Annotated in this window: 62 protein-coding genes (2 of these 62 running past the window's edge); 36 read left to right on the top strand and 26 right to left on the bottom strand. The window is 38.8% G+C overall.

Annotated features, from left to right (window positions below; genetic code table 11):
- The 8 genes from J4526_09730 to J4526_09695 all read left to right on the top strand — a co-directional run.
- Positions 1 to 285 carry the 3' portion of a 4Fe-4S binding protein gene (locus J4526_09730; GenBank protein WFO75324.1) on the top strand. It extends 237 nt beyond the left edge of the window, so only the last 285 of its 522 coding nucleotides appear in the window; the start codon falls outside the window, past its left edge; its stop codon occupies positions 283 to 285.
- Positions 286 to 1,696: 1,411 nt separating this feature from the next.
- Positions 1,697 to 3,373 carry a hypothetical protein gene (locus J4526_09725; protein WFO75323.1) on the top strand — a complete coding sequence of 559 codons (1,677 nt, stop codon included), beginning with the start codon at positions 1,697 to 1,699 and terminating at the stop codon, positions 3,371 to 3,373.
- Positions 3,370 to 3,684, top strand: coding sequence for a hypothetical protein (locus tag J4526_09720; protein ID WFO75322.1), 315 nt, complete (start codon positions 3,370 to 3,372; stop codon positions 3,682 to 3,684). The genes J4526_09725 and J4526_09720 overlap by 4 nt, the downstream gene beginning before the upstream one ends.
- Complete coding sequence (locus J4526_09715; GenBank protein ID WFO75321.1) at positions 3,675 to 4,577, top strand: NADH-quinone oxidoreductase subunit H; 903 nt, start codon at positions 3,675 to 3,677, stop codon at positions 4,575 to 4,577. Before J4526_09720 ends, J4526_09715 begins: the two co-directional genes overlap by 10 nt.
- 8 nt (positions 4,578 to 4,585) lie before the next feature.
- Positions 4,586 to 6,262 carry an NADH-quinone oxidoreductase subunit C gene (locus J4526_09710; protein WFO75320.1) on the top strand — a complete coding sequence of 559 codons (1,677 nt, stop codon included), beginning with the start codon at positions 4,586 to 4,588 and terminating at the stop codon, positions 6,260 to 6,262.
- Positions 6,232 to 6,780 carry a 4Fe-4S binding protein gene (locus tag J4526_09705; GenBank protein ID WFO75319.1) on the top strand — a complete coding sequence of 183 codons (549 nt, stop codon included), beginning with the start codon at positions 6,232 to 6,234 and terminating at the stop codon, positions 6,778 to 6,780. Before J4526_09710 ends, J4526_09705 begins: the two co-directional genes overlap by 31 nt.
- Positions 6,767 to 7,246, top strand: coding sequence for an NADH:ubiquinone oxidoreductase (locus tag J4526_09700; GenBank protein WFO75318.1), 480 nt, complete (start codon positions 6,767 to 6,769; stop codon positions 7,244 to 7,246). The genes J4526_09705 and J4526_09700 overlap by 14 nt, the downstream gene beginning before the upstream one ends.
- Positions 7,236 to 7,502, top strand: coding sequence for a hypothetical protein (locus J4526_09695; protein ID WFO75317.1), 267 nt, complete (start codon positions 7,236 to 7,238; stop codon positions 7,500 to 7,502). Before J4526_09700 ends, J4526_09695 begins: the two co-directional genes overlap by 11 nt.
- Positions 7,503 to 7,555: 53 nt before the next feature.
- Here J4526_09695 and J4526_09690 read toward each other — a convergent pair whose 3' ends face one another.
- Together J4526_09690 and J4526_09685 are read right to left on the bottom strand one after the other, a co-directional pair.
- The gene (locus tag J4526_09690; GenBank protein WFO75316.1) at positions 7,556 to 8,422 is read right to left on the bottom strand and encodes a hypothetical protein; all 867 of its coding nucleotides are present in this window, start codon (positions 8,420 to 8,422) and stop codon (positions 7,556 to 7,558) included.
- A gap of 123 nt (positions 8,423 to 8,545) precedes the next feature.
- Positions 8,546 to 8,788 (bottom strand): hypothetical protein, encoded by a 243-nt coding sequence (locus tag J4526_09685; GenBank protein ID WFO75315.1) that lies wholly within the window; start codon positions 8,786 to 8,788, stop codon positions 8,546 to 8,548.
- Between the two features lie 186 nt (positions 8,789 to 8,974).
- On the opposite strand from J4526_09685, the gene J4526_09680 reads away from it, so the two are divergent.
- Complete coding sequence (locus J4526_09680; protein WFO75314.1) at positions 8,975 to 9,271, top strand: hypothetical protein; 297 nt, start codon at positions 8,975 to 8,977, stop codon at positions 9,269 to 9,271.
- 130 nt (positions 9,272 to 9,401) lie between these two features.
- Here the strand turns inward: J4526_09680 and cdd are convergent, their stop codons facing one another.
- The 3 genes from cdd to iorA form a co-directional block, all read right to left on the bottom strand.
- Positions 9,402 to 9,812: a cytidine deaminase gene (gene cdd, locus J4526_09675; GenBank protein WFO75313.1), complete on the bottom strand. Its 411-nt coding sequence runs from the start codon at positions 9,810 to 9,812 to the stop codon at positions 9,402 to 9,404.
- Between the two features lie 68 nt (positions 9,813 to 9,880).
- Complete coding sequence (locus tag J4526_09670) at positions 9,881 to 10,471, bottom strand: indolepyruvate oxidoreductase subunit beta (protein ID WFO75312.1); 591 nt, start codon at positions 10,469 to 10,471, stop codon at positions 9,881 to 9,883.
- A gap of 13 nt (positions 10,472 to 10,484) precedes the next feature.
- Positions 10,485 to 12,401, bottom strand: a complete 1,917-nt coding sequence (iorA, locus tag J4526_09665; protein ID WFO76406.1) for an indolepyruvate ferredoxin oxidoreductase subunit alpha — start codon at positions 12,399 to 12,401, stop codon at positions 10,485 to 10,487.
- Between the two features lie 212 nt (positions 12,402 to 12,613).
- On the opposite strand from iorA, the gene J4526_09660 reads away from it, so the two are divergent.
- Positions 12,614 to 12,979: a hypothetical protein gene (locus J4526_09660; protein WFO75311.1), complete on the top strand. Its 366-nt coding sequence runs from the start codon at positions 12,614 to 12,616 to the stop codon at positions 12,977 to 12,979.
- Between the two features lie 198 nt (positions 12,980 to 13,177).
- Here the strand turns inward: J4526_09660 and J4526_09655 are convergent, their stop codons facing one another.
- Positions 13,178 to 13,996, bottom strand: a complete 819-nt coding sequence (locus J4526_09655) for a hypothetical protein (protein WFO75310.1) — start codon at positions 13,994 to 13,996, stop codon at positions 13,178 to 13,180.
- Positions 13,997 to 14,150: 154 nt separating this feature from the next.
- Here J4526_09655 and J4526_09650 point away from each other — a divergent pair, with 154 nt between their 5' ends.
- A complete protein-coding gene (locus J4526_09650) occupies positions 14,151 to 16,796 on the top strand; it encodes a cation-translocating P-type ATPase (GenBank protein ID WFO75309.1) in 2,646 nt (881 codons plus the stop codon).
- Between the two features lie 472 nt (positions 16,797 to 17,268).
- Positions 17,269 to 18,528 carry an aspartate--tRNA(Asn) ligase gene (gene aspS / locus J4526_09645; GenBank protein WFO75308.1) on the top strand — a complete coding sequence of 420 codons (1,260 nt, stop codon included), beginning with the start codon at positions 17,269 to 17,271 and terminating at the stop codon, positions 18,526 to 18,528.
- A gap of 22 nt (positions 18,529 to 18,550) precedes the next feature.
- Here the strand turns inward: aspS and J4526_09640 are convergent, their stop codons facing one another.
- Positions 18,551 to 19,216 carry an adenylate kinase gene (locus J4526_09640; protein ID WFO75307.1) on the bottom strand — a complete coding sequence of 222 codons (666 nt, stop codon included), beginning with the start codon at positions 19,214 to 19,216 and terminating at the stop codon, positions 18,551 to 18,553.
- Between the two features lie 128 nt (positions 19,217 to 19,344).
- Here J4526_09640 and J4526_09635 point away from each other — a divergent pair, with 128 nt between their 5' ends.
- The gene (locus tag J4526_09635) at positions 19,345 to 20,298 is read left to right on the top strand and encodes a DUF2797 domain-containing protein (protein WFO75306.1); all 954 of its coding nucleotides are present in this window, start codon (positions 19,345 to 19,347) and stop codon (positions 20,296 to 20,298) included.
- Positions 20,295 to 20,594: a hypothetical protein gene (locus J4526_09630; GenBank protein ID WFO75305.1), complete on the top strand. Its 300-nt coding sequence runs from the start codon at positions 20,295 to 20,297 to the stop codon at positions 20,592 to 20,594. The genes J4526_09635 and J4526_09630 overlap by 4 nt, the downstream gene beginning before the upstream one ends.
- A gap of 49 nt (positions 20,595 to 20,643) precedes the next feature.
- Here the strand turns inward: J4526_09630 and J4526_09625 are convergent, their stop codons facing one another.
- From J4526_09625 to J4526_09595, 7 genes are all read right to left on the bottom strand, one after another.
- On the bottom strand, positions 20,644 to 21,180 hold the full coding sequence (locus J4526_09625) for an Lrp/AsnC family transcriptional regulator (protein WFO75304.1): 537 nt from the start codon (positions 21,178 to 21,180) through the stop codon (positions 20,644 to 20,646).
- 57 nt (positions 21,181 to 21,237) lie between these two features.
- Positions 21,238 to 21,963, bottom strand: coding sequence for a hypothetical protein (locus tag J4526_09620; protein WFO75303.1), 726 nt, complete (start codon positions 21,961 to 21,963; stop codon positions 21,238 to 21,240).
- 55 nt (positions 21,964 to 22,018) lie between these two features.
- Complete coding sequence (locus J4526_09615; protein ID WFO75302.1) at positions 22,019 to 22,603, bottom strand: hypothetical protein; 585 nt, start codon at positions 22,601 to 22,603, stop codon at positions 22,019 to 22,021.
- Between the two features lie 18 nt (positions 22,604 to 22,621).
- Positions 22,622 to 23,038, bottom strand: coding sequence for a DUF2286 domain-containing protein (locus tag J4526_09610; GenBank protein ID WFO75301.1), 417 nt, complete (start codon positions 23,036 to 23,038; stop codon positions 22,622 to 22,624).
- Positions 23,039 to 23,095: 57 nt separating this feature from the next.
- Positions 23,096 to 24,262, bottom strand: coding sequence for a DNA primase large subunit PriL (locus tag J4526_09605; protein ID WFO75300.1), 1,167 nt, complete (start codon positions 24,260 to 24,262; stop codon positions 23,096 to 23,098).
- Between the two features lie 325 nt (positions 24,263 to 24,587).
- Positions 24,588 to 25,112, bottom strand: a complete 525-nt coding sequence (locus tag J4526_09600) for a hypothetical protein (GenBank protein WFO75299.1) — start codon at positions 25,110 to 25,112, stop codon at positions 24,588 to 24,590.
- Between the two features lie 5 nt (positions 25,113 to 25,117).
- Positions 25,118 to 26,152 (bottom strand): hypothetical protein, encoded by a 1,035-nt coding sequence (locus tag J4526_09595; GenBank protein WFO75298.1) that lies wholly within the window; start codon positions 26,150 to 26,152, stop codon positions 25,118 to 25,120.
- A gap of 121 nt (positions 26,153 to 26,273) precedes the next feature.
- On the opposite strand from J4526_09595, the gene J4526_09590 reads away from it, so the two are divergent.
- Together J4526_09590 and J4526_09585 are read left to right on the top strand one after the other, a co-directional pair.
- Complete coding sequence (locus J4526_09590) at positions 26,274 to 26,933, top strand: hypothetical protein (protein WFO75297.1); 660 nt, start codon at positions 26,274 to 26,276, stop codon at positions 26,931 to 26,933.
- A 125-nt stretch (positions 26,934 to 27,058) separates the two neighbouring features.
- Positions 27,059 to 28,777: a methionine--tRNA ligase gene (locus J4526_09585; GenBank protein WFO75296.1), complete on the top strand. Its 1,719-nt coding sequence runs from the start codon at positions 27,059 to 27,061 to the stop codon at positions 28,775 to 28,777.
- 42 nt (positions 28,778 to 28,819) lie between these two features.
- Here the strand turns inward: J4526_09585 and J4526_09580 are convergent, their stop codons facing one another.
- Positions 28,820 to 29,989 carry a nicotinate phosphoribosyltransferase gene (locus J4526_09580; protein ID WFO75295.1) on the bottom strand — a complete coding sequence of 390 codons (1,170 nt, stop codon included), beginning with the start codon at positions 29,987 to 29,989 and terminating at the stop codon, positions 28,820 to 28,822.
- 79 nt (positions 29,990 to 30,068) lie between these two features.
- A complete protein-coding gene (locus tag J4526_09575; GenBank protein WFO75294.1) occupies positions 30,069 to 30,482 on the bottom strand; it encodes a secondary thiamine-phosphate synthase enzyme YjbQ in 414 nt (137 codons plus the stop codon).
- Positions 30,483 to 30,635: 153 nt separating this feature from the next.
- Between J4526_09575 and J4526_09570 the strand changes: the two genes are divergently transcribed.
- From J4526_09570 to J4526_09520, 11 genes are all read left to right on the top strand, one after another.
- Positions 30,636 to 31,181: an Hsp20/alpha crystallin family protein gene (locus J4526_09570; GenBank protein WFO75293.1), complete on the top strand. Its 546-nt coding sequence runs from the start codon at positions 30,636 to 30,638 to the stop codon at positions 31,179 to 31,181.
- 120 nt (positions 31,182 to 31,301) lie between these two features.
- Positions 31,302 to 31,823, top strand: coding sequence for a metallophosphoesterase (locus tag J4526_09565; GenBank protein WFO75292.1), 522 nt, complete (start codon positions 31,302 to 31,304; stop codon positions 31,821 to 31,823).
- 111 nt (positions 31,824 to 31,934) lie between these two features.
- Positions 31,935 to 32,834, top strand: a complete 900-nt coding sequence (gene udp, locus J4526_09560) for a uridine phosphorylase (GenBank protein ID WFO75291.1) — start codon at positions 31,935 to 31,937, stop codon at positions 32,832 to 32,834.
- A gap of 14 nt (positions 32,835 to 32,848) precedes the next feature.
- A complete protein-coding gene (locus J4526_09555; GenBank protein WFO75290.1) occupies positions 32,849 to 33,796 on the top strand; it encodes a carbohydrate kinase family protein in 948 nt (315 codons plus the stop codon).
- 9 nt (positions 33,797 to 33,805) lie between these two features.
- Positions 33,806 to 35,800 (top strand): arginine--tRNA ligase, encoded by a 1,995-nt coding sequence (locus J4526_09550; protein WFO75289.1) that lies wholly within the window; start codon positions 33,806 to 33,808, stop codon positions 35,798 to 35,800.
- A gap of 46 nt (positions 35,801 to 35,846) precedes the next feature.
- A complete protein-coding gene (locus J4526_09545) occupies positions 35,847 to 36,173 on the top strand; it encodes a hypothetical protein (protein ID WFO76405.1) in 327 nt (108 codons plus the stop codon).
- Positions 36,170 to 36,559 carry a metallopeptidase gene (locus tag J4526_09540; protein ID WFO75288.1) on the top strand — a complete coding sequence of 130 codons (390 nt, stop codon included), beginning with the start codon at positions 36,170 to 36,172 and terminating at the stop codon, positions 36,557 to 36,559. The genes J4526_09545 and J4526_09540 overlap by 4 nt, the downstream gene beginning before the upstream one ends.
- Before the next feature lie 78 nt (positions 36,560 to 36,637).
- Entirely contained in the window at positions 36,638 to 37,765 is a 1,128-nt protein-coding gene (gene sucC, locus J4526_09535; GenBank protein ID WFO75287.1) for an ADP-forming succinate--CoA ligase subunit beta, read from the top strand.
- A 6-nt stretch (positions 37,766 to 37,771) separates the two neighbouring features.
- Positions 37,772 to 38,650 (top strand): succinate--CoA ligase subunit alpha, encoded by an 879-nt coding sequence (gene sucD / locus J4526_09530; GenBank protein WFO75286.1) that lies wholly within the window; start codon positions 37,772 to 37,774, stop codon positions 38,648 to 38,650.
- A gap of 69 nt (positions 38,651 to 38,719) precedes the next feature.
- The gene (gene ppa, locus J4526_09525; GenBank protein ID WFO75285.1) at positions 38,720 to 39,253 is read left to right on the top strand and encodes an inorganic diphosphatase; all 534 of its coding nucleotides are present in this window, start codon (positions 38,720 to 38,722) and stop codon (positions 39,251 to 39,253) included.
- Positions 39,250 to 39,978, top strand: a complete 729-nt coding sequence (locus J4526_09520; protein WFO75284.1) for a hypothetical protein — start codon at positions 39,250 to 39,252, stop codon at positions 39,976 to 39,978. The genes ppa and J4526_09520 overlap by 4 nt, the downstream gene beginning before the upstream one ends.
- A gap of 168 nt (positions 39,979 to 40,146) precedes the next feature.
- Here J4526_09520 and J4526_09515 read toward each other — a convergent pair whose 3' ends face one another.
- Entirely contained in the window at positions 40,147 to 41,181 is a 1,035-nt protein-coding gene (locus J4526_09515; GenBank protein WFO75283.1) for an MBL fold metallo-hydrolase, read from the bottom strand.
- A gap of 81 nt (positions 41,182 to 41,262) precedes the next feature.
- Complete coding sequence (locus J4526_09510; protein ID WFO75282.1) at positions 41,263 to 42,024, bottom strand: CopG family transcriptional regulator; 762 nt, start codon at positions 42,022 to 42,024, stop codon at positions 41,263 to 41,265.
- A gap of 146 nt (positions 42,025 to 42,170) precedes the next feature.
- Between J4526_09510 and J4526_09505 the strand changes: the two genes are divergently transcribed.
- Complete coding sequence (locus J4526_09505) at positions 42,171 to 43,034, top strand: TatD family hydrolase (GenBank protein WFO75281.1); 864 nt, start codon at positions 42,171 to 42,173, stop codon at positions 43,032 to 43,034.
- Between the two features lie 37 nt (positions 43,035 to 43,071).
- On the opposite strand, the gene J4526_09500 is transcribed toward J4526_09505, so the two are convergent.
- Complete coding sequence (locus J4526_09500; protein ID WFO75280.1) at positions 43,072 to 43,269, bottom strand: hypothetical protein; 198 nt, start codon at positions 43,267 to 43,269, stop codon at positions 43,072 to 43,074.
- 308 nt (positions 43,270 to 43,577) lie between these two features.
- On the opposite strand from J4526_09500, the gene J4526_09495 reads away from it, so the two are divergent.
- Both J4526_09495 and J4526_09490 read left to right on the top strand, forming a co-directional pair.
- Positions 43,578 to 44,576, top strand: a complete 999-nt coding sequence (locus J4526_09495; protein WFO75279.1) for an AIR synthase family protein — start codon at positions 43,578 to 43,580, stop codon at positions 44,574 to 44,576.
- A 94-nt stretch (positions 44,577 to 44,670) separates the two neighbouring features.
- Positions 44,671 to 45,192, top strand: a complete 522-nt coding sequence (locus J4526_09490; protein WFO75278.1) for a hypothetical protein — start codon at positions 44,671 to 44,673, stop codon at positions 45,190 to 45,192.
- 138 nt (positions 45,193 to 45,330) lie between these two features.
- Here J4526_09490 and J4526_09485 read toward each other — a convergent pair whose 3' ends face one another.
- The gene (locus J4526_09485) at positions 45,331 to 46,059 is read right to left on the bottom strand and encodes a hypothetical protein (protein ID WFO75277.1); all 729 of its coding nucleotides are present in this window, start codon (positions 46,057 to 46,059) and stop codon (positions 45,331 to 45,333) included.
- A 240-nt stretch (positions 46,060 to 46,299) separates the two neighbouring features.
- On the opposite strand from J4526_09485, the gene J4526_09480 reads away from it, so the two are divergent.
- Together J4526_09480 and J4526_09475 are read left to right on the top strand one after the other, a co-directional pair.
- A complete protein-coding gene (locus J4526_09480; protein WFO75276.1) occupies positions 46,300 to 47,649 on the top strand; it encodes a GTPase in 1,350 nt (449 codons plus the stop codon).
- Between the two features lie 172 nt (positions 47,650 to 47,821).
- Positions 47,822 to 48,175: a hypothetical protein gene (locus tag J4526_09475; GenBank protein WFO75275.1), complete on the top strand. Its 354-nt coding sequence runs from the start codon at positions 47,822 to 47,824 to the stop codon at positions 48,173 to 48,175.
- A gap of 13 nt (positions 48,176 to 48,188) precedes the next feature.
- Here J4526_09475 and J4526_09470 read toward each other — a convergent pair whose 3' ends face one another.
- On the bottom strand, positions 48,189 to 49,610 hold the full coding sequence (locus J4526_09470; GenBank protein ID WFO75274.1) for an ATP-binding protein: 1,422 nt from the start codon (positions 49,608 to 49,610) through the stop codon (positions 48,189 to 48,191).
- Between the two features lie 250 nt (positions 49,611 to 49,860).
- Between J4526_09470 and J4526_09465 the strand changes: the two genes are divergently transcribed.
- The gene (locus J4526_09465; protein ID WFO76404.1) at positions 49,861 to 50,145 is read left to right on the top strand and encodes a hypothetical protein; all 285 of its coding nucleotides are present in this window, start codon (positions 49,861 to 49,863) and stop codon (positions 50,143 to 50,145) included.
- 83 nt (positions 50,146 to 50,228) lie between these two features.
- On the opposite strand, the gene J4526_09460 is transcribed toward J4526_09465, so the two are convergent.
- Both J4526_09460 and J4526_09455 read right to left on the bottom strand, forming a co-directional pair.
- Positions 50,229 to 51,557: an NADP-dependent malic enzyme gene (locus J4526_09460; protein ID WFO75273.1), complete on the bottom strand. Its 1,329-nt coding sequence runs from the start codon at positions 51,555 to 51,557 to the stop codon at positions 50,229 to 50,231.
- Positions 51,554 to 52,495: a hypothetical protein gene (locus J4526_09455; protein WFO75272.1), complete on the bottom strand. Its 942-nt coding sequence runs from the start codon at positions 52,493 to 52,495 to the stop codon at positions 51,554 to 51,556. Before J4526_09455 ends, J4526_09460 begins: the two co-directional genes overlap by 4 nt.
- Positions 52,496 to 52,945: 450 nt before the next feature.
- Here J4526_09455 and J4526_09450 point away from each other — a divergent pair, with 450 nt between their 5' ends.
- The gene (locus J4526_09450; protein ID WFO75271.1) at positions 52,946 to 53,665 is read left to right on the top strand and encodes a GTP cyclohydrolase IIa; all 720 of its coding nucleotides are present in this window, start codon (positions 52,946 to 52,948) and stop codon (positions 53,663 to 53,665) included.
- Here the strand turns inward: J4526_09450 and J4526_09445 are convergent.
- Together J4526_09445 and J4526_09440 are read right to left on the bottom strand one after the other, a co-directional pair.
- Positions 53,613 to 54,920, bottom strand: a complete 1,308-nt coding sequence (locus J4526_09445; protein ID WFO75270.1) for a hypothetical protein — start codon at positions 54,918 to 54,920, stop codon at positions 53,613 to 53,615. The genes J4526_09450 and J4526_09445 overlap by 53 nt on opposite strands.
- A 20-nt stretch (positions 54,921 to 54,940) precedes the next feature.
- A complete protein-coding gene (locus tag J4526_09440; GenBank protein WFO75269.1) occupies positions 54,941 to 55,201 on the bottom strand; it encodes a hypothetical protein in 261 nt (86 codons plus the stop codon).
- Positions 55,202 to 55,385: 184 nt separating this feature from the next.
- On the opposite strand from J4526_09440, the gene J4526_09435 reads away from it, so the two are divergent.
- The gene (locus J4526_09435) at positions 55,386 to 56,489 is read left to right on the top strand and encodes a tryptophan--tRNA ligase (protein WFO75268.1); all 1,104 of its coding nucleotides are present in this window, start codon (positions 55,386 to 55,388) and stop codon (positions 56,487 to 56,489) included.
- Here the strand turns inward: J4526_09435 and J4526_09430 are convergent.
- Positions 56,479 to 57,216, bottom strand: a complete 738-nt coding sequence (locus tag J4526_09430) for a 5-formyltetrahydrofolate cyclo-ligase (GenBank protein ID WFO75267.1) — start codon at positions 57,214 to 57,216, stop codon at positions 56,479 to 56,481. The two genes, J4526_09435 and J4526_09430, sit on opposite strands and share 11 nt — an antisense overlap.
- A 64-nt stretch (positions 57,217 to 57,280) precedes the next feature.
- Here J4526_09430 and J4526_09425 point away from each other — a divergent pair, with 64 nt between their 5' ends.
- Positions 57,281 to 57,671, top strand: the 5' portion of a protein-coding gene (locus J4526_09425) for an orotidine 5'-phosphate decarboxylase (protein WFO76403.1). It continues 278 nt past the right edge of the window; 391 of the gene's 669 nt are visible here — the first part of the coding sequence; it begins with the start codon at positions 57,281 to 57,283; the stop codon falls past the right edge of the window.

Here is a 57,671-nt window from a genome sequence, read left to right as displayed (position 1 = left end):
GTCTACGTTAACACGCCTAAGTGTATAGGATGTATGGCCTGTCTTACAGCGTGTCCGTTTGGTATACCAGAACTTGATGCAAGAGCTAAAGTTGCTGTGAAGTGTGATCTCTGTATGGACTTAAGGAAAGAAGGACTTATACCAGCTTGTGCAGCAATATGTCCAACAGCAGCGATAGTATTCGGGTCGCCGGCGATGGTATTTGATGAAATAAAGAAACGTCTAGCAGAATCATGGGCTAAAATGAGATTTGAAGCTCTTGAAGAAGGACAGGTAGTACGGTGAATATCCTATTGGAGCCTGTCCTAGTTTTTTCTCCTATAATAATAGTTCTAACTCTGCTCATTATTGGTCTAGAATGGTTTGTTTCAAGAGAAAAAGTATTATCTGTGATATTCAAGGTTATCGTATACTTACTTGCATCACTTCTTGTATTTATCCTATCTTTGTATGAGGTTATAGACGAACTTTCTATACTATTTAGTGCCACGGCTATAGCGGTGTCACTGCCTATTTCAGTTTATGCAATAAGTTATGCTGCCAAAAAGAAATACAGTAATAGATTTCATGTGCTCATAGATCTATTTGCGTTATCAATGATTTATACATTTGCATCGCCTAATTTGTTATCACTAGCGATAACATGGACAACGGCTGAGCTTCTAGGCTTTGCTATGATAAGTATTGGTGAACAACATATTACAGGAGAAAGAGGAGTATCTGCTTCAAAGAGGTTCCTTGCCATTTCAACGACGACATTTGAGTTAACATTATTCACAATGATATATGTTAGTATATTTTCTCTTGCTGGTACATCTATGGGTGGTAGTATTGATGTGTTAATGAAGAAGTTTAGTGCACTTGAAGGCAGTGCAGCATATATTCCATTATATATTGTGCCATTACTCCTCGTAGGATTTATAGCAAAATCTGCTCAAATACCACTACACTTCTGGCTCCCTGATGCACATACAACGGCACCAGCACCAGCATCATCGTTACTAAGCGGTATAATGACTGGTATGGGTGTTTATGGATTATTGAGAGTATTCCAGATAATAGAAATGGATGATTATGTAAAGAATTTGTTTGCGTTAGTTATCATGTTTTTGGGCATAGCGTCAATTGTATATGGAGGATTCCAGGCATATATTCAAAAAGACATAAAGAGAATGCTTGCATACAGTACAATAGCCGGTAATGGCTTTACATTGGCTCTTTTATCATTATACGTTGTTGACCCTGATTCTGTGACCTATACTGCTTTACTTGCATCGTTTGTCTCGCACGCGATATACAAAGCATCGCTGTTCTTGAATGCTGGGTCTATCGAAGTAATTTTCGGCACAAGAAACATTGATCTAATTAGGGGTGTTAGCAGTTTCTTGCCACTACTATCGACGTCATCAATTATAGCATTATTCTCACTCATAGGCATGCCTCCAACAATAGGTTTTGTTGCAAAACTGCTTGCCATACTAGCGAGCTTAAGTAAAGGATTTATTGTATACAGTATACTAGTAATTATTGCGGTAGTGTTGTCAATAATAGTATCTGTTCTCATAGGGTTTAGGTACATTATGATGTACTATGGTGAGCCAAGCACCTTGGTCGTAGAAAAACTTGATAGAAAAGATTTCTCAGGAAGCTATAGAAGCTTGCTTTACACTGAACTAGTTCTATCGTCTTTCAACATATGTTCGCTACTTGTATTAGTTTTCACACCTATAGAGAAAGACTTGATCAATGCTATCCTCTTGGCGTCAATAATACCCGTCATAGTGTTAATTTATATCGCTGTAATGATAGCCATGAGGGGTGGTGTAAGATCGCTGAGATAATCTATGATCCTGTTTATAGGTATATCTTATGGATATTATTAATAGTACTTGTTTCTTCGGGAGCTCTAGTAGTTGATACAATGCGTAGACTCAGTAGAGTTTTGAGGATAATAGCATATGTGCTGGTATGGCTGGTTATAGTAGCTGGCTATTTACTAAATACATGGATAATATATATTGACTCGTTGCAGGGATTGTTCTTAATTCTTTGTAGCATCGCAGGTATAGCAATTAGTCTATATAGTGAAGGGTATTTACGTGTGCTATTTGGTAAAATACAGCATCTTCAACTAATAATAGACATGACCTTGTTGCTTATATTAATGCTGTTTACAGCTAGAAATCTATTGGAATTTACGGTGCTGTGGATAAGTATAGAGCTTGTTGCTTTTCTCCTTATATTGCTCGAAAGAGGGCTTGAAAACTGGAGTGTCGGTCTCAAATATCTTGTTGTATGTGTTACAGCTGGCGATATATCACTATTTTCATGGATTGCTATTACTGCTACAACTATTGGTATAAACAAGGCGCTATTAACTGATTTCCAGATACTCATGAACAGCACTATTAATGTTACTAATCCTGTGCTGACATTTCTTGTACTAGTAGGATTTCTAGCTAAGCTTGGCCAAATACCATTCCATATATGGCTTGTTGACACATATTCAGAAGCTCCATCACCTATAACGGCTATATTTAGTGGATTAATGTCTAAGATGAGCATCTACGCTATATTAAGGGTTCTCAGCTTGTTAGACCTAAACAACATGGTATACTTGATTACGCTGCTTGCTCTAGGATTTATAACAACTATATACGCTTCAATTATGGCGTCGGCCCAAACAGATGTAAAGAAAATGATTGCCTACAGTTCAATGACACACTATGGAGTAATGACAATGCTTCTAGGGCTATTGGTGTTTGATGAAAGGATTACTGGCTTAGTGTATTTGTACGTATTCTACCATGGTCTTCTTAAAACTCATGTATTCCTTAATATAGCGTCGATTGAGTTGTTGACGAACACTAGAGACATTTATAGACTCGGTTACTTGGCAAAGGTTGCGAGAAGGCTTTATGACAAAATACTTTATACCATTCTATCACTCATGGGTTTACCTCCAACAATAGGTTTTATTGCCAAAGCCTTGGTGATATACATCGCGCTAATACTAGCATCACAAGGTATTCCCTATGCTTTTGTATTTCTAGTAGGTGTTATCATATCATCTATATTCTCCATTGTCTATTCAGTGAAATATCTAGGTGTATATGTTGGTACCTATGCCAATATACCATTTAGACCAAGTATCATGCTTGATAGTACACAATACGTAATGGAGTACACGTTATCCCTGCTAATGATAATAATACCATTACCATTCCTTCTAATAATACAGGGTGATGCAATCACCTACATGATCTATGGCTTTTATATAGTGACTATAATAGCGGTGTTAGCTGCTAAGATGTTCCATAAAAAGATCGTCATATATGAGACTCCAACTTGGGTAGGAGGTGTAGAGACTTGAGCTCTGTAGCAGCTTCAGCTCTTAGACATCTTGAAAAAATACTTGACAAAGTTAGGCATAACTTCGTGAAAGCCAGTAAGAATCCGCCTAAACTTCTTGAATTCTTAATGGTAAAAGCTGTTAGAATGGGTGTGTCTATCGAGAATAAATTTGTTTTAATCGTAAGAAAACTAACGTTATATCTCGATGTGTTGCAAAGATCTCTTTACAGGTCAACACTCTTGGCCTCGCTCTGGATAGGGCTCTTGTTTACAATGGCTCTCCTAATAGTGGCTTTACTTACAATGACTGGTGGTAAACTATGGCCGTAGATATTGTTTACACATGCGTTGCTCTAGGTTTCTTAACGGCTTTATCTTACTTTTTACCACCATTACTTGATGGTGTTGAAAGGAAAATTAAAGCTAGAATTCATAGTCGTATAGGCCCGCCTATAATGCAAACATGGTATGACTTAATGAAATTATTTGAGAAAACAACATATTTACCTCAGGGTGCTTATCATCTCGTTTTGCTTATAGCATTGTACTTTGTATTAACAATAAGTGCTATAGGAGTGCTTTTATCAATATCGCTGATAAACGTGTTTACAGCGTTGATTATAGCTTTAATACTTTTTATGATAGGTCAGGTAGTATTTGTGGCAATACCATTTATGTCGTCAAACCCGTTTGCCATAGTTGGTGGCTCGAGAGAAGTAATGTTGATGCTTGTAAATGAGACATTTACTGTGCTAGTATTTGGAATACTATTATGGTATACGAAAGGATTTACCAGTATAGGTCCAGCATATGGTATAGCAGTATTATTACTATTGATAGCAGCCTACGTGTCTTGTGCACGCCCACCTTTTGATCTAGCGGAAGCTGAGCCAGAATTAGCTTCTGGTGTAATAATAGAATTAAGTGGTCCATTACTTGGGCTTCTTCATTATAGTAATCTAGCTAGGAGATTCTTCATAAAATTGTTTGTTATAATAATATGTTTGATACCACTAGTTGGTTATGCGGCAAGTAGTGTTGTGCACATTACGGTAAATGGTGTTATACTGGCGATTCTATTGACCTGTATCTTGTGGTGTATTTATGCAGCATTATCAGCTCTTCTCGGAAGAAGTAGAATAGATGCCGCACCGGTATTTCTCTTAAAGATCTACATTCCCTTGATCATAATATTCTTTGTAATAGCTTATGTGATGTGGTGAACATAAGTATGTCTGGAAATAGTCCAAATAATAAAAAGAGTATTGTAGATGAGTATGTAAGAAGGCTTTCAAAATATGCTAGTGATATAAAGTTTATTGACGATACTTTATTCGCAGCTATACCAAGTAATTCATTTAGAGAAGCAGTTAAGCTTGTCCACGATGAATTCGATTGTTATTTAAGAACTTGTGCTGGTGTTGACGAAAGACCCGTTAACGGCTTTTTTGCCATGTACTACATATTTGGGGACGACCGTAACGGATTGAATATAGTTCTAAAAACCTATGCTGATCCTTCAAAGCAAGTGTTTCCTTCAGTAACCGATATATGTCCTGCGGCAGATTGGTGTGAAATGGAGGCTCGTGATCTTCTTGGGCTGGAATTTAAGGGTAGACAACAGTATAGACTTGTATTACCGAATTGGTGGCCGAAAAACCTCTATCCTCTACGTAAGGATGTGCCCCATGACATTAAACCCAAACCCTCGTTTACAGGCGAACGTGTTAGTGTGGGGAGAAAAGGTTCTTCAGCACCAATACCGGTAGGACCATATCATCCAGCATTACATGAACCAGAGTACTTTGAGCTTTATGTTGAAGGAGAGAAAGTTGTTGATGTGAAATATAGAGGCTTTCACGTCCATCGTGGCATAGAAAAACTTGCTGAGACACGGATGACATACCAGCAAATACCATTCTTGGCTGAACGCATTTGCGGTATTTGTGGGTTTGTCCATAGTACTTGCTATTGTCAAGCTGTGGAGAAGGCTGCACGAATAGATGTTCCTGAAAGAGCGCTGTTTATTAGGAGTATTATACTTGAGATAGAGAGAATCCATAGCCACTTGCTATGGGTTGGCGTAGCAGCTCACCTACTGGGCTATGACACAGGATTTATGCATTCTTGGAGAATACGTGAACATGTTATGTACTTGGCTGAATTGTTGACAGGTAGCAGGAAGACCTATGGAATAAATCTTATTGGTGGTGTTAGAAAGGATATTAATGAAGATAAGATCCCTAAGACCCTTGAAGTTTTGTCTATAATTGAGAAGGAATTTGCAAGACTTGTAGATACAATGATTTCTGTTCCAGAGATAAAATTCAGACTAAAAGAAACAGGAATTCTGCCTAAGGAGGATGCAAGAAAACTATCTGTCGTTGGACCTACAGCGCGTGGTTCAGGACTTGATAGAGATAACAGGAGAGATCTACCATATGCCGCTTATAAGTACGCCGACTTCAATGTACCTGTATATGATGAGGGTGATAATTTAGCTAGAACTCTTGTTAGAGTGGATGAAGTTTTCGAGAGTATAAAGATTATTAGACAACTTATTGAGCAACTCCCCAAAGGCCCTATTATGGCTGAAGAAATAGATATCCCTGAGAATAGGATGGCGGTATCGCTTGTTGAGGCGCCGCGTGGTGAAGATGTACATTTCGTTATAACCGGTTATGGCAAACCCTATAGATGGAGAGTACGTGCACCAACCTATCAGAACATCCCTGCTCTAAAAGTTATGCTTAATGGTGTAATGCTTGCTGATGCTCCCTTAACTATTGCCAGTATTGATCCTTGTTTCTCGTGTACAGATAGGATAGTTGTTGTAAAAAGTGATGGTAGGAGAGAGGTTTTACATTTACCTAGTCAATGGGGTGGAATGGGTTGTTCAAGACTCTAGTTAAGAAATTGGGTCCTCTAAAAGCACTTATTATAGCAAGTGAAGCAGGTAGGGTAACTCGTAAATACCCATTTGAACCTCCATTGATTTCTGAGGAATTCAGAGGTAAAATAGAGATAGATGAGAATAAGTGTATAGGTTGTGGTGCATGTGTTAACGTGTGTCCACCTAATGCATTAACTATGGAGCAAGATAATGACACAAAAGTGCTCAAGTACTTTATAGGAAGATGTATTTACTGTTGGCGCTGTATTGATGTGTGTCCTACCGGTGCCATTAGGGGGACGCTAGAGTTTGAGCTTGCAACTAATAATATTGATGATCTACATGAAATGGTTGTTCATGAAGTTGTTAAATGTAGAGTATGTGGCAAACCTGTTACAACAATTGCTATGAAGGATTTTGTTCTCGAGAAAACGCGTTATGCAGAGGAATATATTGATCTTGACCCGTATTGTAGGAAGGAAAAGTTCATAAAAGCAATAGAAGGGAGGTTTGGTTACCGTGAGCAACAGTAAGTATCTTAAGAAAAGCATATGGGTGTTCCATCTTAATACTGGTAGTTGTAATGCTTGTGATATTGAGATACTTGATGTACTAACACCATACTTTGATGCTGAGCGATTCGGTGTGAAACTGGTTACAAGCCCTCGTCATGCCGATGTCTTGTTGTTAACAGGCCCGATAACTCAGGAGTCTTTGCCTAAGGTGATCAAGGTTATTGAGGCAACGCCAAGACCGAGAATAATACTTGCTTTAGGGTCTTGTGCAGTAGGGGGAGGCATTTGGCATGATACTTATTCAACAATAGGAGGCGTCCCCGAACTCTTGAAAATACTTGATAATCTTAGAATAGAAGTTGATGGAGTATATTATGTGCCGGGATGTCCTGTAAGACCTGAATCGATTATTTATGCTATTGCCTTAATTAAGGGGCTTGCTGAAAAGAAAATTAGTAAGAAAGTGAAGAAAGTTGCCAGATAGCGGTATTGTAAAAATATATTATTGTAAAATCAAAGAAGAACAGCAAGTCTTTAGCAGACATCATATTAGTATGTTTTCTATATGTAGAGTTGTTGGTTCCAAGAGTCTTGAAGAAATAAAGAATGTTCTTCCCCAGGAATACTATGAGCAGCTGGTATCTAATGGTGAAATAGAGATTTTTGATGATGATATAGTAAGTAATATTATCCCTATAACGGTTGGCGAGAAAGGATATTTAAGACTAGTTTTAGAGTAATGTAAAACGGGATGACCGAGGCCTCTCTAAAAGACCCATTAGGGATGACTTATTCACGGACCGTGGGACCGTCTTGCTAGATAGTATATGAATATTGAGACGGCTACTATAATGAGTATAATTGCTATAATTGTTGTTTTCTCGATTATTTGCTCTCCGACACTGGTGGTTGTATTTGTTTTTACTAGAGATGTTGTTGAAGATGTAGTATATGTAGCATTCGTTATTGTAGTGGTCGTTGTGATGGTTGTTTTTGTTAGACTTGTTGTTTGCGTTGTTGGTGTTTCAGTAGGTTTTTCTAAAATTAATATTATTGATTGCTTACGTAGGAAACTTGCTAATGAAGTTGATGTATAGTTATATATTACAGTGTCATTAATATCGTCCGATTGCATGACAATGAGTATATTTGTTGCAATTACTGGGGGTTGTTTAAATCTGTCAATATTTTTAACTATTATACGGAATTTTTGGGGCTCAAATAATGTGGTAGTATTGTCCTTTATCACTTTATTATTTATTCTGAAGTATACAGTGTTATTTTTCGTATCTAGGAATAATGCAAGAGTAATTGTTTCATTGAACGATACTTTACCTACTAAAAACCATCTGTTTTGATCTCCTGAAACCCTGTATAGTAGGATACCATTTTCTTCTGGTCTTTTTTCCATGTAATAACCATAAGCAAAGATTCCTTCACCTGTAAATATCAAAAGAGAATAGCCATAGTCGCTTGATGATATTACTTTAAGTTCGGTATAGAATCCAACATATCTACGATATATAGTGAAGGATACTTCTTTGTTTTCTAGAAGAATATAGTCGTTGCCATAGCATGTATATGATAAACTAGTTATTATCACAATGAGAAGTATTGTAAAGTATAAGGAATGTTTCCTAGATGAAAAGATCTTAGACAATCCTTAGCCCCAAGTATTTTAGTATATCTGGGATTTTTAGAAATTTTTAGTAAATAAGATGGCTTAATATTGAAAGAACTTTCATAGATATAAAATGTATAGGATTGTATTATCTAAAATAAGCTAAATGCATGCCTTTTCAGTATTCATTACATGTAGCTCTAATGTATCAAGTACTTTAGTATTTAATTGTTTTGACAGAAAATCTATTAACGCCCTGGTTCCTATGAGTTCTACTTCCTCTATTGGTGTAAGCTCTTTCTTTGAAGTGAGAATAGCTTCTTTGGCTTTTAGTTCCTCTAGCTCCTTAAGATACTTTATATTCATAAATATGAGTAGTTCATAGGCCCTCTTTAGAATATCCATTACCTGTTACCTCCTCACACCTTGTAATGGAGTATTAGAATAGTTTAAATACGGGGGTCTGTGTGATAATGGGGTATTACTGGTGTATCCTAGTTTTTAATAACGTTGTATTCCTTAATGCCCGGCTATATAAGGATATAACGAGGTACCTATTTAGTAGAGAAGGAAAAATAACGGTGATTGTTATTGAGGAGAGTATGGATAACAATTGTCTATGGTGAAATATTTGATGCAAATGTTATAAATGCTGTATTCGCGGCAGCTCATGATTTAAGAAAACTTGGTCTTGAACCAGTTATTGTTCAGGTATATAATCCTGGCTCACAACTAAGGATTTCAGTCAATGGTATTTACCTCAATGTAGATGAAAATTTAGTTGATGAAATTGTCTCAACGGCTTTAGAGACAGCATCTTATGAAGAAGTTCTCGATAATATATGCTTCCTGAAGAGAAAATGTGTTGCAAGTATGGAGTGTAATTGATTATCTATTTTGGTCAGCGCCCGCTATAAAAATAGATATAGACATTCCCTTAAGGGTTCCTATCCCGGGTTCTTCTTCATCCCATATACTTGTTTAGCTATCAAGTAATTAATAGTTTTTCTTTATGTGATCATTTAGTTAATTTGAATGGGTCTGGATAGAGTTTTGTAAGACTTGTTATGATCTTCTTCTTTGATTTAATACTATACATCACTATCATGGCGTCTTTGTTGAACTCAGCTATTACTTGTCTACATGCTCCGCATGGAGGTATTGGTTCATGATAATCTGTCACAATAACGACGACTACAGGTTTTCTCTCGCCGTTTGTAACCATTGAGGCTATAGCTGATCTTTCTGCACAAATAGTTAGACCATAGCTACTATTCTCTACGTTGACGCCTAAGTAGATGTTACCATTATCGGTTAGTATAGCTGAGGCTACATGTATATTACTGTATGGTGCATAACTGTTTGGAAGAACTTTCTCAGCTTCTTTAATCAAAAAATCTATTTTTTCAACGCTAACATTGGATGCCATTGTCTTTATACCTCGTTGAGAATTCTTGTAGCGAGTATTTGTTAAAAATAAATGTTAGTTTTTCTAACCTATATTGTTTTCTTAGCTAGTTCCATACCTGCCTTCAATGCTTTCCTGTTGAGCTCGAGAGCTTTTCCTCTAAATACTCGCTCAAGACCCTTTTCTAGAGATTTTTCACTTAATAATGACTGTAGATCTTTATCAATCATATATGCGAAACCTAGTATCAATGTATTAGCGGTTACAATAAGTCCTGTAACCTTCTTTGCTTCTTCGTTAGCATTGACAACATACAATCGTGCCGAAGAACTTATGGCTTTAATTATGTCTTCTAGTTTCGGCGTTTTCGAAAGTGGTGGTGGCCAAAGGAACTCGTTCATAACAATTTTTGTGTCTTTATTTGCATAGTTGAGGTAGCGTAGTGTTTCAAGAGCTTCAAGTCCTATAATCAAGTTTGCGCCGCCGTGCGGAATTAATGGAGATGATCCATCGCCGAGCCTAACGTGAACTACTAGGCTTCCTCCTCTCTGGCTTAGACCATGGGTTTCAGCAATGGTTGCGTCGATGCCCTCTTCTATTGCAGCGTTCCCGATGATACTGCCTAGGGTTAAGAGTCCTTGCCCTCCAACGCCAGCTAGGAGGATATTATATCTGGGCAAACACTTTCACCTCCTACATCCAAGCTTTAATCCAGTCAGGTGAACCTTCTCTAACAACTTCAATTGCGTTAAACGGGCAGACTTGTGCGCATAATCCACAGCCAGCACACAAGTCTGTTAGTATTACTGGCTTCTTCTTGCCTTCGGGAACTATTATTGCTGGACAGGCGAGTAGATTTACACAAACCATGCATCCACGGCATTTGTCCTCATTGATTCCATATGCTGGTAATTTAATGCCTTTCTTTCTAGCTTCTCTTTGTGCTTGTAATGCACATTTCATTCTTGACACAATTGCTACGTATTCTCCTTCCTTGTATGCTTTGTATGCTTCAACAACTTTTTCAATGGACTCCTTGACGTTCATTGGATTTATAACGAATGTCTTGAACCCCATTGACTCCAATAGTTTTTCGGCTGGAACTCTATAAGTTTCCTCGCCCATGGCAGTGTACCCTGTTCCAGGATGTGGTTGATGACCGGTCATGGCGGTGTAGTAGTTGTCGAGAACAAGTACAATTGCGCGTCCTTTGTTGTAGACTATGTTTATTGCTGGAGGTATTCCTGCGTGATAGAATGTTGAATCACCTATAACTGCTATAACTGGTTCATCAACAACTTTACTTAAACCATGAGCTACGCCTATACTTCCTCCCATTTCAAAGCTCGTCATTTGTGTCTTGAATGGTTCGTTATAGCCTAGTGTATAGCATCCAATATCTCCAGTGTAAATGGGGTCCTTTAACCCAGCTTTGTTGGCGGCAGTCTTTATGATGTAGAATGTGTTTCGATGAGGACAACCTGGACATAGAACTGGTGGTCTGGGCGGGATGCCCGGTTCGACTTTTGGTACTTCCACTGGTTTCCATGGGGTTTCTGGTGTTTCTCCTCTAAACATCTTTATTGCTTTATACACCTTCTCTAAGTCTAGATCTAGATCTGTTGGTACGTATTCTTTTCCATATACTTTGGCTTCTAGTCCTTGTTCTTGGATTATTTTCTTTACTTGGTATTCAACTATGGGGTCAAGTTCTTCTACTACAAGAATTTCCTTGGCATCCTTGGCGACATCGATGACAGGCTTATACGGGAGTGGTACTGGTAGGGAGACTCTGAGAATAGTGTAGTCGTCTTTTGCCCCTAGGTAATCTAAAGCCTCTGTGACATGAGCGTAAGCAATGCCGGATGCAATGATAGCCTTCGGTCTTCCTGGGTTAATCACTTCTACTAATGGTGGTTTTCCTTCTTCTGAAGAGATTTTATGCCATTTTTCCATGAGTATTTTCTTTAATTTTCTCCCATGTATTGGTATTAACACGTATCTTTTTATGTCACGATCAAATACTCCTTTCGTTTTAGGTTTAGGTATATCATCTTCATACGTTACCGGCTGTCTAGTATGGCTTATCCTTGTTGTTGACCTGAATATGACTGGGTGTTTGTATTTCTCGCTAAGCTTGAATGCTTCCTTGATTAGTTTATATGCGCTGCGGGGACTCCATGGCTCAATGACTGGGATGTGTGCTAACATTCCATACCATCTGTTATCTTGTTCATTCTGGCTACTATGTTGACCAGGATCGTCTGCTGATACTACTACGAATCCCGCGTTTACTCCTGCGTAGGCACTGCTCATCAATATATCTGCTGCAACATTGACGCCTACGTGCTTCATTGCTACAAGACTTTTTACGCCACACAGTGCTGCTGCATAGGCAGCTTCAAACGCTACCTTCTCGTTAGTACTCCATTCAACATAAAAGCCAACATCTTTTGCTACGGATGCAAGGGCTTCTATGATCTCGGTGCTTGGTGTTCCAGGGTAGGCAGCAGCAAATCCTATAGCTGATTCTATAGCTCCACGTGCTATCGCCTCGTTTCCTAGAAGCAGTACAGTAGATCCTTTAGGGTAAAGAAGCGGATTTGTAATAATTCATCACCTATTTTATACGTTATCTACAGTCCACCTATTTTAACATAAACCAAACAAGTTTAATTACAGTGGGACAGATAGGTGGGACTGAGAGTCTGTAATCATATCGGGTAATTCTTAATTTTGTGGGAGTAGCGAGTGATGTGAGAAGGGTTTATAAATATTCTCTGCTTAAGTAATACCTGGAAGGAAAAAGGAGGTGATAGTATATGCCTCAAAAGAAACGTGTAGTCTATGAAGACGCTGATGTGGTAGTGCTAATAGCGCCAAGGGACGAGGAGTTAGGAGACGTTATTGTAGAAACTATTAAAGAAAAAGGGAGACCCATGACATGGGAAGAGCTTAGAGAGGCATTTAGTGGTATTGCTGGAGAGGATCGTCTAAGAAAAGCATTGAATAGACTTGTAGACACAGGAGTGCTTATTGAATTTCCTGACGGAAGCTATGGATTACCAGGCATGGAGCTTCCTCCTGAAAGACGTGGTATAAAGAAGAGAAGGAGACGTAGAAGAACAGCAAGAGTATATACTGATGTAGCTGTACCAAGACCCTATTATGTGCCGCCTAAACATTAGTTATGTTTCCTCTAATGCTTAAGTGTATTAGTCCTTGGTATTTTAATGTTTGAACGTCTTGGATTCTTTTATGGGTAAACGAGGATAGGAACCACCAAGGAATTACATAGTAATTGCTTAATATTGTCAGGTTTAAGTGCAAATATGCATTAAATGCTTGTAATGAGATGTCTTTTTTATAAGGTGAAATAAATCATTTCATTTTTTCTTTCTAGCTGAACCTGTTAGACTTACTTGATAATTCTTACAGTCATAATTTTCTACTATTACTCCATATCTTGTCACAAGTTCGCATATGAAGTCCTCTGGTACAAGCGCCATAGCCCCACGATCTGTTACGAGTTTATATGCTTTTGGAAGTACTTTTTCTATTTTACCATGTTCTACAACCCAGTCTAGTATGACGGGTATTCTGGAAGTTCTTATAAATCCTCGTTGTCTCACAATCCCGGCCTCATCGACATATATCTCTGAAATCTTTTTGCCATCACTGCATACACCTGTGTTGTTGCAGGAAACAGCTCTTTCAGGTCCTACAGGCATCTTAAGGAGTTTCTGGAGAAGCTCTCCTTTGATAACTATGTTGTTTGTTTGTGTAGTCAAGAGTGTCTGTTCTTGTTTTTCTTTTTTAGCTTCTTCTTTTTGTGTCGGGGCAACCTCTTCTTTGGGTTTTTCTTGTTTTGTTTCTTCTCCTTCTTTGCCAATGAGGAACTTGTCCATTAACTCGGTTTTGCCTGTCTTCTCGATTTTTTCTTCTTTTCTCTTGGGTTTTGGTTGTTGTTTTTCTTCTTGTTTTTCCTTCTTTGGTTGTGTTTCTTTTCTGGTAAATAGTTGACTTAGAAGTTCATCTACTTCCTTTTCTATTTCTACTTCTTTAATTGATGTAATTGCTGTCTTTTTCCCCGTCACGCGTCCTTGCTGTTTTTGCTGTACTTTATTCTCCTTGCTGGCTTTTTCTTCACTGGGTTTCCCTAGGAACATGTCGAGTGTTTTTATTTTGGTTTTGCTTCGCTTCATTATTAATCTGCTCCTCTCTCAATACTAGTATAGTTACCTGTATGGTTTTAATGGATTTGTCCAATACTGTGTTAAATTGCTACAACATGGTTGTCCTAGCAGTATTTTTTATTCTCCTAGGAGCAAATAATCCATTTTAGTTGGTGGCTATAGGATGTCTAAATGGCATTCGTTGCCTGTCAAAAAAGTTTTAGAGAAACTTGGTGTAGACCCCGAGAAAGGTCTTGACGAAAAGGAAGTTGAGAAGAGGCTTAAGCAATACGGGTTTAATACCATAGAAGCTAAGGGAGGAAGAAGCTTATTTAAAATAATTGTTGCCCAGATAGCTAATTTGTTTATGATCCTTTTGTTTGTTGCAGCAATAATAGCATTGTTTGTTGGCGAGAAAACTGATGCTGCCAGTATACTTGCTATAATGGCTATAATGATTATTGCTGGGGTTGTACAAGAGTATAGAGCTGAAAAGGCGCTAGAGAAACTTAAGGAGTTAGCTGTACCAAAAGCCAAAGTTCTACGTAATGGGAAAATAATCGAAATTGATTCAAGGTATGTGGTTCCAGGCGATATACTGGTTTTGAGTGAAGGAGACAGAATACCAGCCGATGCCCGGCTTATCGAAGCCCATGATTTATATGTTGATGAGTCAATGCTTACTGGTGAGAGTCAGCCTGTACACAAGAATGCTGAAGCGATACTGGATCCAGACACTCCTGTTTCTGATCAAGTGAATATGGTTTTCAGTGGTACATATGTTGTACGTGGAAGTGGTAAAGCGGTTGTAGTGGCAACGGGTATGAATACAGAGCTTGGCAAGATTGCTAGAATGATTGCTGAAGCTGGAGAAGAGAGAACGAGACTACATGTTGAAATGGATAAGCTTGCAAAGCAACTCGGGGCCGTGATAATAGGTATAGCAGTAGTGGTACTGGTAACAGCGATAATACTCGGTGTAACTGATCCGATAGAAGCATTGTTAACAAGTATAGCTCTTGCAGTAGCAGCTGTACCTGAGGGTTTGCCGGCGGTTCTAACGATGATACTTGCTCTAGGAGTTATGCGTATGGCAAAGAGGAATGCCCTCGTAAGAAGACTTGGTGCAGTAGAGACTCTTGGTAGAGTAACTGTTATTGCAACAGATAAGACAGGTACGTTAACAAGGAATGAAATGACTGTGGTAAAGATATGGGTGCCTAGTCTAGGATACATTGATGTTACTGGTAGTGGTTATCTGAAAGATGGTGTGTTACTGAAAGACGGGAAGAAACTGAAATATGGTGTAAATAAAGATCTGGACTACCTTATTCTTGATGCAATATTGTGTAATAACAGTAATGTAGATTATGACTCCAACCCGCCTAAACCTATTGGTGACCCATTAGAGGCAGCGCTCATAGTATTAGCTTATAAAGCACAGATCGACCCTAACGAGTTTAAGGCTAGAATCAAACGCGTTAAAGAGATACCTTTCACAAGCGAGAGAAAAATGATGAGTGTTGTCGTCAGTCTTGACAATAGAAATATAGTGTTCTCTAAAGGTGCCCCCGAGGTCATTCTCGCGAAATCAAATTATATAGTGAGGAATGGTGTTGTACTAAAGCTTAGTGATGAAGAAAAGAAACAGTTGCTGGCTATAGCTGAAGAAATGGCTGCCAAGGGTCTTAGAGTCCTTGCTTACGCATTCAAAGAGGTGAAGCTGCAGGACACAGAATTAGAGGAAGACCTTGTATTCATAGGCTACACTGGGCTCATAGACCCGCCTAGACCAGAGGTTCCAGAAGCGGTCAAGAAGGCTATTGAAGCTGGAATAAAGGTCATTATGGTTACGGGAGATCATTTGTTGACTGCTAGGGCTGTCGCTGAAATGATTGGGCTTCCCTTAGAAGGGAAACTAATGCTTACTGGTAAGGATTTAGATAGGATGAGTGATGATGAACTCGAAAAAATCATAGATAGAGTTGCTGTGTTTGCACGTGTTACTCCAGAACACAAGCTAAGGATTGTGAAAGCATTAAAGAAGAAAGGCGAAGTTGTTGCCATGACTGGTGATGGTGTAAATGATGCGCCAGCACTAAAACTTGCTGACGTAGGAGTTGCCATGGGTCTCAGGGGGACCGATGTTGCTAGAGAGGCTGCTGACCTTATTCTTGAGGACGATAACTTTGCTACAATAGTTGCAGCTATAGAGGAAGGCAGGACAAGCTATAATAACATAAGGAAAGCAACACTGTACCTCTTATCTGCTAATATGGCTGAAGTAATGATTGTGCTTGGTAGCATCGTATTGTTGAAGGAACTACTCTTAACACCAGCGATGATTTTATGGATAAATCTTGTAACAGACTCCCTGCCAGCAATAACACTTGGTATAGAGCCGCCTGAACCAGATGTTATGAAAAAGCCGCCTACAAGTCTCAAGCCATTACTTGGTAAAACAGGGCTCATATACTTGTTCTACATAGGTGCAATGTTATCCTTGCTTACAGGAGCCTCTGCCCAGTTATTCAAACTACATGGACCAACACTTGCGTTCTTAACATTATCAATAGGTGAGCTGGCACACAGCTTCAACATAAGGAGTCCAGATAAATCATTATTCGAAATAGGGTTATTGAGAAACAAATACCACCCGCTAAGCTATATAGCAGGGTTCATACTAACTATAGCGCCAGTATTCTTAGTACCTTGGTTACTTGGAGCAGTAACCCCATATCTTATAGAGCTATTGGCTATTATGCTATTAAGCCATACCATAATAGTAATCGAGGAAATAAGAAAGAGAATAATAAAAACAATACCCTAATTTAAACAAAACTATTTGCCTTAAATTCAATATTTTTGCTTTTAATAACAAAAACCCCGTATTGTGTGTATGTGAAGACAAAACATTTATAACAGAACTTGATAGCGAAAATGAGCCATAGCCCGCCCAGGGGCCCCGGAGACCCGGTACCACCTCCGGGAGCCCACCCCTCTCGGGGTCGCCGCCAGCCCGTGGTTGCCCCAGGCTCGCCCAAAAACATGATAGTACATCATGTTATTGGACTCACTTGCCCGGGTCCGGGTAGGCTGGCGGCGCTGGGCGGTTGGCCGCCGAGAGTATTTTCTGTTAAGCATACTTATATATTTTAAAATATTACTAGATACTACTGAATTATTTTACTAGTTCTATATTATTAATACTAGATATTCTGGATTGGTTTATTGCGTAAGAAACGTTTTTAGGGCAAGCTTTTATTCGTGATCCCATAGTTTCTAGTGCTAGAGGATGAATTATGCCACGAGTCTGTGGTTGGGTTATTAGACAAAAGGTCTTGGGTAAAGTAGTTATAGTAGAGCTTAGTGTAGGAGAACACGTCAAACCTGCAGTCATAGTTTTTAAGAAGGATAGGGAGCCGCAGCTTTTCGAGCAGGCAAAGAATTTTGATGTAGGTACAGCTCTTTGCTTTGAAGGAGAAATTGCTCCTGAACAGAAGAGTAAACGTGGTATAGAGTATATTGCTAAGAGCGTCAAAGTGTACTCTAAGCCTGTTGAGCCATTACCTGTTGACACTGTTGGTAAAGTACCGACGTTACTTGATACCCGTATAAAGTACAGGTACTTGTTGTTAAGGAATCCCATAGAGAAGGCATTGTTCAGAATACGTGCAAGTATACTCAAAGCTGCACGTGAGTACTTCGAGAAAAATGGGTTCCTAGAAGTACATACACCAAAAATAGTTGCTGCTGGTGCTGAAGGCGGAGCAACACTCTTTCCCGTACAATACTTTGAGTACAAAGCATATCTGAGCCAGAGCCCACAGTTGTATAAGCAAATGTTGATGACTAGTATACCGAGAGTTTATGAGATAACACCTTATTTTAGAGCAGAGAAATTCAATACACGAAGACATTTAAACGAATCATGGGGTATTGACGTAGAGCAGGGCTTCATTGAAAGCGAAGAAGATGTCATGAATACTCTTGAGAACCTTGTCAAGTACATTGTCGATTACGTTAGAAGTAACTGTAAAGAAGAACTTGAAATACTCGGTGTTGAAATAAAGCCTCTCTCAGTGCCTTTTAAGAGGATAAAATATGAAGAAGCCGTCGATATACTGAGAAGCGAAGGTATAGAGGTTCCCGAAGGCGAAGACCTCAGTGAATCTGCTGAAAGAAAACTAGGCGAAATATTGATGGAGAAAGGATATGAAATATACTTCATAACAAAATTCCCGTGGCCTACAACAGGCTTCTACTATATGAGAGAAGAAGACGGATACCATACAAGAAAATTTGACCTCGACTATAAGGGTCTAGAAATATCAAGTGGTGGACAAAGAGAACATCGGTATGATAAACTTGTTGAGGCGATGAAAGATAAAGGCCTAGATCCCAGTAACTTCTCATTTTACCTAGAAGCGTTCAAGTACGGTATGCCTCCTCATGGAGGATTCGGTCTCGGTCTCGAAAGATTGATGGTTAGCATGCTTGGCCTTGAAAACATAAGAGAAGCAATAATATTCGTTAGAGATAGGACAAGACTTGTACCATAAAAATACTGTTTTATGTAGAAAACTACATCTCCTTACATGGCTCTATTTTTAGTATACCTTTCTCTTTCAATAGTTCTTCGAGCTTTTTCCTACCTATATCACTACCTATGGTGTTATCGAACTCTATGAGTATTCCCTTCTCTTTATAGTACTCAAGTATTGGTTTGAATGTTTGATAGTATATCTCATATCTTTTCTTGATAACTTCGGGTGTGTCATCACTTCTTCTAATCAGCGGGGTTCCATCATAATCACACTTTAAGTCGTTCTTAGGCGGATTATATTTCAGGTTATAAATTCTGTTGCACTTCGGGCAAATGTATCTGTTACTTAGTCTATCAATTGACACCTCTAATGGAACATACAAATGTATTGCTGCATCTATCTTGGTCATTTGATCTAGTGCTTTTGCCTGGTTTATAGTTCGGGGGAATCCGTCTAATATAAAACCGCGTTGACAGTCTGGCTGGCTTAATCTCTTTCTAACAACTTCAATAACTATCTCATCGGGGACTAGAAGCCCCTTATCGAGATATTCCTTTATTTTCTTGCCAAGCTCAGTACCCTTTGCTACCTCTTCTCTAAATATATCGCCTGTACTAATATGGGGAATACAGTATTTCTCTTTAAAGTAGCTGGCATAGGTACCTTTACCGGCTCCCGGAGGACCTAAAAGAACTATCCTCATGGAATCACCCTATTACTCTATAGTGGTTATAGTTTATCACTATTTTCGTAGATAAATATCTATGCGGAACCAATGGTTTTAGAGAGACGACATATCTTATAGTTGTTAGGGGGGAAGGTGGCACTATAGTGTACGTGCCAAGAGTATTTTATACCGAAACAGTGTTCAGGTCACGTGAAAGAGTCGAGAATATTGGTCTAGAGAACTATCTTGGATTGAAAAACGAAACAACCACGATAGAGTATTTTGAAGAGTATGCACAGATTTTCCATGGAATAATTGTTCAGAATATTGAAGAAAACGAGTTATTTCTTATATCGCTTAACGACTACATAGTCTTGTCACCAGGGTATACAAGTTATTGTAAATGGCATACTGGTCCGTTAGATAAGAGAGATGATCCATTAAAAAGAGTTTATTGTAGGAGATACTCTTACACGCGGTTAGGATATTGTAGAGAGCACGATAACTCTATTAGAGCAATTTATGATAAATGCTTCAGTTCATCAACACTTCACGGGCTCTCCTACTGTAATGAACTCGATAGTAGATTTAAGAATGAGCTAAAGTATGTAGTATACCTTCTGGATTACGGATATGGTTTTAAAGTCGGTAGTACAAGAAAATGGAGGCTCATTGATAGAGTTGGCGAGCAGCCACATGTAATAGCTGCGGAATTAGTAGAATATGATAGTGCAGTAAAAACACGTGAATTAGAGATAAAAATTGGGTTAAAAGAGGGCTTTACAGAAAGACCTCATAAAAGAAGTATTAAAGATGTACTTGCTCGCCCACCTAAATTATCCTACCGTAAACTTATCGATGCTGTTAACAAGCTTTCAAAAGAGTACGGGATTGAAAACGAGTGGCGAAAAGTTTTCCGAGTAATACCCTATAATAACGATATAACCGACTTCATTAAAGCACAAAATACTCAGCTTAGAGATATTGTCGGGAAGAGAATGGAAATATATGGTTATTGGCTAGGTTATTTACTTCTCGCAGATACGAACTCAAATAGATACTTTTTAGTTAAATCTAAAGAATTACTCCATAGAGATACAATAGGGTTAGTGAAATGACTAAGTTTGGAAAAGACATAGGGAATTTGTTGAAGAAACTACTTATCGGGTATCACAGGTTTTTTCATAATGATGTACTAAATAGTGATGGACGGAAAATCTTTGAAGAAATTGTTAGAATGATAGTATACGAGCATCCAGAGTATCGAAGACTTGTATACAAAGTACGGAGAAACCCTGATCTAGAACATGTATTAAAGATAGCATCTCTAGTACTTGGTGAAGAGAAAGCTATGGAATTATTGAAACTAGGTATAGGTATCAATACTGTTTATGAATATGAAGAACATCTATGATAATTGATGACTATTTTATTCTAATTTCTTAAATGAAGGATAAGAGAAGCTATAGTTTTCGTGCTCTAAGTATTGGTAGACAACCACTACATTTCGCTGAATTCTTTTGTACACAATTATCACATACCACCAGTGGGTTTTTCAAAGGAATCATGAACATTGATGGTATTGAGCCATATTCTATACTAAATTCTTCTATATGATCGCATTTTCTCAATAGGTACTCGATTATGTATATGAGCTCTATTTTTGTTTTCCCTACAACTATAGCTACAATATCATTATTTGTCTTGACAATTGAAATTACTCTATTGCATCTAGATAAAATCAAAGCAACGTCTTCGGGATTTTTTGTTGCTATTCTAAGAATAGCTGCTTTATCGCCATAGATCTTTGGGCTTACAAGTGGTTTTATTTCTAAGAGTTTTTTATTTATTAGTCTCTCTATTCTTTCGCGAACACTAGTGTAGGCTAAGCCAGTTACTTGTGCTAAGTATGAGTAGCTTGCTCTACCGTTTTTTACAAGCTCTTTTATCAGTATTAGGTCTCGGTCGTTTGTCTGGTTGTTTGCTTTACTCAAGTACATTCCCTCGTATAACCTAATCCCACTGTAGTCTATAAATTTTCTATAGCTTTAATGTAGTTAGTGGGACTTATTAGAAGGTTTTAGACTAATGTATAGTCTTGAACGTTTCTTGCCGCTCCGCGTACCAGTTTCTTCAAATGATTCATGTAGGGAGGCTCTTAGTTGAGTAGCGAGTTTTCTAGCAAGTTTTCTAGCGGCTCCAAATCCATAAAAATATAAGTCGACACCATTTCCTGTTTCAATGGTATCTATTAGATCTCTTAAGATCTTGTGGTCCTTGCTTACTATTTTTTCAATAACTTTGCTTACACGTTTTAAGTCATAGCCTCTAATCTGTATGACTGCATCAAATTCGCGACTATCATACATGATGCATCGTGGACACTTTGTCGGTTCAAGCATTATAATGAGATCGGTAGATATACTAAATTGTTTGCCGCCATAAATACCGTTAATGCGTAGTTCTACTACTGTACGCCATGAAGCAACTGTCTTTAATCTGTATTCATTCACTTCAATATGTTCAACACCGGGTGCTGGGGTAATTAATTGGGGGACAACCTCCCTTACAATACGATCAATAGCCTCTTCAAAACCGTGTGTTTCAACCCATTTAAAACCTATCTTAACTGAACCACAGACCTTGCATAAACTTGCTTTTATTACATCCTTTTTAAGAGCAATAATTTTCCCTTTCCTTATCATGCACTCAAGACAAATGTTATTGACAACAGGATTCTCCTGTGTATGAACCCTGCCACAGTATATACAGTATTTGACCATCTATATCATCCTAAAGATCCATTTAAGTAATTTTGTTGTCCTACTTTTAACTCAATCAGGAAAGAAGTTTATATACATGGAAGACCGCGGTGTTAACGATCAAGGCTACAATATAAGCAACTATAACCTGGTCTAATGTATGTCTTTTCAGCTTTATTCTGGCATAGCTAACCACTATGGATAAAATTATTAATGATAATGAGAGCACTAGATAACCTGCCCAGAACAAGAAAGTGGCAGGACCAATAATACCCATTATATGTATGCTTACTTTGTAATACATTGTTATCATCAATGCAGTTAAACTTGTGATCGCATAAGATAAGTGTAAACATTTAACTAAGAAGTTACTGCCCGATAATGAGATGGTTGCAAAGCCAATAATATATGATATCGTGACCATAGTGAACGGCATAATCCGTTCTTTTCTATTGGGATAATCCCATTCAATTCCCTTTCTTAGAGACCAATAATAAGGTAAGAACAATGGTATTATGAAAAGAAATATCAGTGCATGAATAAACTCGAATAGAGACATTACATCTATTATCAAGAAATATATGGGTATTAGCAGTGCTATAAATGGTGATGATGAAAACACTGATACAATACGTAGAATTCTTTGTATATTCAAACTCAATAAACACCGTAGCGATATTTATTGTTGGGCTTCTTCGCTTGTTGTTAGTACAGCTATTTCTTCAATGATTTTGATATACTCATCAGTTATATATGGTGCTACAACATACACTTCTTCGTCGATTGTCTGTTCTCCCATCCTATAATTCTTATAGCTTACTATAAACATTGGGATCTTTATTAGTACGCGATCCTTCATCCTTATTGGGTTAAGCTTTAAAATGATGTCTACTTCTTCAGGCTTTAATGGCAGAGGTTTTTCTACTTCATGCTCATAAGGTATTATGTCGAAACCTGATTCAAAAGGTTCCCATTTCTCGAGAGCTTCTTTTGCTACTTTCTTAATAGTGTCTCTTAAGCTTTCGTTGACCACTTTTTTGTCAATAATTCTCCCCTTTTTAGATAATATAATGACTGTTTTCCCTGTATCAATCATTATAGAGCACCTTATCCTCTTACGATATGATAATGATATGGAAGGATTTTTAAAATATTACGATGTGGCTTTTTTCTCTTTTCCTCTTTTGTCAGCTCTTTCTCTTTTTCGTTGTTTTAATCGAAGGTTTTTCCAATATGCTACTAGTGGATTCTTGGTATTACAATCCTTTTCTGTTAAAGGACAAAGACCTAGACTTTTCATAGTGGCGCAACTATAGGGGAGATACTGTTTTCTCGAACCACGAAGTCCTGCAATGTGTTCTATTTGGTATCTAGCTATTTTCTCATTGAAGTCAGGTACATTACTGAATAATTCAAGTATACTGTCTACATCCATGCCTATTCTTGTTAGAAAAGCTGTTATGGTGAATCTGGCTTGGTGGCTCAGATTCTCTCCTCTCTTTAATTGGTCGACAAGGTTTTTCATGCATGGGGGGAAGGCATCGAAATCTATTACTCCCTGTACTGGTTGTTTATCTTTAAGAGTTACTGAAATTTGTTGGGAAAACGACGTTTCTTGTGTATTCTGTGTTTGTTGATCTAATCCCAACTCTTTCTTAAGTTCCTCTATAAGCGGTTTTACATCGCTTGGTACTTCACTTATGAGAACTATTTTTTCCTGAATACTACTTGCTATAGCTTCGACAATTATTCTTGTCAAGATATCTTTCTCAACATAAACACGTCCATGATCAACAATCTGGTTTATCAAAGCATATTTCGGATCATTTATCAGCCTCTTTGCATACTTAAGATAGTCTTTGACATTAATACTGAAGGGTATTATCTTGTAGAACAGCATACTCCTTTTCAGTAACGGTATTTTTGGACAATTGCTGGGATCGTATCTCACGTCCATGCCAAGAGCTCGTGCTATTGCTTCAATATTCTCTGGAGGCTCTTTCTTCAAGAATTCATGAACGTATTTTGCAAACGATACAGCAAATCTATCGCGAAGCCATTTATTTCCTATCAAGCTAAGTATCATAAGTGCGATATTGAAAGCAACTACTTCATCTTCGGTTGTTACACGTGGCGAATACTTTATTTGGCCTGAAAAAATTACCCCTTTGAGTATTTCAATAGCTCTCTCATAAATAACGCCTGTTCTAGACTTAAGAAGATCCTCTAGAGATAAACCCGGCCACCTAGACTCCATAATCTCTTTAAGATTAGCAAGGAAAGGATATTTTTTGTAGTCAATGCTATAGATTCTAAGCATCACTAGTGTTCCTCAGTCACTCTAGATACTAGAAGCTAGAGTATTTAAGCCGTGAACTAAAACTATGGTACAATGTTTAATTATATGATGTTATGGTTTATATTAAGCAAATAGGTTTAAGGTATTTAAAAGTATTATGATGAATTGATTCAGCCGATGGCGTATTCTTCACCGTTCAGTAGAATATATCAGATTATGGCCCTACATCATCTTTCAGGAATTTATGGGAGGTCCCCACTCATCATCATGTAGTAACTAGTTTTTCTTGAAGAAATACTTTTCCATAATTCTTGAATCATTGGTTCTAATAGGATATGGCTTGCATCTAAAATAATTCAAATACTATTTTCTCGTAGCCTCCTACTTTGGTTCCACGCGGCACTTTGAAGAGAAGTAGTCTAGAATTATTTCTTAGCTCGTAGGCAACACCAAGTTCTGCGTCAATAAACCTACCTTTTTCATGAATTATCCATTGTACTATGTAGTCGTATTCCACTTCTTCTTCCTCGTAGATATTCTCGTAGACATTAACTCCTTCGGTGAGTTCTCCATAGAACTCAATATTGAATATAATATATGCTAGGTCTGGTCTTCCACGTACTCCTATTTCTACATCTTTAACAATGGGTCTTGACTCGTTACCGTTTATAAGAACTTTTTCTTGGTCTAGGAAGTATTGCATATTGTTTTTAAGAACTTCTTTTTCTTCGGCTAACGCGTTTTTTCTACGTAAAAGCTTGTAATAATAGTTGTCGGGGTCATAGTAGTCAAATATTATTATCTGATTGAAAAGTCCATGTTTATGGATTACAAAGAATCCTTGTGCATATATGGGTTTTGGTTCTTCCACTAGTATCACTCCTCAGCGATCTTTTTATATGCTTTCCAACCTTTTTCTGTCAGTTTAAGTATATTGATTTTCCCTTTTCTTATAACATTGACATAGCCTTCTTCACTGAGTCTTTTTATTTTTCTTGATATAGTTGATTTAGGTTTACCTAGTATTTCTGGTAATCTAGCTTGTACAATACCTTTATCCCCTGTTTTCCCTATGGCTACTATGATGTTCCTAATGACATCATCTGATAGAAGGTCTTTGGACGATAGTTCTTCAATGACGACAGCTCTAGATCTTTTCAAGAAGAAGTACACTAGGGCAACAACTATTGCTACGGTGAGTAAAGCTATGATGTACAATAGAAAGTTGTTATTGCTTGTAGCTATTACTCCAGTGTTCTCTTCATTAGTTGTAGTCGTTGTCTCTACTATTGGAGGCAAGATATTTTCGCTTAATTCAGGATAAATTGTTATAAAGTAGTTTGTTTTATCAGAAAATCGTATAATTAGCATATTAGGTTTTTTCTCGATACTATATCCGCCTATGGATACTATTATCGGTGTATAGTTCCCCATTATTCTTAATTCGCATGATAAACTAATGTCGTTGCTAATTCGTGTCAAGTTAACGTTTAGAAAATAGGAATCAATACCTTCAACATCGAATATACCGTAAACGAGTATTTTTATAGCGATCTTAATAATATCGTCAGCAACAACCACAATATTTTGTGTTGTTGTATCAAATGATGTTGCATTAGTCAAGTCTACTAGGTTGTTTGTGGAAGTAACACCAGTAACATTTATTATTGCTATATTTGTGCCATCAATAACCAAGGGTATATCAATGATCCCTGACGTAGGTTTATCGAAGCGTAGATCTAGCTCTACATAGGAGGTATTTGCTACGGGGTCACCTAGTATGAGAATATTTAATGAAGGGTCGGGAGAAGATGCATTAAGATAAGTAATTGGGATGAAAGATACAAGTAATAATAACATGTAAATAGTAGCTATGGGTATTACAGTCTTTTTCTTCATAATATTATACACTATTTGGTGCACCTCTTTCTTTTTCCAACCCTGGTACATAATGTTTCTTTAACCACTTAAATCTATATTTTATCTATAAAGAAATCACGTGAATTATCTGAGACATGGATGTGATATAAAAGTGTATACGGGAAAGTACATTAAACAAACATACAGCATTCCTAGTATCGTTATTATCGGGGAATCAAGAGAGAGAATATATGATGCAATAGCAGGATTTACTGTTTATCCTTATAGAATGGTTTTAATTACTACAAGTAATGGCCGCGTAAATAAAATAAACAATATACCCTTTACCCTAGGAGGTGACATTGTAGAAGAAATCTTCTCAAAGTGTATACTTAAAAACGAGAAGCCTAGTTCTCTTCTAGAAGAAGCTATTTATCATATGTTGTTTACGGGGGGATTCCTTATATCAATATACCACAAGAATCTAGCATATTCCAAACCGTTGTCACTATTTCTTCCGAGTAAGAATTTAGCCTATTACTTAATTATTGATGAAAAACATGATAACGATCTTCCTACATATAGGCTTGAGGATATGATATTGCTCGGCTATTTGCTACAGGAGGGAAGAATAGATCCTCTTATTGATTTCTGTAGACAAACAAAGATATGTAATGTACAGGACAAGGAGGTCTTCATTAATGTTTGGAGAAGGAGTATCCTCGGAGTTTGTTCTAAAGAAAGCCATAGTATTGAGGAAAAATATAGAGCTATTAGAATATACCCTGACAACAACCCTCTAAGACACATCATTGTCTATAAAAATCCTTAATCATTCTTAATTTCATGTATCAGAGAACCAGGTGTTTGATTTTTAAAGAAGGTAAATCTATATATCCTGTCTCCTGTATCTGTTTAACTCAAAATTAACAATGTATGAGTGTATGGTGGACAGAAATGGTGAAGTGGGTTGTTGGAGCTGCGTGGCCCTATGTCAACAGTGTGCCTCACCTGGGCAACCTTATAGGGAGTATATTGTCTGCTGATGTATTTGCAAGATATATGAGGCTACGTGGAGATGATGTTGTATTCGTTAGTGGTAGCGATGAGCATGGAACCCCGATTGAAGTAGAAGCTATGAAAAAGAAGATCTCACCTAAAGAGATGACCGATCAGGTACATGAGTATGTATCAAAACTCTTTGCAGAATGGGGTATAAGTTTTGATAATTATACAAGAACAGAAACGCCTACACATAAGGAGTTTGTAAGAGAGCTTCTCATGAAGGTTTATGAGAATGGGTTTGTATTTGAGCAAGAAGATATTGTCCCCTATTGTCCCAATGATAACATATTCTTGCCGGATAGATTCGTTGAAGGAACATGCCCTTACTGTAAGTACCCTAAAGCGCGTGGAGACCAGTGTGATAATTGTGGTAGACTTCTTCATCCAACAGAACTACTCGAACCCCGTTGTGTACTTTGTGGCTCAAAACCGATTTTCAAAAGGACCAAGCATTGGTTCTTCGATTTACCTAAGCTTCAAGACGAGATCCTTGAGTGGGTGAAAAATAACCCTAATCTCCCTGATAACGTGAGAAACTTCACGTTATCGTGGATTGGAGAAGGTCTTAAACCTCGTAGTCTCACAAGAGACAATAAATGGGGTATACCTGCTCCTTTCCCTGGTGCTGAAAACAAGACTATTTATGTATGGTTTGATGCTCTTCTAGGCTACATTAGTGCTACTAAAGAGTATTTCGAGAAAAAGAATGAGCCCGAGAAGTGGCTTGAATTCTGGAAAGACAAGGACACGAGAGTGGTCTTCTTTATAGGTAAGGATAATATACCGTTCCATAGTGTGATCTTCCCCGCTCTTGTTATAGCAAGTAAAGAAGGCTATGTACTGCCTTGGAGTATTGCTGCTACAGAGTATCTATTGTTTGAGGGAGAGAAGTTTAGTAAGAGTCGCGGCATCGGAGTATGGATTGATGAGGCTCTTGAGATCATGCCGGCGGACTACTGGAGGTTTGCATTAATCAGGCTTAGGCCTGAACAAAGAGATGCCAACTTTAGCTGGAAAGAATTCTATAGAATAATAAATAAAGAGTTATGTGATGATATAGGAAATCTTATACATAGGATACTGAGTTTTATTTACAAGAGGTTCGAAGGAGTTGTACCAAAACCTGGTAAACTCGAACAGCCTGATGAAGAACTAATAAACAAGATCAAGGATACCGTCGATAAAGTAGATCATGAATATGAGAGACTCCGTCTTAGATTAGCTTTGGAGAGAATACTTGAGCTTGCATGGGCGGGTAACCAGTACATAAACCTGAAAGCGCCTTGGGAGAAGATAAAGACGGAACCAGAAAATGCTGCTACAACAATGTGGGTCGGCGTGAACATAGTTTACGCGCTGACAGTACTTCTAGCACCTATTATACCACGTAAAGCAGAAGAGATATGGAGTCAGTTAGGTATGGAAGAACCATTATGGTCTCCTGGCAGAGTTAAAACAATCAAAGAATTACCCGTAAAACCTGGTCATAGAATTGGTAAGCCTTCTCCATTATTCCCTAAGCTGCCTCAAGACTTCCTCGAGAAGATAGATAATACAGTTAAAGAAGTTAGAGAAAAAATAAAAGAGAAAAGACCGCCTGTCCTCAGGTAACAATATTTTTATTTTTATGTAAAAACATTGTTTAGCTAATTTCTAGATAGGCTGGGGTTCCGGTAATTCTTTCAATTGTTCTAATACGTAGTTGCGTATCTCCTTTATAGTAGGTAATTTATTGACGATCTTGCCGTTATCTAAGACCTTGATGAGCATGGGTTTGTAGTCTTTTGGTGCTTCAGAGTCCCATGGAAGGACTATATCGTTTAAACCAGGTCTTTTACGGTATAATTGTTTGGCTCCTGGTAATTTACCTCTCTTGGTTATGGGTACCCATTTGCCATCTTCATATACTTCAACTATGTCCATGCTTATGTCTATGTTTGGTGGAAATGCTATAGATGTACCTACACCAAACCCATCTACGAGATCTCTTAGCTCAATAATTTCTTTCTCGTTAATACCTCCGCTGACAAAAATTTTCACGTGCTTATATCCATGTAAGTCAAGCGTCCATCTCACTTCTTTAACTATTGCTCTCATGTTTCCTCTACGACTACTGGGTGTATCGAGGCGTACGCCGTATAATTTGTTGCCTAGCAGTTTAGCGGCCATAAGGCTCTCTATCCTCTCATCATAAAATGTATCAACAAGCATTATTCTTGGGACATCTTCTTCGACATACTTATCAAATAAACTCCACGCTTTTTCTTGGCTACCGGATACAATAATTAGTGCGTGAGGCATTGTGCCCACGGGTTTTAATCCTAAATGTTTTTCACTTGCTGTACCAGAAACTCCATCAACGCCTCCAATGTATGCTGCCTTATCAGCTATAACTGCAAGGGCGGGATGTAGTGCACGTAATCCAAAGAAGAGTATGGTTTTATCCATTGCTAGCTTCTTTATTCTAGCTGCTTTTGTTGCTATACTAGTTTCATGCCTTAGTATACCTAATAGGGGTGTTTCATAAACAGCTATATCATTATAATATCCTTCGATAATCATTAATGGTTCGCCGGCTTTAAACAATGTTCCTTCAGGCAGACTATATATTGTGACAGGAAGACCTTCAAATAATCTGATTACTTCTTCTACTCCAACAAAAACAGCCCATTCATAGCCTTTTGGAAGACTGTTTGTATGAAGTTCCATTCTAACTTTTTTCCTAATACCAGCTTTCTCGAGAATCTTCTTGGTTCTCACGAAGTAGATATCAGTTACACTACCTTCTTTTATTTCATTCCAGGAAACCATGTATGGATTCATTGAGTAAGCACCCTAGAAGACTATATAGCTCGAGTACCCTTCTTGTGTGAGATATTGTTGTGAAAAATAATTTGTGTTACTACTCGCCTATAACTTCGATTAAGACGTATCTCCTGTACCTCGGGCCATCCATTTCGACAAAGAATATGTTTTGCCAAGTACCGCGCACCAGCTTACCGTTTCTTACCGGGAAAACTCTATCAGCAGATATCAACGCGCTTCCTATATGTGCGTGTGCATTATCATCTATAATATTGTGTTTCCAAGCCCTATCTGGTTGTACAAGCTCTTTGATTTTAGTTAGAATATCATCCATTAGCCCACCCTCATGTTCATTAGCGATAATCGCGGCTGTAGCATGTGGAGCGAATACAAGGCATAAACCGTTCTTAATACCGCTTTTCCTAACGGCTTCTTCTACTTCATGAGTTATGTCTACTAATTGGAACTTCTTTTCTGTAGAGAATACTATTTCGTGGAAAAATACTTTCAACCTAAACCACCATTTATGGGCTTCTTTATTCTTTTACTTGACTAAGAATAAATTTAGTATGCTATATTTATTCTTCGCAACACGGTGAAAAGCGTGCTTTTATTAAGGCATAAAGAAATTACTTCTTACCGAAACAGGTAGAGGGTGGAGTCTATGAGTTGGCGTAGGAGAAGAAAGAGTATATTCGATCTATTTGATGAATTCTTCAGAGATATTGAAGAGGAGTTCTATAGACTTATGAGGGATTTTGAGTGGTTTGGAAGAGAATTTATGGAAAAGGGTGGTGAGGGAGAAGTAAAAGTTTATGGTCCATACGTTTACGGGTTTAGAATAACAATAGGCCCCGACGGAAAACCGAGAATAGAGGAGTTCGGTAATGTAAAGAGAGTCCATGGAAGACCAGTTATTAGCGAGGAAAGAGAGCCCCTGGTAGACGTATTTGAAGAAGATAAGGACATTGTCGTCATAGCTGAGATCCCTGGTGTCGAGAAAGACAAGATTCAAGTAAAAGTATCTGATGACCGTAGAAAGCTAATCATCAGAGCAAGTAATGAGAAGAGGAAATACTATAAAGAAGTCGAATTACCCGCTCCTGTAGATCCTTCCAGTGCCAAAGCAAGCTACAAGAATGGCGTACTTGAAGTTAGATTAAAGAAAATTGAGCCAATAGAAAAAGGTTATGACATAAAAGTTGAGTAAGAAGGATTGATTTCTTGAATAAAAATAAGCAGATATTTTTATTAATTATAAACAAATGTAACAAGGTTTTTCTAGAGAGCCAATAATGGTAAGATGTATATACAAAAAGGGGTGTCGTTTATGATTATCGGCGTTATGAGTGATTCTCATGATAATATGGAGAATGTTGTCAAAGCGTTTAACTTCTTTAGAGAACGAGGTGTAAATACGATCATACACTTAGGAGATATTATATCGCCATTTATTGTTAGGAGAATGATTAAGGAATCTTGGAACGATCTTGTTGTTTATGCTGTCTATGGCAACAATGATGGAGATAAAATACTCTTACAAAAGCTCTTCAGAGAAAGAAACTGGGTAATTAGCGAGGGACCGTGTTTTATAGAGATAGATGGTGTAAAAATACTGGCTATGCATGGTTTTGGTAGTATTGAATTCACGAAAAATATTGTCTACGCTATTGCAGAGAAAATAGATGCTAACATAGTACTCTATGGTCATACACATAGGAAAGACTATAAGAAATTATCCAATGATAAAATAGTTCTAAATCCAGGAGAAGTATATGGATTCCTTAGTGGTGAAGCAACAATAGCTATTGTTGATACAAAAACTCTTGAAGCAGAATTCATCAAGATATAAACATAACCATATTTTATTGTGTTCTGTAGACAACATTGTTATCCAGTATCGTAATTGGAGAAGAATTGATCTACCTTTTTGTCTCATAAGGATATCTAAAGGCATGTTTTTATGGTAGTAACACATATTTTCATAATCAAAAGGAGAGGTGGTTCGTCCTTGCCTGAAAGAATGAAAAGCGCAAGTACTCCGGAAACAGAGGAGGGTTTACAGTATCATTTACGTGTGAAGCCGGGTGATGTATCAAGGTATGTTCTTGTACCAGGTGATCCTGAGAGAGTAAAGAAGATTGCAAGCAAGTGGGATGAAGCATGGCATGTAGCGAGTCATAGGGAATACACAACATATACTGGTAGATATAAAGGGGTACTCATAAGTGCTACAAGCACAGGTATAGGAGCACCATCAACAGCCATAGCGATTGAGGAGCTTGCCCGTGTGGGTGCAGATACTTTCATAAGAGTTGGTACAACCGGTGCGTTGAGACGAGAGATAAAGATAGGTGATTTGATAATATCTACTGGTGCCGTGAGACTTGAGGGAACAAGTAAACAATATGTTATCACGGAGTATCCTGCTGTAGCTTCGTATGAAGTTGTATTGGCTTTGATTGCGGCTGCTGAAGAACTTGGTGCACGTTACCACCTTGGATTGACAGCCTCTACGGACTCATTCTATGTTGGACAAGAAAGACCTGGCTTCAAGGGATACCTACCACCGTTCAATAAAGGTTTAATAGACTTCCTCAAATCAGTTAATGTACTCAACTTTGAAATGGAAGCCGCCACAATATTCACTCTCGCAAACATTTATGGACTAAGAGCCGGCGCTGTCTGTGCGGCCATAGCCAATAGGGAAACAGAAGAATTTGTTGTTGACGCAGGTGTTGAAGACGCTATAATGGTTGCTAATGAGGCAGTAAAGATTCTTAGTGAATGGGATGAACTAAAGAAATCTCTTGGCAAGAAGTACGTATCGCCACAACTCATAGTAAAGTGGATGAAGTCCTAGGGAAGGGAATGTTTATGCCTAAGAAACAACATGTACATGTCGCAATAGGTAATTTAAACATTGACATCACACTCTATGTTAATAAGCTTCCTGGCCCTGACGAATCTTTGATTGCATCAGATGCCCGTATAGGTGCTGGTGGAGCTGCATCAAATTATGCTGTAGCTGTAACTTACTATGGTCACATAGCTTATCTGATTGCATCAACTTCCAGCTATAGTTTTGTCGACCATGTAATAGAGGATCTTGCAAGAATAGGTGTTAGAACAGATTACATAAAAAGAGTTGACGGGATCCCCGGCATAGTGTCGATAATAGTTGATTCTAAAGGAGAAAAAATAATGGTCAAACACCGTGGCGTAAACTCTATGCTCTCACCAAATGATGTCCCAAGAGATCTTCTTGAGAAAGCTAGTATAGTACATATAGCTAGCGTTGAACCGAGTGTAGCACTAGAGATCGCTAGGAGGGCTAATAGTCTGGGTGTACTCGTGAGTTATGACCCAGGTAGCGGGGTTTTTGAGTCAAAAGATATCGTGTTTAATGTCATTAACTATACAAACATACTCTTCCTAAACAGAGCCGAGGCCAAGGCTTTAGTTGGACCCGATATAAGCAAGTTGCTGAATAGAGGCCCTTGGATTATTGTTATTAAGAAGGGTGCAGCTGGAGCATATGCTATAGAACCAGGCGGAACGGTATATCATGGCTTATCTAAACCCATTCGAAAACCTGTTGATACAACAGGTGCTGGTGACGCGTTTGCAGCATTTTTCAATGCAGCATACCTTGATAGTAAAGATGTTGGTAAAGCGCTTGAGTACGGGCTTGCAGCAGCAGCCCTAAAGGTTATGTGTAGAGGTAGTAGACTTTGCTTTAATAAGACATTATTTAATAAACAACTGGCTGAGACAATGGTTGAAAAACTCAAAAACCCTCCTGAATGGGTTCTTGAAGATTAGGAGGTTTAGATGGAGTTGCATGTCTATAGGGATCCGTTTGGTAAACTTGTCAGCGATATCGTGGGAATCATTGTCGATGAAATGAAAGAGAGTGGGGTAGAACTTAGTGAAAAAGAAGTCGTGCTGCAAATAGCTGAACCGCCTTCCCCAAGTCTCGGCGACCTTGGAGTCATGGTTGCAAGGTTTGCTAAGAAAGCTGGTGTTAATGTCAGAAGCTTTGCTGAGAAAATACAGGAGCAGCTCAAGAATATTGAAGGTGTTAGTGATACTAAGATTATTGGTGGGTATGTGAACGTCTTTTATTCCTCTGAGTATCTTGCACATCTCGTTATAGACTCTATTAAAGAGTATCCAGATTATGGTAGTGTTCCTGTAGAAAAACCATTACGCTACATAGTTGAGCATACCAGTGCTAATCCTATACATCCTTTACACATAGGACATGCTAGAAACTCGTTTCTAGGCGATACACTAGCCAATTTATTGAGAAATAGAGGACACATAGTTCAAACGAGATTCTATGTAGATGATACCGGTAGGCAAGTAGCTATCCTTGCTTTTGGATATAAACTTCTAGGAAAACCTGAACCACCACCAGGAGTTAAGCCTGATGAATGGCTTGGAAGAATTTATGCGCTAACTAATTTATTAATGGAGCTCAAGGTTATTCGCGACAAACTAAAAGAAATAGAAACCAAGTATAAAGTCGAGGGTTCTCTTGATGAAAAGACTATGGATGAGTATCGTGAGTTAGTGAGGAAACAAGATGAGATAGCCGCTGATTTAGGGAGATTGTGGGAGAAAGACAAAGAACTATTTGATAAACTAAGTGAGGCGATAATGAAGTTTGAGGGTGATTTTGATGAGGAGATAAAGAAAATCATGTTTGCTTATGAGAAAGGAGAAGAATGGGCTAAGGAACTTGTTAGGAAAGTAGTCGACTTAGCTCTCAAGGGTATAAGAGAAACTCTTGACAGAGTAGAAGTAAGGTTTGACAAATGGGATTACGAGAGTGAACTTGTTTGGAGCGGGCTTGTAGATGAAGTCATTAAAAAAGCTAAATCATCGCCTTATTTCACATTGCACAAGGGAGCCGAAGCACTTGATGTAGGTAAACTAGCGGCCGACAAGAATGTTAGAGAAAAACTATCGATAACGATTGGCGGGGAAATACCTCCACTCATCCTTAGGAGAAGTGATGGAACCACACTTTATACCACAAAAGATATAGCGTACACTATCTATAAGTTCGAGGACTTTAACGCCGACAAGGTAATCAACGTTATTGGTGCCGAGCAAAGACTTCCGCAAGCCCAGATAAAACTAGCATTATATGCTATAGGCCATGTAAAAGAGGCCGAGAATCTCATCACGTATATCTATGAAATGGTTATCTTACCCGGCATGAAGATGAGTAGTAGAAGATACAGAATAATTACTCTTGATTGGATTTTAGATGAGCTTTATCACCGTGCTAAAGAAGAAGTTGATAAGAGAAGAAGTGATCTCGATGAAGATGAACGCAGGAAAATAGCGTGGTGGGTTGCAAGAGCAGCGATAAAATTCTATATGGCTGGAACAGATCCATTGAAACCGCTTACATTTGTCTTCGAGAAAGCACTTAGCATGAAGGAGAATAGTGCACCATATCTAATGTATACATATGCTAGGGCAAACAGTGTCCTAGAGAAGGCTGGCGGTGTTGACTGGGACAATATAGACTACAGTAAACTAGGTAATGGAACTAGGAAAAGGCTAGTATGGCTTCTAGGAAAATACCCTTGGATAACGTCAAAGGCAGCAGATGATCTATCGCCTGAACTATTAGCATCATACCTGCTAACTCTTGCCGACGAATTCAATAGATGGTATGGTGAGGAAAGAATTATTGATGAGAGTGACAAAGGGTTAATGAACTTGAAGCTAGCTATAACGTATGGTGTGAGGCATGTTATCGGGCATGGACTAAGGTTATTCGGTATAAAACCATTGCCGCATATCTAGCTGACGAGGAACTAGGGTTATGTCTCAACAAAGTATAGAAGAGATTATTGATGGTAAAAAGATCCGTATCTATAGAAATGATGAAGTTGAGGGGGTTATCGCTGGAATACCTAGGGGGCATTACCATTTAAGGATGGCTATTGTTCTTAAAGACCAAGTAATAGTTTTACATGAAGCGACAGTAGCAGCGATTGTTAGAGCATATGTAGATATAGTTACGCATCCCACGAGAAGAGCTGTTGCAATGGTTAAGAGAACTGTTGACAAGACGAAGAAACACGGATACGCTAGTGTTCAGCAAGTTGATGCTGATGTTGACGAGGATAACGTCTTAGATATCATTGAGAAGATGCTAGAGGTCTCTAAGGCTTGAAACCCGTTTATACAAGAGCTGATGACGTCCGTAAACTAGCGGAGAATATTGTTACTATACTAAACGATTATTTTGGTCACATAGATATCAATAGGATATTTTTCGTTAGAAGCAAGGGGTCGAGAACAACAGCTATTGCACGTATCCATGCACTCCCACGTATTTGGCGTGAAGTCCTTGGTCTTGAGCCAACCTATATTATTGAGGTTGTTTCAGAAAACTATGACCCTTTAAGCAATGACGAGAAAATCAAGATAATAATCCATGAATTACTCCACATACCCTCTAGGTTTTCTGGAGGCCTTCGTCCACATGGCAAGTTTGTTAACAATAATGTAGTTAAAAAACTGTTTAAAATATATAAGAAAAGGTTGAATAGTAATTGACTAAAAGGTGATTAGTAAAGTTTTCCAGATTTATTTTTAACTATAATTCTTGCTAATTATTATTCCTGGTGGAAAGAATTGAAACTCTATGAATATGAGTCAAAGGAACTTGCCAGGAAGTACGGTATACCTGTTCCCCGAGGCAAGGTTGCTTTTACGCCTGACGATGCAGAAGCTGTTGCCCGAGAAATAGGAAAGCCCGTTGCAGTTAAGTCGCAGGTTTTAGTTGGTAGGCGTGGTCTAGCTGGTGGTATACTATTTGCGGATACCCCAGATGAAGCTAGGCGTATAGCCGAAAAACTGCTTGGCTCAACTATTAGAGGTGTTAGAGTAGAGGCTGTTCTTGTCGAAGAAAAAGCCTGTATTGAAAAAGAGTACTATCTATCAATGACTGTTGATAGGTTTGCTAGGAAACCCGTAATCCTTGCATCCTATATGGGTGGTGTTGAAGTAGAGGAGCTTGTTCGTGAGCATCCTGAGTCGTTACTAAAGATCCATGTGGATCCAGGGATAGGTATTACTAGTTATATGGCTAGATACATTGTGAAGCATTTTGGACTACCATTAAGCTACACGAGTTCTTTGATGAAAATCCTTGAAGGCATGTGGAAAATGATGAATGAACTTGACTTAGAGCTTGTCGAGTTTAATCCATTAGCATTGACTTGTAATAAGGAGCTAGTTGCTTTGGATGCAAAAATCATTGTTGACGATAACTCGTTGTATAAACATAAAGAGTTTGCCGAGAAGTCGTTGAGAGAGTATAGTGGTGTCGAGCTTGAAGCCAGAAAACTAGGATTTGCTTACGTGGAGCTCGACGGCGATATAGGTATCATAGGAAATGGAGCAGGTCTCACAATGGCTACGATGGACTTGGTTAATCTATATGGAGGAAAACCAGCCAACTTCCTTGATGTAGGCGGTGGCGCCAGTAGAGAACGCGTCAAAGAAGCCGTTAAAATATTGTTAAAGCACCCCCGGACAAAAGTAGTCCTTGTCAACATCTTCGGTGGTATAACACGTTGTGACGAAGTAGCCGCTGGTCTTGTAGCTGCCCTTAAGGAGACTGGTTCTAAAAAACCCGTGGTAGTGAGACTACTGGGTACAAATGAAGAAGAAGGAAGAAGAATTCTACGTGAAGCAGGTATTCATGCTTTTTCAGAGCTTGATGATGCTGTTAAAAAAGCTGTTGAATTAGCGGGGTGATGTTGGATGGCTATAATTGTTGATAAGAACACAAAGGTACTAGTTCAAGGGATCACGGGAAGAGAAGGTAGTTTCCACACGAAATTAATGCTTGAATACGGTACAAAGATTCTTGCTGGCGTAACGCCGGGCAAAGGTGGCAATGAGGTACATGGAGTACCTGTCTATGATAGCGTTTCAGAAGCCCTCATGAAACACCCTGACATCAATGCATCTATAGTATTTGTGCCAGCACGATTTGCAGCTGATGCCGTATACGAGGCTATAGACAATGGGATCAAGGTTCTAGTGGTTATAACGGAAGGTATACCATTATGGGATGAGCTTAAGATGATTGACTATGCTCGCCGTCATGGCGTTGTGGTAATTGGCCCGAATACACCAGGCATTATAGTTCCTGGTGAAACAAAAATAGGTATCATGCCTGGTCACGTATTTACTAAAGGAGAAATAGGTATTGTATCGAGAAGCGGGACACTAACCTACGAGATTGCACGTGAATTAAACAAACACGGGCTCGGGCAATCAACAGTGTTAGGGCTTGGCGGAGACCCTATCACTGGTCTCAACTTTATCGATGTATACAAAATGTTTCTAGAAGACAATGAGACCAAGGCCGTCGTCATTGTTGGAGAGATAGGTGGTGACGCAGAAGAGAGGCTTGCAGACTATATTAAAAAACATGGATTAGAGAAACCCGTAGTAGCCTACATAGCAGGCAAGACAGCTCCTCCAGGTAAGAGAATGGGTCACGCAGGCGCCATAATATCGATGGGCATGGGTACATGGGATTCTAAGAAACAAGCGCTAGAAGATGCCGGCGTACCTGTAGCAGACAAGCCTAGTGACATACCCGTACTCTTAAAGAAGCTCTTGGAGAAATAAGAAATAGAGCTTTTTATTCTAAACAACACGTAATCTATGTAGAAGTGAAAACATGAGGGGAGTGGTATAATGGGTGTCTATGAGAAACTTGGGCCTGGAGAGAAAGCTCCTGAAATAATCAACGTAGTGATTGAGATACCCATGAACAGTTACATAAAGTATGAAGTCGATAAAGAGACGGGAGTAATTAAAGTGGACAGAATCCTCTATACAGCAATGCATTATCCATTCAACTATGGATTTGTTCCAGGGACCCTTGAGGAAGACGGAGATCCTGTTGATGTACTTGTTGTAGGCTATGAGCCTTTAAGCCCAGGTGTTGTCATAGAAGCTAAACCCATAGGTATTCTTGAAATGGAGGATGAGGAAGGACCCGACGCAAAAATAGTTGCTGTACCTAAAGACAAGATCGATCCAAGATTCAAGAACATAAACGACATCAACGATCTTCCTGAAGCAATCAAGAACAAGATCAAACACTTCTTTGAGCACTACAAGGAGTTAGAACCAGGTAAATGGGTAAAAGTAACAGGGTGGAAGGGGCGTAGCGAAGCACTTGAGAGGATAAAGAAGGCTATAGAACGGTATAGGGAGAAACATTGAGTTTTCTGAGTATCCTCAATACAAATACAAGCTTTTTGAAAACAAAAACCCAAATCGCCATAATTCTTCTGTTCCTACTGACATTATTTCCTTGGACTGGAGAACCTGTTGCTAGTCTGCAACAGTATTATGTTGAATATTTGTTCATGGTGCGCTCAGAGCATATAAGCATGTCTTACTCTCTTGGAGCAATAATAGATCAGGATGACAATATAGTCATAAATAAAACATCACGTATAACTGTGTCAGAATTTCTTTATACGCTAAAACATGTTAAAATAGAAGATTTTGTACAGAAACTCACCAGAATCCTAATAGAGAAATGGATCAATAATACAAGCCCATATAGCAGATTTCCAGACAATGCAAGACATGTTTCATACACATACTTATCGGTAGGAGCATTAATAGTTAAGGTAGATGTTGTTTATCGTGATAACTCTATTGAATATCGTGATGTAAAAAACGGCATACTTCTCGGTGGAACTCTCAGGGTGTATATTACTGAAATCGTTGTTAACAATGTAGAGCTCATCGTTAAAGAGAACTTTACGATAGAATATCTGGCAATAAAACTAGAGCCACAAGAAATACTTGCTGGCTCATCGGTATCGCCATTAATATCTAAAGATGTAGTGAAAACACTAGCCTACATAACCTCGGTTGTAATGCTTGTTTTATTAGTACATACATTTGCTAGATGGAGTAATTATAGGATATCCTAGAGGATTAATGAAAACGGTCAGAACGGCTCTTCCAGTCGTCATCTCTTTTGATCATACGTCGCAGGCGCACATCATCCCTCTTGTATAAGGTATTGTTTTGAGTAGTAATAAATTTGGTTTTACTAGGTGAGTATAATTCTTCTTTAGATAAGCTATTTGGTTATGATTCTATGGTAATACTATTGCTGGTATTTTTAGTCTCTTGGACACTTCGTTGGCGAACTCGTATGCGTAGCTCTCTCTTGAATTGTCCACTATGAGAACCTTTGGCTGAGCTTTCTCTACATACTCAAGTAATTCATTGAAATCAGCGTGAGAACTATAGGCTATAAGCCATGTATTTCTGTCAATCTTTTTTATCGGTTTATCGAACTCCCATCCAGATAAGACAATGTTAACTCCTTTATCGAGGTTTCTTCTCGAAGCAGTCATCATGTGCTGGAATAAAATGTATCTTCCAGTTCTTTTTATCTCCATGGCTTCTCTGGTATTTGAATTGTAGAAATTGTCTATTTCGTATCCATATTTCACAGCGATTTTTGTTATCCTATAGATTTTAGGAGGCATTATAAATGGTTCTTTTATACCTTTGTTTCTAAGTAGCACCATTACTTCTTGGAGTTTACCATAGTATCCATAGATCCTTACTGGTTCATCTCTACTTAATCCGTCTAAAACAGCGTCTACTATATAGTCTTCAACCTCGTCTTTGAATTCACGTATAGTCTTTGGGCTACCATAAGTTGCTTCTATAACTAAGATATCTAGATCCTTCATGACGGGAGTGTTTTTTATGCGGAAATCGCCTGTATAACCAAGCCTATACCCGTTTGTCTCGACAAGTACTTGTGCTGAGCCTAGAATATGGTTTGAATACAATAGAGTAAGTTTTTCTCCATTAATATTTATTTCTTGGTTGTAATCTAGGGGAACAGCTTTCTGCTTAAATAAGACACGATACGTAGTATTTAGTCTACATAGTTCGAGTATCAATTCTATCGTGGCAGGCGTGGCAATGACCATTGATGAATACTGGAGACTCTCTTCCAAGCCAATTAAATGATCGCTGTGAGCATGAGTAATCACTCTAACAGGCCTCTTCTCGGGCCCATCAACAGCAAAGTTTTTACCTAAGAGGATTGCTCCACGTTTGGTGATGTCAACTATGTTGGTTAATCCTTTGGTTATACTAAGTTTCTGCAAGTCGCTTCCTCCACGTGTTATCTGCTGGTTGTTTCATCTACACTCTTACTATGGTTAGGATATTAGAAGTTGCTTAAACTATTATTCTTCAATAAGTTCTCTTGAGGTAGGTTTCCATTTTCTTTCAGTTGAATCAAAGTATATGAGACCACTTTCTCGTAGTTTTTCAAAGAGTCTGTACTCTATTTTTGATAAATACATCTTTATTTGTTCATCGTTATTAGTAGTTATTTCCTCGAATAGTTTTCTCTTAAACTTCTCCCAGAAGTCTTTGTCAATGGCTATTCTTTCCCCAACGGCTTCAATTACCTTGGCTCCCCCTCTTCTCAAATAAAGGAAGAAGCTATCACGGTCCCTTAATCTTTGTAGTTCGCTTTCAAATAATACACCTTGCTCTTTTAGTCTTTCGAGACCAGTTTTTCTCCTTGCTTCATGTCTCACTGCTGGTTGTGGTTGTACTGGTGGTTTCTCGAGTTTTTCTTCAATATTCTTGATTACTTGCTCTATTCTTTCCACTCTCTCGACAAGCTCACTATACTTCCTGGCTAGGTCATCTATTTTCGCGGTAAATGGGTTAATCATGTCAGTTATTTTCCTCATGACTTTACGCTCTATTTTTGTTAGATCAATGTTTTTGGTAAGCTCCTCTATTTCACTAATACGTTTCTCTATCTCCTCGATACGAGAAGGGGTTACTTCAAACCCTAGTTCCTTCATGAGTATTGCTTTAATATAATCAGCGAGTAAGGTATAGCCTTCTGCTTTGCTTCGTTCTCTTAATGCTATGTATAGTTCTTCGGGTATCTTTATTATCAATACTCTTTCCTTCTTCTCTCTGCTCAAATTATGCACCTTCAACAAATACTATCTCTAGCCAAGTCATATATAATAATCTCCGGTACCTAGGTAGACACTGGATGATGAAGGCTGTACTCACGGATGAGTGAAGACGCCTTTAAGTACTGACATAAATTCAGGGTTGGTGTACTATGGCTAAACTAGTATTTGCTGATGGTCATTGTCACTCTAATCCTGTTAGTGGTATGGGTGCTAGAGCTATTGCACGTAGGTTTAAGAAGAATGGTGGCTGGTTTATTGCACTCGTTAGTCTACCGCCCTATCATTATGGATTCAAAGGAGGTACCTTAGACGATTACGTTAAAGCCTTTGAGATAGTTATTAGGGAGGCTAAGTATATTCGTGAAGAAGGTCTTGAGGCAAGGGTTTTTCTTGGATTTCACCCAGCTGAAGTAGATGAGTACTTTAAGCGTGGCATGGGTATTGAGGAAATTATTTCTCTTGCCTACAAGGTTCTAGAGAAGATAGTGGAGCTACATAGAAAAGGTCTTGTTGATGGAATAGGTGAGGTAGGCCGACAACACTATAGTACAGCACCCAATAGGTTTGTTGCAAGCGAGTTAATAATGCTGAAAGCACTTGAGTTGGCAAGAGATAATGATATGCTTGTCCATTTACACCTAGAACAAGGAGGGTATGCTACAGTAGAATCAATAGATAAACTAATTCAATTAGTAAGGATAGGGAAGGATAAGGTTTTTCTCCACCATAGTAGCGTTAACGAGAACATATGGGCTGACAGAAAAGGCTTATGGCATACAGTGCCGGGTAAGTACAAGACTTTAAAGAAAGTGTTTCAGCAAAAAACAACAGAGAAAATGATCCCGGAGTCGGATTTCATAGATGACCCAAGGAGGCCCGGTGTATCCTCTTATCCATGGGATATAGTTGATAATCAGTTAAAACTGCTTGAAGAACAAGTGGTTGATGAAGAGACATTATTTAAGATAAATGTGGATAATGTTGTGAAAGCATATCATACTAATTACCCGTAACGTGATCTAGAGAAAACCCGTGCTCCCAGGATACAGTTTAGTGTTTTTGGTATATCAGCTTCTTATCATAGAGTTCTCTAGCGGATTTCCCGAGCTCATGCACGTAGATTTTCCCTTTTCCCTCACAGATTTTGTTAAAGAACTCGTTGGCAAGCATTATTGCCTCCTCTTCGTTTAAAGCATGTAGCACTATGTCCAAGCACTTAGTTATTTTTATACGATAAATGCTATGCATTACTTCTGTACCCTATAGTTAGGATAAAGGTTTCCTGGCGGTATAAATGGTTAAATGCGCTATTTGTGAGAGAAAAGAAGCAGTCCATAAATGTAGGCTCTGTGGTAGACCCGTTTGTGACGATGACTATGATCAATCTACTGGTCTTTGTAGTGTATGTACTGCTACTAAGTGTGAAATCTGTGGTAAATACCCGGCTATAGGCTATTGTATGATTTGTGGTCGTGTGGGTTGTGAGGATTGTTTAATACAGGTCACTCTGGTTTCTTATGTCTGTAAAGAGTGTATGAGAAAGGGGTTGTATAAAATTGAAACTGGGGGAAGGAAAGCCTCCGCGAGAAATACTTGAAAACATTGTATACAAGCATTTTAGCGAATTATTTGATCCTGATGTAGTTCAGGGACCTGCTTTTGGTGAAGATGCGGGAGTAGTTAGAATGGGCGATGGTTTCCTCGTATCACATACTGATCCTATTACGACTGCATCACGGTTCTCGGGGTGGCTTTCTATTCATATAGCCAGTAATGATGTTGCTGTACGTGGGGCTAGACCGAGATGGCTGCTTACTACAATACTGTTGAAACCAGGAACTGATAGTAGTGAGCTCGAGGAAATTATTATCCAGATGAAGAAAGCGGCTAGTTCAATAAATACGGTAATCATAGGTGGGCACACCGAAGTCACGCCGGGTATTCCAAGGACAATTATAGTTACCACAGCAATAGGCTACACGAGAAAACGAGTTATAAGAACATGCGATGCTAGACCCGGAGACTTAATTCTAGTGGCTGGTCCTGTAGGTGGAGAAGGAGCAAGCGTTATTGCATGGGATTTCCCGGATAAGCTGAGAGACAAGGGTGTTAGCGAAGAGATTATCGTGAAAGCCCGCGATTATGTATGGCGGGTAAGTGTTGTCGATAAAGCTCTCGCTATAAGGGATTATGTATCGTCAATGCATGACCCTACTGAAGGAGGCATATTGGAAGGACTGCTTGAGACAGCCATAGCTAGCAATACTACGATAAGAGTTTATGTAGATAAAGTAAAAGTTGATGATGTAGTTGAAGCTGTTACGAAGCCGCTAGGCATTAATCCATTGAAGTTATTGAGTAGTGGTGCATTGATAGCCACTGTTCCAAGAAACAATGTCAGGGATGTCACGAGTATTCTTGAAAGCAAGAAAATACCGTACAGTATCTGTGGCGAAGTATTGAGAGGTGAGCCTGTTCTCGAAGTTATTGAGGGTAGTAGAAAGACTGTTGTAAAGGAAGCTATTGTTGATGAAATATACAAGCTGTGGAGTTAAGGTAATCGAGAAAAATACTTCTTTAGCAACAGATTTTTATTGTGTAGCAGTTATGAATCATAAGTTAGCTTAAGAGTTATTGAGGGGGAAGACTATGGCTAAGCTAAAAGAATTAATCGATGCTGCTGTAACAGTACTTGATGCTTTGAATACTAGGATAGAGAATAATGTGATTTCGCAAGCAGCTACGTTAAAACCCCAGATAGTTAGTTTGGCGAAGAGAATACAGGACTTGATATCATTGGTGAAGAAAACACTTCTTGCTGTAGAGAAGGCATACGGTGATATTGAGTCCCCTAAAACTATTGTTGTGGAACCTCTCTGGAGCATAAGTGTGCTTGATGATAGGCTAGTTATTACTAGACATAAACCAAAAACAATTACATTGTCTTATAGCAAGTCTGAGGAAACTGTTGTTGTTCGTGCAAAAGATTATTCTGTAGAGCTAAGAAGCGGTGTCGTGAAAATGGGAAGGCTTGTTCTGAAACTAGAGGTAGACCCTGCTGATGCTGATGAGCTTGCCGCGAAACAGAATGATATAAAATACGTACTCAAAGAAGTTATTCCTGAAGTAGAGCTAATGAGTATTGCTGCAGAAAAGAAGTTTGCAAAATAAAAACCAATTAAGGTATTTTCCTTTTACGTGAATAGAAACTAAGTGGTTTTCCGGGAAAGCTACTTTTGTTTATTTAAAAACTCTTTAGTTTTAGTTCTTGATGAAATATTTTATTGGCAAAATGTTTTGGCTCTAGCTCTAGACTAGGTCTTTGACTTCGCTCTTCTTTTTCTTGTCTAGACTATCAATACCTGTTCCCAAGCTCGATTCGAGTAGTTCTTTCTCTGCAGATTCTTTTGTTGAGAGAGATAGTGTTGTTGGTAGGTCTGGGAATGCTTCTTTGATCTTTTGTTCTGCTGCAATACGGGCTGCTTCGAAGATCTTCTTCGCTTCTTGGCTGAGTGATATACTTGTCTCGCCTCCTAGGTCTACACCTGTTGCTGCGAGTACAGTGCTTAAGTCATTTGCAGCCATTGTTAGCTCGATCCATATGTCAGGGGCGATGCCGCGTAGTAGTGATCCAGCGTCTTTAATGATGCTTACCACTGGGGCGATGTCTCCGAATGCTTGGCCGAGTATCATTATTGTTTCTAGTCTTAGGCTGGCTTGTTCTAGTACATATTCGACCATTAATAGCTGCTTGGCAATTTTCCTTATTTCGGCTACCTCGTTTACATACATTTTAGCGTGAACTTCATCTCTCTTGATGAGGGCTTCAACAGCTTTCTCGAAGAGCTCTTTGTCTTTCTCATTAAGTCTATCAATATAGGCTTTGACTCTGCTTAGAGCTGATTTTATTCTGTAGTGGGCAGTTATAGCCTTCTTTGCAAGAGGCTCGTTATCTGGTTTTAGGAAACTCCTTATTTTATCGGCAATTGTCGGCTGGTTTGATCCATACCAATTCTTCATATAAGACTTAGGATCCATTAATCCTACACCTTAGCCCATAGTCCTGTTTACACGATTGTCTTTAGATTAAATTTAAAGGGTAGGGCTCGTGAAATAACGTGGGATAGTATTAAAGAAGTTTATGGATAGTGCTTGGTATGAGTAGTTGAATAATACTATGGTCGCATTATTGGTATACTTAGTGCTATAATTTATTAACTATAAGGCTAATACATTTATTTGTCAAGTATAAAATACTCTTTGATCAGGGTGTCTGTTTTGGTTGAACCAAGGAAAATCGTTATTATAGGTGCAGGTGGAAGAGATTTTCATAACTTTAATGTAGTATACAGGGATAACCCAAATTACCGTGTAGTAGCGTTTCTTGCAACACAAATACCTGGTATTACTGGAAAACGTTATCCGGCAAGTCTTGCAGGGAAGTTGTATCCTAATGGTATACCTATTATGTCACTTGACCTCCTAGAGGATGTTATAACAAGATATGGTGTTGAAGAAGCTGTTCTAAGTTTTAGTGACTTAACATATGATGATGTAGGTCATATATTGAGTCGTGTATTAGCGGCTGGAGCAAGCTTCAAGATTCTAGGTCCAGTCGAGACAATGATTGAGTCAAGTAAGCCGGTGATAGCAGTAGTTGCTGTCCGTACAGGTGCCGGTAAGAGCAGTGTTTCACGTGAAGTAGTAAGGTACTTGATATCGAAGAATTATCGCGTAGGAATAGTAAGACATCCAATGGCTTACGGTGATCTAGAAAAAATGGCTATACAGAAATTCACTTCATACGAGGATCTAGACAAATATCAAGCCACTATCGAGGAGAGAGAAGAATACGAGCACTACATAAAAATGGGGCTAACGGTTTACGCTGGTGTAGACTATGGTAAACTGTTAGAAATTGTTGAAAAAGAAAACGATATCATATTATGGGATGGAGGAAACAATGACTGGCCATTCTATAAACCAGACTACATGATAACAGTAGCAGATGCGATGAGACCCGGGCATGAAGTAGGCAGTTTCCCTGGAGAAGTAAATACTAGGCTAGCCGACGCGGTCATAATAAATAAAGTTGATCAAGCCAGGAAGGAAGACATAGATAAAATCATAGCCAATATAAAGAAAGTTAATCCAAGAGCAAAGATAAGCCTTGCAGAAAGTGTTGTTGAAGTTGATGCACCGGAAGTTATTGAAGGAAAGAAGGTTGTTGTAATAGAGGACTCGCCCACGGTGACACATGGAGGACTACCGTATGCAGCAGGATATGTCGCAGCAAAGAAGTATGGTGCAGCCGAAATAATTGACCCCAGACCCTATGCTGTAGGGATAATTAAGGAACTCTACGAAAAGTACCCGCACATGGGCCCTGTACTACCAAGCACAGGCTATAGTCCAGAACAACTAAGAGACCTCGAGGAAACATTAAAGAAAATACCAGCGGACGCCATAGTACTTGGTACACCTAGCGATATAACAAGACTAATTACTGTAGAAAAACCAGTTACCCGGGTATCATTTAGAGTAAAGATTGTTGAAGGTCCAACGATAGAAGAGCTAGTAGAAGAATTCTTAGAAAAAGGCAGGAGGAAACTCGAATCAAGTGAGTAAGCTTTTTTCAACTAATTTACATTTCTTAAGAATCTAACTATTTTATGGTTAGGTTTATATTTTAGGTGAAAGATGTCTTTAAGAGGTATCTCTCACCCGTCATACTACACAACGTTACACATAAAAAACTCGTCTAAAGCATTCATTAGCAGAAAACAGAAGGTGGGTGAAAATGGTTACAGCCAAAGAGAGGTTTGCTTGGAAAAAACTTCGTGAAAAATATGGTGTTATAGGAGAGGTCGCTGGCAGATATGTTGCGGCAGGTTATAGTGTATCAAAAGATGTAAAAGTTGGAGACGTAGTTTTCGATCTTGTGGCGTCGAAAGAAGGTAAAAAATTAGCCATAAAAGTATTCTACGAGACGAAGACAATAAGTGGAGACGAGATAGAAGCTTATGCTAAAGCAGCTGAAAAAATAAACGCAAAACCCATAGTAATACTCTATGGTGGCGGGCCTAGAGTATCTGAGGATGCCCTGGAGAAAATTAGGGATCTTGATGTGGGATTAAGGAGAATAAGACCTTAAAGACAATATTGTTTTAGATCTCTGTTTCTCTAGCTATAAACGATATAGTCATTCCCTGTAGTTTATCTACATACCATCTCAAGTACTCTTGGATTCGCTTTCTCTCTCCCTCATTTATGTTAAATTTCTTGTAGGCCCATTCAACAGCTTCTTTAGATAACGTATTCCCTCCTGATTTGCTTGCAGCAAGTCTTATCAAAGCATCTATTTCAGCATGGCTAAACCACTTGGTCTTAGATACAATGTCTTCAACAACTTCACTGCTTGCTGAGATACCATACTTCTTGAGTAGTACGTCTACTGCTTTTCTACGTGATTCTCTATCGGGGTAGCCCATTAGTATGACAATGTCTATCCTACCTGGTCTAAGGAGTGCTGGATCAATGAGTTCTGGAGCATTGCTTGTCATTATTGTGAATGGTCTTCTCTCGTCTTGTAGTATATTAAGGAAAATTGATACCTCGGCAATGCTTACCTCATGGACAGCTATATGCCTACCTGTTATGAACTCGGCGTCATCAATTATTACTGTGACATCTCTTCTATCTCTTAGCTTACTGAATATTGACGAGAGTATTCTTTCTGTGGCACCATACCACATTGATCTATAAGTGCTTGGAGTGAGTTTGACTACTTTTGTCTCGAGAGCACTGGCTATTGCTTCAGCTAAACTACTTTTACCGACACCTGGAGGACCAATTATTATTGTTCCTCTTGGTGCATAGGCTTGTCTGTCTTTATAGGGTTTAACTATTATTGTCTCGATTTCTTCTCTGATCTTATCTGGGAAATCGTTTATACTCCATGAAGGTTTCTTCAGGGGTATAGTGAATTGATGAGTTTCAATGCCATCACTGTACTCGACAATAATTTCATGTGTTGTAAATGCTGGTGCAACTATCATGCTTATATGTGGTTTACTTTTTAGCTCAATGACGTATTTCTCCGGGTATAAGCTATCTTGTAGTCCTTTTATTATTAATAGAGAGTTCTTTACAACATATTCCAGATCATCCTTCAATCTACTCTCTATAAGCTTAAATGTCTCCTTCGGGTCAACAGCTTCTTTTGACGCTATTATTGTTATGACAAATGGTCTTATAGGCGTGTTAACCCATTTTTCAATCATGTCATCACTATAGGTAAAAGAGGCTGTTACTAGGAAAGACTCGTCCTTACTTAACCCGTAGACAAGTGCAGCTATAGGCATGGTTTTCCCTAGCTTCGCTACCATTTTAGGGAAATGCATTAATGATAGAACACTTAGCGAGAAACCCACTTCCTCGGGAACAACAGGTTTCGTGTGAGTTCTCAAGAGGATCCTCTTACTTGTTATCCTGTGTTCCTCCCTGTATTCCTCTATGACCATTTTAAAGTATGGTATCAATGTTCTAACAACGGTATATGTATGATAACCATCTCTGATTTTTCTCAACGGTATGAAGACTGTTTTTGTTCTCCTCGATATACTGCTCCACAGTATTTTCCCGACGACTCTTCTCCTTATCCTCGACAGTGTTGCATCACCCGTTGAAGCCTATGGAACATCTTATACATGCTTATACACTAACTCCTACTTAACTGATAGATAACACTTATTATTAGGCTTCTATGCTAATTCTCCTCAGCGAACCCCTTCACTGGGGGCGGTGTTTGTGGAGAATAAAAAGGATGAGACACCAGATATATCCCAATATATTATATGTAGGAGTGATTGTCCTCCGCGTTTTCTTGAAGCACTTGCCATGAATGGGCTTGTTGACCGTGTTGAGGTTATTGATTGTGATAAAAAGAGGTTTAAGAAATTACGTGTCATACTTATTGATGGCACGAGTGTTGAAAGTCAGTGCAGGTTCGAGGAAGAAATCACTACTTCTCTCAGAATAATAGCTAGCTATATTGGGTTGCTGAGACTTAAGAAAATGAAGGAGAAAATAAGGATAATTAAGGAGGCTAAAAAAGAAGAGTAACAGATTAAGCAATGATGAATGGTATTACCTGTGACCAGACCGGGATGAACTGCCCCCGTCACTGAGCCTGTACTTATTTTCTTTTAAAAGAACTTCTTCGTATGATCTATTATGAGCATGTTGTTAATAGCTATGTTGAGATACTTTTTCGGGCGTTCAATAAGAGTCTTTATTTCTTCTTCGAGTTCCGTAGTTGATGGTTTTCTTCTTGCTACTCCTTCTTCTATAGCTTTTTGTGCTACTGCTAGTGCTTCCTTGATGTATGCCCCGGTTTCATTCATACTTGGTATTATGTAGTCTTCCGAGAGCCCTTTTTCCTCAGCATACTTGGCTAGTGCTTCTGCTGCCGCGAGTGCCATGCCGTCTGTTATCTTCTTCGCCATGACTGTTAGTGCTCCACGGAAAACAGCTGGGAACCCGAGGCTATTATTGACTTGGTTGGGGAAATCGCTTCTACCTGTTGCTACGATCTTTGCACCGGCTTCTTTTGCTTCCCAGGGCCATATTTCTGGTACCGGGTTGGCTAATGCGAATACTATTGGGTCTGACGCCATTGTTTTAACCCACTCCTTTTTAATGACTCCTGGGCCGGGTTTTGATATAGCTATGACTACATCGCTACCCTTCATAGCCTCTGGGATGCCGCCAGTTATTTTCTCGGGGTTACTGTTCTTTGCTATCCATTTCTTGTGTTGATTTCTCGGGGAGTCGAGATCTGGTCTTCCATCATATATTATGCCCTTGCTGTCGGTGACGATTATGTTTTGTGGTTTTGCGCCAGCGAGAAGCAGATAGTGGTGGATCCTGTATCCGCCTGCACCAGCCCCGATTATAGCTATCTTGACTTCACTGATCTTTTTGCCAACAAGCTTCAATGCATTAAATAGCGCGGCAAGTGTTACCAGCGCTGTCCCCTGTTGGTCATCATGCCATACAGGTATGTTAAGGATTTCACGTAGTTTATCAAGTATGTAAAAACACTTGGGGCTCTCGATATCCTCTAAATTCACGCCACCGAAGCTCGGCTCAAGAAGTTTCACTATCTCAATAAACTTATCGGGATCCTTTGTCGCCAGCGCAAGTGGTACAGCATCAACACCGCCAAGGTACTTGAATAATAGTGCTTTACCCTCCATTACGGGGAGCCCTGCTTCAGGCCCGATATCGCCTAGACCCAGAATACGTGTTCCATCAGTTACTACTGCTACAGTATTCCATCTCCATGTATACATGAAGCTTTTATCGGGATCTCTATGGATTTCGCGTGACGGACCTGCTACTCCCGGGGTATACCATACGCTAAAGTGGTCTCTGGTTTCAACGGGTACTTTAGGGAAAACTTCTAGTTTACCACGATAGATCTCGTGGAGTTTAATACTTATCTCATAATAATTCTTCTTCTCCCCACTCATGGTGCCTCACCAAGTTTCTTCATTATATTAAGAAAAACATTGAGAACATGTCTAGCTGCTTTATCTAAAAGATTCTTTTCTTCATCATTAAGCAAATGAGGTAGACCCTGTACTCCAGCACCAGATATTATTGCGGGCATACTTACGAAGACCTTATAGCCATTAATACTGTATGGCAACCCTATACTCTCTACTATATCGAGGCCCGCTAGTCCCATTACTATTCTCGTGAATACCTCGGTTGGACCAAATATGGTGGCGCCAGCGGCATCAATAACTTGTTTGGCTATCTTCTCTACGTAGTCTCTGGCCCGAATAATGAATTCATCGTATTTCTCGCCTAGGTATTCTCGTGCATGCACTCCCCTTATGAACAATAGTGATTCTGCAATACCTTGTACAACGCCATGGCTACCAATAACAAACCCACTAACTTCATCAAGAGAAGTATTCGTCTCCCTAGCGATAAACCATCGGAGCCGTGCTGAATCCAAACTACATCCACTACTATACACATAGCTAGATCTATTGTAGTAGAGAAACAGGCTCGCCATTACATCGACAGGATTAGTTATTATAACATACTTAGCGCCAGGATTACGTTCCCCAACAGCTAACGCTATATCACGTATAATATTGGCGTTGGCTTCGGCTAATTCTTCACGTGTCATGGGCACACCTGGTATCCTAGGCTTTCCAGCGGTAACGAGTATGAGATCCATATTCGATAAATCACTAGGATCACTGGAATAATTGATCACAACTTCTCTCCTCAAAGACCCAAGGGCATGTTTTAAATCTTCACTAACACCCCATACAACATCTTTTCTTATATCAACAAGATAAAGCTCTTTAACCATCCCCGAGACCAGAATACGGTAAGCAAGAACAGATCCAAGCCTACCGGTCCCAACTATACCAACTTTAAGACGAGTCAACTAATCACCATAATATACTTTATACAAAAAATCTAATAAAACAATACCTACTTTACCGAATAAAGCTACTAGCTAAAGAAAAACCATCTCTTAAACCTATTTTAAACCCACCTTATACTAGTATTAGCATGCTACTTTAATAATGAAGAAACCTGTATTCCATTAATAGTAATGTAGTTTATATCAGGTAAAAGATGTTTGTATCTCAATTATGTCTTGCAGTTTTGATCTTGTATTACTTCATTTACATCCTTCTAATTATTGTGAACCATATGGTTTCAACAATTGTTTTGATTTCTATTAGGTAATTCACCTATGTTAGTTTTCCGAACTCTTAATTATGTAGGAGTACGAGAAATGATTGAGTAGTGTGGTCGGGATTTATGTCTCTAGGTATTGTCTGTAGTTTATAATGATTGAATGTTGACTGTCACGGGGATGTAGTAGGCTATGCCGAGGATTACTGTCGTCTCGCTGGAGGGTATAGGGAAATGGATTTCGTCTGTGGGGTTTGAAGAAGAAGACATTATACAGCTCCAGCAATCCCTGATATACACGATGCTTCACCAGATCTTTAGAAAGCATGGAGGTTTTGTGTTACCGGTTAGTTATAATAATTTTATTGTGCTCTCAAACGGTATCTCAAGAGATGTACACGAGGAGATACATAGTTTTCTATCCGAACAAATACCTTTCAAGATAAGACTTGTATCTGTTATACACCCATATCCCTTTACAGCACAATTAAAAGCTTCATCAATACTAAACGAGACAACCATGTCATTCTATTACGAAAACGGGGACGAGGACCCTAATGTAGTGCTTTTCCTTGATGTAAGTGGTTTCATTAAAGCTCTAGAGATAACATTCTTTGAATCATACATAAACATCATGGAGATCTATAGCCATATGCTAAGCATTATAACTAGGTATGGTGGACTAGCTTGTTATCTTGGTGGAAGTATAATCCTAGGAGTTATGCCAATGGATACATACAAGAGAATAATGGATGTTCTCCCAGACTATATCAGGGCAGGAATAGGTATATCAATGAGGCCAAGGAAAGCTGTTGGTCTCGCGAGAAAAGCGTTATACGAGCTCAAGCAAAAGACGAGTACTACTGATAAGTATCTTGTATACGTCGACGATAGTATTCCAAAGCAAAAGTAGTTGTACCCAATACTGTGAATACAACCCCTAGTAAAATCTTATTGTATTCATCTTCTTCCTCTACAATACTGCCTTGGTTTGGAGGCATAAATGATGCATTTCCATTGAAACTAGTAAAACCTGGAGACGGGTACGTGGTAGTTATAGTGCCTGTATTGCTACCAGTATTATTGCTAGTGAATGTTTGTGTAAACTGTGGTGATGTAGTAGTTGTTACACTGGTAATTTCGTTGTCGAATTCTATTACTGGAGCAATAGTTTCTTCAACTATATGTCCGCCATGATCATTTACTGTAACATGTATGTATACATTATTTGCTTGAATACATGATTTGAAAACACCGCCGAAATCTATGAAAGAATAGGATAGCTTAACTATTTTTGTCCTATTAACTATTTTTTCTTCTTCTACACGTAGTATTATTGATCTAGTATTGTATGTGAGTTTTGAAGAGACAGTAGTGTAATTAGTGTTAAGACCATCGGTTACGTGTACGATTACAACTATGCTGACGTAGTTTATTTTAGTATAATATTTCACGAGGGCGTCGATACTAGTTATTGCTGGAGGATGTCTATCAATTATGATATGTGTGATAGAAGGTGCTTTAACAAGTTTTTCGGTGACAGCACCGTTATACTGAGCCACAACTTTATAGAATGGGTCTGCATCTTGTTGTTGTAGCCAATCGCTAGAGACTATAGGGATCCCTTTTAAAGTCATGTTTATAGATAAAGATGTATTGTTGGTATAACCTTCATATATAAGCTCGTTACCATAAAATAGTTTAACCAAAGCATTTAATGGATTAGCGTATTCGTCTGAAACACTAAGCATTATGGCTGAGTACTCTGGCTTAGTATCGAGTGTTATCATTGGTACTTCTACATGTCCTGTTGAGTTTATGGTTAGAGGATAAGATTTTAACAATGGTATATTGTATATGGGGAGAAACACATTGACATAGATTTCACGTCCAATGTATTTTTGTGGTACAATTATTTCTGTTGAGCCGTTTGTATCGGTTGTATTTTTCCCAATTATGCAGTAGGGACATCTGTCGAGAACATCATAGCTTAATACAACAAGTATATTGCTTGCTGGCTCGGAATCAGGATAGACAATACTTATCTTAACTATAGCATAGTCTTGGGCTTCAGTAGTCTCGATATGAAGCTGTATTATTAATACTACAAGTAACATTATAATGAATTTACTTGTTACTTCTTGGTAGAATGCTGTACGTGATTTCATGCGCAATTCACAAATAAATACTATGCAGGTGATCTATTAAATTGCTTGCCTGTTTTACTACTTAGTTCATCGAGGCTTCTTACAAGATACATGTCTGTAGTCCATCTCTCTACATATCCTAGCCTTGCCATCATGGATAGTATTTTTCCTGCAGTTCTAGGTGTTACACAGAGATCTCTAGCGATCTCGTGTAATCTAACGAATCGTTTGTGGTTAAAAACAAGTTTAAGATAAAGTTTCTTTAGATCAATTTTTACACTCATAGTATTTGTGGTAGACATAATAGCACCCATTGATTATAAGAGTGGGTTTAAAAAATGTAATAAGGAATCAAAATAAGTGAAGAAATGAGATGATGAGTCCTAGTCCACACAGATAGGTGAAGAGGGGATCTCCGGCTCTGATCCACGAGAAACCTATATATTGTTGTATGAAAGCAAATAGGCTATACTGGTGATGCCTTATTTGGCGCAAAAACTTGATCCATGGGGCCACTTCGCTATAGAAAAATATGAGAAACTGTTTTCGCAGTTTGGTATAAATCCTATAGACGAAAAGATCCTTGAGAAACTGCCTGTCAAACATAAGTTTTTCAGGAGAAAAATAATTTTTGGACATAGAGACTATGATAAATGGCTTGATGCCCTAAATAAAGGAGAGAAAGTGGCGATACTGACAGGGTTTATGCCAAGTGGTCATGTTCATCTAGGGCATTTCATGTTATTCCAGGAACTAAAGTATTACCAGGATCTTGGCGTGAGTATTAACATCGCTATAGCTGATGCAGAGGCTTACGCTGTCCGCAGGATTCCCCGCAAAAAATTGTTTGAATACGCTAGAGAATATATCAAATACTCTCTTGCAGCAGGCCTTGACCCCAAGAAAACAAGGTATTATTTCCAGACAAATAACAGCACGGCATACTATAGGCTTATACAGATGTTCTCGAGAAAAATAACTATGGCCGAAATGGAAGCTATTTATGGTGAACTTGAGCCAGCTAAAGTTATGGCTGCTTTAACGCAGGCATCCGATATTCTTCATCTACAACTTCCAGAATACGGTGGTTACAAGTACGTCTTAGTACCAGTAGGAGTCGACCAGGATCCCCATATAAGACTTACAAGGGATCTAGCCGACAGATTTGAAAATGAACTAGGGCTAAGAAGACCTTCATCAACATACCATAAGTTCATAAGAGGGCTCGACGGAAATAAAATGAGTAGCTCTAAACCCGATTATGCGATATTCTTGTCTGACGATAAGGATACTGTATACAAAAAAGTAATGAACGCCTTGACTGGAGGAAGAGCAACAGCTGAAGAACAAAAACGTCTTGGCGGAGAACCAGAGAAATGTACTGTATACGAGCTCTACATGTATTATCTAACAGAAGACGATGACGAGCTTTACGATATATACAGTAGGTGTCGTGGAGGAAAACTCTTGTGTGGCGAGTGCAAGAGGAAGGCTGCTAGAAAACTCATTGAGATACTTGAAAAAGTTAATGAGAAAGCACGAGAATATGAAGGCATCATAGACGATATAGTAGAATTCCCTAAGTTTTAACCTTCTTTTGCTGAATAATAGATCTAAGTTCTTTTAAAGGAGGAAGCTCTTTCTTCTCGCCCAGGATCTCCCATATTATCCCTTTTGGTTTCGGCGGACGTGGCTCGAATTTAATTATTTTTGTTGGCGTTGCGACAACATCTACAGTGAGATCATGGGGTTCACGCGGTATATTATCTACTAACTGGAGATCATGAATTGTTGTTACAACTAATGTATCGTCATCAATAACACCTAGTTCACGGAGTATAGCGTACTCAAGCTCCGCGTAACCACCACCCTTTCCTAGCCTAGCTCCTTTCTTATCTACTGCGACACATCCCGTCACAACGAGATCTATCATAGGTATCTCGTTTAAACTCAAAATTTTACCATAAACAAATGCCCCTTTGATCGTTGATGCATAAACAAGTTTACTAGGAGGTATCTGCTGCGGATCCAAGAGAATGAATCCCTTCTTAAGCCTAGGAGACGCCATTACAACCTTTTTCCCTTCGAGAAGAGCACGTGCTCTCAAAGGCTTTTGTGGGCTATCTGGATTAGCTTTTATAACACTTGCTTTCCTCCATATACTCATCCTAGCTATTTTCTCAGCAGCCTTCTCAGCACCTACAAAATTAGGTATACGCCCATAGACGGGGCGAGGAAACAGAGCTACATTCTTTTCCTCGAGAAGTCTCCATATTCTCTCTCTAATTTCCTGTTTAATCTTCTTTATATCGTCCAACACCAAGCACCCTAAAACCAATATAGATGGAAGGTGAAAGAGTTTCCTTGGGTGCTATATGGGGATGCTAGACAATAAGCGTTTTCTCCAAGTAGCTCTCGATACTCCTGATCTAGGTGAAGCTCTTCGTATAGCATCTCTATTGTCAACGAATATTGGTTGTGAAAACCTCATTATAGAAGCTGGTACGCCATTGATAAAGTCTTGGGGAGGAATAGCTGTTGAAATGCTGAAGAAGACTACAGAATGTATAGTTTTCGCCGACACAAAAACAGTTGACGTTGGCGGTCTTGAGTCAAGAATAGTATTTGACAGAGGAGCCGATATAGTAAGTCTTCTTGGTGTAGCTGATAATTCAACAATTCAAGAGGCTGTAAGTGAAGCAGAAAAAAGAGGTAAGCTTGTTGCAGTTGATTTAATTGGTGTTAGCAACACTGTTGAGAGGACATCTGAGC

Source organism: Desulfurococcaceae archaeon MEX13E-LK6-19 (genome assembly GCA_029637525.1).
Lineage (GTDB): Archaea > Thermoproteota > Thermoprotei_A > Sulfolobales > Desulfurococcaceae > MEX13ELK6-19.
The sequence above is the reverse complement of the archived record's forward strand: the minus strand, read 5'-3'. Positions and strand labels throughout refer to the sequence as shown.

Bases quoted from the DNA above. Each gene is read 5' to 3' on its own strand.
- J4526_09650 (WFO75309.1), top strand. From the start codon at position 14,151: ATGTCTAAATGGCATTCGTTGCCTGTCAAAAAAGTTTTAGAGAAACTT.
- J4526_09655 (WFO75310.1), bottom strand. From the start codon at position 13,996: ATGAAGCGAAGCAAAACCAAAATAAAAACACTCGACATGTTCCTAGGG.
- J4526_09710 (WFO75320.1), top strand. From the start codon at position 4,586: ATGTCTGGAAATAGTCCAAATAATAAAAAGAGTATTGTAGATGAGTAT.
- J4526_09580 (WFO75295.1), bottom strand. From the start codon at position 29,989: ATGAATCCATACATGGTTTCCTGGAATGAAATAAAAGAAGGTAGTGTA.
- J4526_09570 (WFO75293.1), top strand. From the start codon at position 30,636: ATGAGTTGGCGTAGGAGAAGAAAGAGTATATTCGATCTATTTGATGAA.
- J4526_09715 (WFO75321.1), top strand. From the start codon at position 3,675: ATGGCCGTAGATATTGTTTACACATGCGTTGCTCTAGGTTTCTTAACG.
- J4526_09585 (WFO75296.1), top strand. From the start codon at position 27,059: ATGGTGAAGTGGGTTGTTGGAGCTGCGTGGCCCTATGTCAACAGTGTG.
- J4526_09630 (WFO75305.1), top strand. From the start codon at position 20,295: ATGACTAAGTTTGGAAAAGACATAGGGAATTTGTTGAAGAAACTACTT.
- J4526_09550 (WFO75289.1), top strand. From the start codon at position 33,806: ATGGAGTTGCATGTCTATAGGGATCCGTTTGGTAAACTTGTCAGCGAT.
- J4526_09625 (WFO75304.1), bottom strand. From the start codon at position 21,180: ATGTACTTGAGTAAAGCAAACAACCAGACAAACGACCGAGACCTAATA.
- J4526_09610 (WFO75301.1), bottom strand. From the start codon at position 23,038: ATGATTGATACAGGGAAAACAGTCATTATATTATCTAAAAAGGGGAGA.
- J4526_09475 (WFO75275.1), top strand. From the start codon at position 47,822: ATGGTTACAGCCAAAGAGAGGTTTGCTTGGAAAAAACTTCGTGAAAAA.
- J4526_09620 (WFO75303.1), bottom strand. From the start codon at position 21,963: ATGGTCAAATACTGTATATACTGTGGCAGGGTTCATACACAGGAGAAT.
- J4526_09605 (WFO75300.1), bottom strand. From the start codon at position 24,262: ATGCTTAGAATCTATAGCATTGACTACAAAAAATATCCTTTCCTTGCT.
- J4526_09725 (WFO75323.1), top strand. From the start codon at position 1,697: ATGTTCGCTACTTGTATTAGTTTTCACACCTATAGAGAAAGACTTGAT.
- J4526_09660 (WFO75311.1), top strand. From the start codon at position 12,614: ATGCCTCAAAAGAAACGTGTAGTCTATGAAGACGCTGATGTGGTAGTG.
- sucD (WFO75286.1), top strand. From the start codon at position 37,772: ATGGCTATAATTGTTGATAAGAACACAAAGGTACTAGTTCAAGGGATC.
- udp (WFO75291.1), top strand. From the start codon at position 31,935: ATGGTAGTAACACATATTTTCATAATCAAAAGGAGAGGTGGTTCGTCC.
- J4526_09450 (WFO75271.1), top strand. From the start codon at position 52,946: ATGCCGAGGATTACTGTCGTCTCGCTGGAGGGTATAGGGAAATGGATT.
- J4526_09440 (WFO75269.1), bottom strand. From the start codon at position 55,201: ATGTCTACCACAAATACTATGAGTGTAAAAATTGATCTAAAGAAACTT.
- J4526_09640 (WFO75307.1), bottom strand. From the start codon at position 19,216: ATGAGGATAGTTCTTTTAGGTCCTCCGGGAGCCGGTAAAGGTACCTAT.
- J4526_09490 (WFO75278.1), top strand. From the start codon at position 44,671: ATGGCTAAGCTAAAAGAATTAATCGATGCTGCTGTAACAGTACTTGAT.
- J4526_09705 (WFO75319.1), top strand. From the start codon at position 6,232: ATGGGGTGGAATGGGTTGTTCAAGACTCTAGTTAAGAAATTGGGTCCT.
- aspS (WFO75308.1), top strand. From the start codon at position 17,269: ATGCCACGAGTCTGTGGTTGGGTTATTAGACAAAAGGTCTTGGGTAAA.
- J4526_09445 (WFO75270.1), bottom strand. From the start codon at position 54,920: ATGAAATCACGTACAGCATTCTACCAAGAAGTAACAAGTAAATTCATT.
- cdd (WFO75313.1), bottom strand. From the start codon at position 9,812: ATGGCATCCAATGTTAGCGTTGAAAAAATAGATTTTTTGATTAAAGAA.
- J4526_09500 (WFO75280.1), bottom strand. From the start codon at position 43,269: ATGCATAGCATTTATCGTATAAAAATAACTAAGTGCTTGGACATAGTG.
- J4526_09565 (WFO75292.1), top strand. From the start codon at position 31,302: ATGATTATCGGCGTTATGAGTGATTCTCATGATAATATGGAGAATGTT.
- J4526_09505 (WFO75281.1), top strand. From the start codon at position 42,171: ATGGCTAAACTAGTATTTGCTGATGGTCATTGTCACTCTAATCCTGTT.
- J4526_09555 (WFO75290.1), top strand. From the start codon at position 32,849: ATGCCTAAGAAACAACATGTACATGTCGCAATAGGTAATTTAAACATT.
- J4526_09685 (WFO75315.1), bottom strand. From the start codon at position 8,788: ATGGATATTCTAAAGAGGGCCTATGAACTACTCATATTTATGAATATA.
- ppa (WFO75285.1), top strand. From the start codon at position 38,720: ATGGGTGTCTATGAGAAACTTGGGCCTGGAGAGAAAGCTCCTGAAATA.
- J4526_09460 (WFO75273.1), bottom strand. From the start codon at position 51,557: ATGAGTGGGGAGAAGAAGAATTATTATGAGATAAGTATTAAACTCCAC.
- J4526_09485 (WFO75277.1), bottom strand. From the start codon at position 46,059: ATGGATCCTAAGTCTTATATGAAGAATTGGTATGGATCAAACCAGCCG.